The organism is Haemophilus sp. HMSC061E01 (assembly GCF_001810345.1).
In the GTDB taxonomy this organism is placed as follows: domain Bacteria; phylum Pseudomonadota; class Gammaproteobacteria; order Enterobacterales; family Pasteurellaceae; genus Haemophilus_D.
Genome location: NZ_KV801005.1, coordinates 420,739 through 473,201 on the forward strand (window position 1 = coordinate 420,739; position 52,463 = coordinate 473,201).

The window sequence follows — 52,463 nt, forward strand, 5'->3', positions numbered from 1 at the left end:
TGAAAGCTTATTTGCTTCCACGTAAATTACCAACGCCAGTATTAGCTTACGCAATTCAATATTTTGATACCACAGCAGGTGTGATGGTGACAGCAAGTCACAACCCACCAGAAGATAACGGTTATAAAGTGTATTTAGGTAAAGCGAACGGCGGTGGCCAAATCGTTTCTCCTGCAGATAAAGATATCGCCGCATTAATCGACAAAGTGGCAGCAGGTAATGTAAAAGATTTACCTCGTAGCCAAGATTATGTCGTATTAGATGATGAAGTGGTTAACGCTTATATCGAAAAAACCGCTTCTCTTGCGAAAGAACCAGAAGCAGACATTAACTACGTTTATACCGCAATGCACGGTGTAGGCTATGAAGTTTTAAGTAAAACCTTAACCAAAGCCGGTCTTCCACAACCTCATATTGTGGCGGAACAAGTATGGCCAGATGGCACATTCCCAACAGTAAACTTCCCTAACCCAGAAGAAAAAGGTGCCTTAGATTTAGCGATTAAAGTAGCAAAAGAACACAATGCGGAATTCATTATTGCTAATGACCCTGATGCAGACCGTTTAGCGGTGGCGGTTCCAGATGCACAAGGTAACTGGAAACCTTTACACGGTAACGTAGTAGGTTGTTTCTTAGGTTGGTATTTAGCAAAACAATATCATGCAAAAGGTGAGAAAGGCGTATTAGCGTGCTCTTTAGTATCTTCTCCAGCGCTTGCTGAAATTGCGAAAAAATACGGCTTCCAATCAGAAGAAACCTTAACCGGTTTCAAATACATCGGTAAAGTTCAAGGTTTATTATTCGGTTTCGAAGAAGCGCTTGGTTACCTAGTTGACCCAGATAAAGTACGCGATAAAGACGGTATTTCAGCAGCGATCGTATTCTTAGATTTAGTGCGTCACTTAAAAGCACAAGGTAAAACCTTAGCGGATTACGCCAATGACTTCACACAAGAATTCGGTGCTTATGTAAGTGGTCAAATTTCTATCCGTGTAAGCGATTTATCTGAAATTGGTAAATTAATGGCCGCACTTCGTAATACGCCGCCAGCTGAAGTAGGTGGTGTTAAAGTGGCACAATTCATCGACCACACTAAAACTGATCGCCAAAGCGACATCCTTGTATTCGTATTAGAAAACGGTAGCCGCTTAATCGTTCGCCCATCTGGTACTGAGCCGAAAATCAAGTTCTATCTTGATGCTCGCGGTAAAGATCCAAAAGACGCGGATCACGTTTTAGCTCAATTTGATGAAGGCGTTCGCCAAATTCTGCGTCAAGATGCTTACGGCAAACAAGATTGCTAATTGAGCAAACTATTAAATAATAAAAAACGCTAGGTTTGATGCCTAGCGTTTTATTTTTGCTTATTCCAATGCAAGTTGTAACTTGCCCTGATGTTTTTCTAATAAAGCCTCTGCTTGCGCACGATCTAATCCACTCAGAATCATCATAATCGCTAATTTCGCATTTTGATCGGCAAGCTTTAATGTCTCTTCTGCGAGTGCTTTATCACAATCCGTGGCTTGCATGACGATACGAATGGCACGAGCTTTCAGCTTTTCATTACTTGCCTGAACATCCACCATTAAGTTTTGATAGCATTTACCCATTAAGATCATAGAAGCCGTAGTCAGCATATTCAGTACTAATTTTTGTGCTGTGCCTGATTTTAAACGGCTCGAACCCGTCAGCACTTCAGGTCCTACTACCGTATCAATGGCAATATCCACAATATTTGCCATCGCTGAATTCGGGTTACTCGCAATCGAAACCGTCGCTGAACCTAAACTTTTCGCATATTCCAATGCACCAATCACATAAGGTGTTCGTCCACTTGCAGCAATACCCACCAACACATCTTTTGAGGAAAATTGAATGGTTTGTAAGTCAATCACGGCTTGTTCTTTACTGTCTTCCGCCCCTTCAATTGGATGACGTAATGCGCGCTCGCCGCCGGCAATAATACCTTTCACCATTTCAGGTGATACACCAAAAGTTGGCGGGCATTCAGAGGCATCTAATACCCCCAATCGACCGCTAGTTCCGGCGCCAATATAGACTAATCGACCACCTTGTTGAAATGCAGCAACAATACATTCGACCGCTTGGGCAATTTGAGGTAAACATTTTTCAATTGCCAAAGGCACTTGTTTATCTTCCTGATTCATTAACTGCACAATTTCCAATGCAGACAAGCTATCTACATGCATAGAATTGGGATTCCGTTGTTCAGTAATTAAAGTTGAAAGGGTTTGTAATAAATTCTCTGCCATGGTTTATTCCTTTGGAAAAATCGCCCCTAAACTGACCGCACTTGTGGCACCCGTCACACTCGGCAAATTAGCGGGTAAATTATGCATACGACGATAAGCCAACCAAGCAAAAGCTGCTGCTTCCACATAATCGATATCAAGATTTAATTCTGTCGTCAATTGAATACGCCAATTTGGTAATGCCTGTTTTAAACCATTCATGATCGCCTGATTTTTAGCGCCACCACCACAAACAAGTAATCTGCATGGCAATGTCGTCTGAATATTATTAATTGATAAAACAATGCTTTGCACGGTAAATTCAGCCAAGGTGGCTTGCACATCTTGTGGTAAAAGTGCGGTCGTTTTTTCTGCTATTTTTTGAATTTTATTCTCTAACCAAACCAAATTAAATAATTCACGTCCGGTACTTTTCGGTGGTGGCAGTTGAAAGAAATCTTCATCTAATAATGCCGCTAACAAATCTGGATTCACTTGACCTGAAACCGCCCATTCACCATTTTTGTCGTAAGCTTTACCTTGATGTTTTTCGATCCATTGGTCGAGCAAGGTATTGCCGGTTCCCGTATCAAAGCCAATGACTGGCTGTTCGGGTATCAATAAGGATACATTACTAATACCGCCAATATTAAGCACAACTGTAGCCCAATGAGGATCAAAAAAGACCGCTTGATGAAAAGCGGGTACTAAAGGCGCCCCTTGTCCACCAAACGCCATATCTTTACGGCGCAAATCACCAACAACCGTAATGCCTGTTTTAGCGGCTAATAAATTCATATCACCGATTTGCATGGTAAACGGAAATTGACCTTTTGGGGAATGCCACACTGTTTGACCATGGCAACCAATGGCTTCGATCTGCTCTGGTTTTAACTGGTATTTATGTAAAAAGGCATTTACACAATCTGCATAGAGCAAACCAAATTGGTGATCAAGTTCACCCAATGCTTGTAGCGTAGTTTCGCCAGATTGAATAAGTGCGGTTACTTTTTCGCGTAAATTTGCCGGCATCGGCGTGAAATCTGCCGCAATTAATTTGGTTTGATTAGATTGGATGTCAGTAAGGGCAATGTCCACCCCATCAAGGCTGGTGCCAGACATAATGCCAAGATAATAAGTCATAGTATTTAATTCGTGAGTTTTTCAGAATTATAGCGGATTTTAAAAAAATAAAAAAAGAGAGAACATTGAGGTTCTCTCTTTTCATCATAGATGATACTTATACTAGATTTTTAGCTATTGATGGAATAAGGTAACGGTTCAATTTTCAGAACGGATCCATCTTCAGGTAAACGGAAATGCGTCCCTTCTTCTAAATCATTATTCATCACCACTTGCAACCATAACACGCCGTCAAAATTGACCGCACTGACGATTGTCCCTGTTTTACGCCAAGCTGTTTCTAACTGCATTTCTATTTCGCTGCCGATTTTCGGTGTAACCGTGGTTTCCCCCGAAAACACATACATCGCACGTTTATTGGCACCACGATATTTGGCTCGCGCGACAGTTTCCTGCCCGATATAACAGCCTTTAGTAAAAGAAATCGCTTGTTCGATAGCTTGTAGATTCAATGCCTGTGGGATAAATTCATTTTGTGTTTCCGCACTCAAGCTTGGTAAGCCCGCTTGAATATCCGCACAAAGCCATTGTTTTTCATCGCCATTAAAGGTGACATCTAACGGTGTAGGATTGAGCAAAATTGTGCGATTTTCATCAATATCCAAGGTAATTTGCGCTTGAATTCGACCGCACTTTTCACCAATTAAGCCGACAATTTGCCAATCCAGTACTTGAAAAGTCACTTTTGAAAACACCGCATATTTTTTCAAATGATCGAGTGGAGCCAATAAAGCTTTCGGCATTAAAATCAAAAACTGCTCTGCTGAAAGCTTAATTAAGCGGAATAACGAATTCATTTTGCCTTTAGGATCGCAATGGGCTGTAAGCGTTGAAGCACCAGCTGCTAAATGCACTACATCACAAGTTAATTGGCCTTGCAGATATTTCTCCGCATCCACGCCAGCTACTTCCACCAAATCATAGTGGTTTAATGAAATAAATGTTGACATGATTTTCCCTATTCAAGGTTTTGAATTTGCTCACGCATTTGTTCGATTAATACTTTTAATTCCACAGCAGAAGCGGTGATATCAGCATTAATGGATTTTGATGCCAACGTGTTAGATTCACGATTGAGCTCTTGCATCATAAAATCTAGTTTACGACCCACTGCCCCACCTTTTTTCAAGATATTGTTGGTTTCTTTCACATGCATTTGCAGACGATCTAATTCTTCCGCCACATCCACACGTTGCGCCAATAAAATCATTTCTTGTTCGACACGTTGTGGATCAAGTTGAATTTTCGCTTCTTCAAAACGTTGCAATAAACGCTCACGCTGCCATTGTAAAACCGCCGGCATTTGTGACCGCACTTTTTCAGCTTCTACCGTAATACCATCAAGACGCTGTTGAATAATGGCTTGCAATTTTTCGCCTTCACGTCCACGCATTGCAATAAATTCCACCAACAACTCATCAAAAGCTGTCAACAAATCTTGACTGATTGCATCTAAATCTTGTTCAGCCGCTTCTACCACGCCAGGATAACGCAATACATCTGCCAAATTGATTTCGCCCTCACCTGCTTGCGCTTTAATCCATTGTAAAGATTGGATTACTTGATTCGCCAACTCTTTATTTAAATTGAGTTCAGCCACTGTTTGTTTTTTGCTATCAATACGCAATGAACATTCAATTTTACCACGAGTGAGATTTTGACGAAGTTTCTCACGCAAAGCATTTTCTAAACCTCGGAATTGCTCTGGCAAGCGGAAAAAGTTTTCCAAATAACGTTGGTTAACCGAACGAATTTCCCAAACTGCATCGCCCCAATCTTTCTTGATTTCAAGGCGTGCAAAGGCTGTCATACTATAAATCATAAGCGCTCTCCTACTATTGTCTCTCGTCTTAATTGATTTGCCGGTTATTTTATCGGGAAAGTGCGGTCATTTCTACCGTACATTTTGTAGAAGAAATTTGTTTTCTCCACTTTACACACTGTAAAGATTAAAATACAATCATCGTAAATTAATTATTACAATCAAAGGAAAGTAAAATGAACAAGACTGTGGGAAGTACCTTGCTTGTGGCAGGAACCATGATTGGTGCGGGGATGTTGGCAATGCCGCTCACCTCAGCAGGGATTGGCTTAACGGCGACGGTTTTCTTATTAATTGGCTTGTGGGCGGTACTCACATTCACCGCATTGTTATTCGTGGAACTGTATCAAACTGCTGACAGCGATGCGGGGATCGGCACACTTGCTGCACAATATTTTGGTAAAGCGGGGCGAATTATTTCCACCGCTGTTTTAATTGTCTTTTTATATGCCTTAATTGCTGCTTATGTAAGTGGTGGTGGTTCCTTATTAATGGATTTACTCCCAGCCATGGGCGATAAAGACACCATGAACAAAATCGCGGTGCTTGTATTCACCATTTTCTTCGGTAGTTTTATTGTCATCGGTACACACAGTGTGGATAAAATTAACCGTGTCCTATTCTTTGTGATGATTGCCACTTTTATCTTAGTGCTCGCATTAATGTTACCAAACATTAAATTTGATAACTTAATGGCGATGCCGATTGATAATGCCTTAATTATTTCTGCAAGCCCTGTATTTTTCACGGCATTTGGCTTCCACGGCTCGATTCCTAGCTTAAATAAATACTTAGACGGTAATGTGAAATCCTTACGCATTGCAATTTTAGTGGGTTCTGGCATCACATTATTTGCTTACTTTTTGTGGCAACTTTCGACGCACGGCTTACTCAGCCAAAATGAGTTCTTACAAATTTTACGTGAAGACGCCACATTAAATGGCTTAGTGAAAGCAACCTTAGAAATCACCCAAAGCCCAATTATTGCGAATGCGGTAAAAATCTTCTCCACTTTGGCGTTGGTCACCTCATTCTTAGGGGTGGCATTAGGCTTATTAGAATGTATTGAAGACTTGCTCAAGCAATCTTTTAATATTCATGCAGGGCGTATTTCATTAGGTTTAATGACCTTTATTCCCCCAGTGCTTTTCTCCCTTTTCTATCCGGAAGGTTTTATTCTCGCTCTGGGTTATGCTGGTCAAATGTTCGCGTTCTACGCAGTGGTTTTACCGGTAGCATTAGTTTGGAAAGCACGTGCGATTCATCCTAACTTGCCATACAGAGTGTGGGGCGGTAAAGCATTGTTAGTACTCGTCTTAGTCCTTGGAGTGATTATTACTTCAATTCCTTTTGCGATTAGAGCTGGTTACTTACCTTTCGTCGTGGGTTAAAATGAAACAAAAAAGACCGCACTTTTAAGGTGCGGTCTTTTTTTATTTGTTTTCATATAAATGTGTCACTAACTGACCATTCAAATATTCGCCAATATACACTTGCTCAACTGTTAGGTTCTGTTTTTCTAACTCGGCTTTAACCCATTCTTCATCACGATCAATAATGTCTAAAATATCATCATCTAATTGTCCATCAACAATTAATGGATAACGTAAGTTATCATCGCCGTATTGAATAATCGAGAGTTGCCCATTTTGTTCGAATACCGCACGTTTAACCGTTTTGATTTCATAGATACCGGCTGCACGTAACTTAAACATGAGGTCATGGGCAGCAATACCGTTTTTCATACATTCAGCGGTTTTGACCTTACCGTTTGAAATCACCCAAACAGGTTTACCATCAATCAAAGATTTAACTAATTTGTTATGATTTTTGATAAAACGGAGGGTAAAAACCAATAATGTCCAAAGCACGAGCACGAGAGAGAACTGGAATACCCCAATACTATCGCTATAAATCACACCACCAATAATGCCACCTAGCACATAGTTTTGTACCTGATCCATCGCGGAGGTCGGTGCAAGGTTACCTTTTCCCATTAAGTTAATTTGGAGTACCAGTCCAATAATACCCATGGCCAATTTCAAGCCTAATAATGTGTAGCCATCCATTATTTATCCTCCTTATCAATCACAGTAACATTCGGGTTTACTAAGTTAATTGGGGATAAGGTATACGCTGAAAAATCATTATTAAAATGGACTTCGAAATACTGATCCCGAATATTTAAAATCATGCCGTTCGTTAATGTACGGCTATTGGTACGAATATCTTCTTTCTGCAAATTTTGACTGTCTTTCACCGAATTTAAAAATGTCACCACGCGAGAGGTATCAGCTGTATAGACTTCACTTCGCTCATATTGGTTATATTGCACACCGAGCAAGAAAATGATTAATAAAAGGAAAATAATACTGAGATCACGATATTTGGTTTGTAACCGATGACGCAAATATAAGCTTGTCACCACAAGCAATGCACCTAACGAGACAAAAATGGCGATATATTTAAAATAACCTTGAAAAGACATCGCATTTTCTAAAAAAGCAAAAGAGAAAAAAGACATTTGTCATTCCTAATTTTAAAGAGAAAAACAGGTTGCTAGTGTAGCACAACGAAAACTGACTAGCTATTTTTATCACAGAAATTAAATTCGTTTTTCCGAAAAATCCCTTTTATAATGACCGCACTTTTGAAACAAAAAGAGAAAAATATGAAAGCAATTCAGCCCGAAGATCAGGGATATTGGCTGTTCACCAAAGGATCGACACTTTATTGGCAGGAAAATGATCTGCCTTTCGGAACAGCAAAGGAACTCGGCCTCACAACACAAAAAGCAATGTTGCTCGGGAAATGGAAATCACAACCTTTATGGCTTGTGGCAGAAAATGATCAAGATGAACGAGAATACCTTTCCCTACGGAGTTTGTTGTCATTACCGACTGAAGATTTTCATTTATTAAGCCGAGGCGTGGAAATCAATCATTTTTTGAAAACCCACCAATTCTGCGGAAAGTGCGGTCAAAAAGCGGAACAAACTCACGATGAGCTTGCGGTTCAATGCACAAGTTGTGGCTATCGTACTTACCCAGTTATTTGCCCTTCGATTATTGTCGCTGTTCGTCGTGGTACAGAGATTTTATTAGCCAACCATAAACGCCATTACACGCCTGGCAAAGCAGGTATTTACACCACGCTAGCCGGTTTTGTGGAAGTGGGTGAAACCTTTGAAGATGCCGTTCGTCGCGAAGTCTTTGAAGAAACTGGCATTCGCATTAAAAATATTCGCTATTTCGGTAGTCAACCTTGGGCATTCCCGAATTCACAAATGGTGGGCTTTTTAGCCGATTACGACAGTGGAGAAATTCAACTGCAAGAAACAGAACTGCATGATGCACAATGGTTTTCTAGCGCTGCCCCCTTGCCAGAATTACCGCCAACAGGTACTATCGCACTCAAATTAATTAATGCTACGCTTGAGCTTTGCAAAGCGGAACAAAATAAATAAAGGAAAGCCCATGTCTGAATTAAAAAATGATCGTTATTTAAAAGCCTTATTACGTGAACCAGTGGATATGACACCCGTATGGATGATGCGCCAAGCGGGACGCTATTTGCCTGAATATAAAGCAACACGCGCAGAAGCGGGCGATTTTATGTCTCTTTGCCGCAATGCGGATTTAGCTTGTGAAGTCACCTTACAGCCACTTCGTCGCTATGCTTTAGATGCGGCTATTTTATTTTCAGATATTCTGACTATTCCTGATGCGATGGGCTTAGGATTAAGTTTTGGTGCAGGTGAAGGCCCGAAATTTGCTCATCCAATTGAAAACAAAAGTGCGGTCGAAAATTTACCGATTCCTGACCCTGAAGGCGAACTTCAATATGTGATGAATGCTGTTCGCACAATTCGTCGCGAACTAAAAGGCGAAGTGCCACTGATTGGTTTCTCTGGTAGCCCGTGGACACTGGCGACTTATATGGTTGAAGGTGGTAGCAGCAAGACCTTCAATAAAATCAAAAAAATGATGTATGCCGAACCGCAAACTTTGCATCTTTTATTAGATAAAGTAGCGGATTCCGTGATTTTATACTTAAACGCGCAAATCAAAGCAGGTGCACAAGCGGTCATGGTATTTGATACTTGGGGCGGTGTGTTAGGTCATCGTGAATATTTAGACTTCTCTCTGCAATATATGCACAAAATCGTCGATGGTTTAATTCGTGAACACGATGGCCGTAAAGTACCGGTGACTTTATTTACTAAAGGCGGCGGGTTATGGTTAGAAGCCATGGCAAATACAGGATGTGATGCGCTCGGATTAGACTGGACCGTTAATTTGGCTGATGCGAAAGCACAAGTAGGCCATAAAGTGGCACTACAAGGCAATATGGATCCAAGCGTGTTATATGCCCCGGCAGAACGTATTGAGCAAGAAGTGCGGTCAATTTTAGCTGATTTTGGCCAAGGTAGCGGACACGTGTTTAATTTAGGTCATGGTATTCACCAAGATGTGCCGGAAAGTGCGCCAAAAATCTTCGTGGATGCGATTCATGAGTTCTCTAAAGCCTATCATAAATAAGCGAGAAAAAAATGCGAAATCCGATTCACAAGCGTCTCGAAAATCTCGAAAGCTGGCAACATCTGACCTTTATGGCTTGCTTATGCGAGCGTATGGCACCTAACTTTGCCCTATTCTGCCAAATGACGGAACAAAAGCCTGCAGACAAAACCTATCACAACATTTTAAACTTAGTGTGGGAATTTCTAACGGTTAAAGAGGCAAAGATTAATTTCGAGAACCAATTAGAGAAACTTGAAGAAATTATTCCTGATGTGAATGATTATGACTTCTTTGGTGTGGTACCTGCTCTCGATGCTTGTGAAGCGCTAGGTGAATTGTTGCATGCGATTATCGCGGGCGAGACACTTGAAAAAGCAATTCAAATCAGCCAAATTTCATTAGGCACGGTTTGTTCTTTGTTAGAAACACAAGAAGATCGAGATCTTTCTGAAACTGAACTGAAAAGCCGTGAAGAAATTGAAGAAGAACTTGACCTTCAATGGCAAATCTATCGCTTACTTAAAGACTGTGAAAAACGCGATGTAGACTTGATTTTATCCCTCCGAAACGAGATAAAGCAGGAGGGAATCTCCAATATTGGTATAAAAATTGAGCAATAACGTGAGATTTGTCACAATTTTTGCAAATCGGGCTTTTATTTCCCCCCAAGTTCGATTAGACTTGCCCAAGCCGTAGCAGTTAAAAGCTACGCTTATTTGAATAGAGTCAATTTTAATTTAACAGAAGGTACAAATTTATGAACAAAACAGATTTAATCGATGCAATTGCAAGTGCAGCTGAATTAAACAAAAAACAAGCTAAAGCTGCATTAGAAGCGACTTTAGCAGCTATCACTGGTAGCCTTAAAAAAGGTGAACCTGTTCAATTAATCGGTTTCGGTACATTCAAAGTAAACAAACGTGCTGCACGTACTGGCCGTAACCCACAAACTGGTGCTGAAATCAAAATCGCAGCATCTAAAGTTCCAGCATTCGTATCTGGTAAAGCATTAAAAGACGCAATCAAATAATTAGTCTTAAAACGAATTTTAATTGAACCCTGCTTTGTCAGGGTTTTTTGTTGCCTAAATTTTAACTTTACAATCATCATTTTGCCGATATAATTCCGAACCGAAACTTATTACGGGATATAAATAATGAAACGAAACATTCAACACCGAAATACCCAACAACGCAGACATGCCATCATGCAACTTCTGCAAGAACAAGGTGAAGTCAGTGTTGAACAACTCGTACAGTTATTTGACACCTCTGAAGTGACGATTCGAAAAGATCTCACTGCATTGGAAAGTAATGGTTTCCTTCTTCGAAAATATGGTGGCGCCATTTTAATGCCACAAGAAATCATCGAAGAAGAACAAGATGATGAACTTTCGCAACGAAAGTTAGTCTTAGCAAAGGCAGCTGCAGAACGTATTCGTGATCACAATCGAATTATTGTGGATAGTGGCAGCACAACCGCCGCATTGATTAAACAGCTTAATCGCAAGCAAGGCTTGGTTGTGATGACGAATTCGCTTTCGGTGGCCACAGCATTACGTTCACTCGAAAATGAACCGACACTCTTAATGACGGGAGGCACTTGGGACACGCGTTCTGAATCCTTCCAAGGCAATATTGCCGAACAAGTGCTACGTTCTTATGACTTTGACCAATTATTTATTGGTGCCGATGGCATTGATTTAGAACGTGGTACAACAACATTTAATGAGTTGGTTCGCTTAAGCCAAGTGATGGCTGAAGTATCTCGTGAAGTGATTGTAATGGTGGAATCACAAAAAATTGGCAGAAAAATGCCAAATGTGGAATTAACCTGGCAGCAAATTGATGTGCTGATTACCGATAACAAATTATCTCAGGCTGACAAAGAAGCCATAATGGCGCAAGGCGTAAAAGTAATTTGTGTGGATGTGGCATAAAATGCGGTCAGAAAAACAAGACTTTTAATTTTATTAAATAAGGAAAAACTATGTGTGGTATTGTTGGTGCGGTAGCACAACGTGATGTAGCAGAAATTTTAATTAATGGTTTACACCGCTTAGAGTATCGTGGTTACGACTCAGCGGGTGTTGCCGTTGTGGATCCAAACCATGAATTACACCGCGTACGCTGCTTGGGTAAAGTAAAAGCCCTTGATGAAGCTGTTGCTGTAAAACCATTAATCGGTGGTACAGGGATCGCTCACACCCGTTGGGCAACTCATGGTGAACCGTCTGAAGCTAATGCTCACCCGCATACTTCGGGCAACTTTGCTGTCGTCCATAACGGTATCATCGAAAATCACGAAGAATTACGTGAATTACTTAAATCACGTGGCTATGTGTTTAATTCTCAAACTGATACCGAAGTAATTGCTCACCTTGTTAATTGGGAAATGCGTACAGCCTCAAATCTTCTTGAAGCTGTCCAAAAAACCGTAAAACAACTTACTGGTGCATACGGTATGGTTGTACTAGATCGTGAGCATCCAGAACATTTAGTGGCAGCGCGTTCAGGTAGCCCATTAGTAATTGGTTTAGGAATTGGTGAAAACTTCCTGGCATCTGACCAACTTGCGCTATTAAGCGTAACTCGTCGTTTCATCTATTTAGAGGAAGGCGATATCGCAGAAATCACACGTCGTACCGTGGATATTTACGATGCGAATGGTCAAAAAGTAGAACGTGAAGTACACGAGTCTAACCTTGAAAATGACGCTGCAGAAAAAGGCAAATTCCGCCATTTCATGCAAAAAGAAATCTATGAGCAACCAAATGCATTAATCAACACAATGGAAGGACGTATCCTTCACAACAACGTGATTGTGGATGCTATTGGTAATGGCGCAGCTGAAATTTTAGAAAAAGTTGAACACATTCAAATCGTGGCTTGTGGTACTTCTTATAATGCAGGGATGACTGCTCGTTACTGGTTTGAAGCACTTGCTGGCGTGAGCTGTGATGTCGAAATCGCATCTGAATTCCGCTATCGCAAATTTGTCACTCGTCCAAATAGCTTGTTAGTGACTATCTCTCAATCAGGTGAAACAGCGGATACCCTTGCAGCACTTCGTCTTGCAAAAGAAAAAGGTTACATGGCAGCCTTAACGATCTGTAACGTATCAAGTTCATCTTTAGTGCGTGAATCCGATCTTGCCTTCATGACTCGTGCAGGCGTTGAAGTCGGTGTGGCATCAACTAAAGCGTTTACCACTCAGTTGGCCGCATTATTAATGTTAGTCACTGCAATTGGTAAAGTAAAAGGCAATATCTCAAACGAACAAGAAGTGGAAATTGTAAAAGCGTTACAATCACTTCCGGCTGAAGTTGAAAAAGCCCTTGCATTTGATAAAGATATCGAAGCATTAGCAGAAGACTTCGCAGAGAAAAACCATGCACTATTCTTAGGTCGTGGTGAGTTTTACCCTATCGCAATGGAAGCTTCATTGAAATTAAAAGAAATTTCTTATATTCATGCTGAAGCTTATGCGGCAGGTGAATTAAAACACGGTCCATTAGCCTTAATCGATGCAGATATGCCGGTTATCGTGGTCGCACCAAACAATGAATTACTTGAAAAAGTGAAATCAAACATTGAAGAGGTACGTGCGCGTGGTGGTCAGCTTTATGTGTTCGCTGATAAAGAAGCAGGCTTCACACCAAGCGAAGGTATGAAAATTATCACTATGCCAAAAGTGAATGAAATTATTGCGCCAATTTTCTACACCGTTCCTATGCAATTATTGTCATACCATGTGGCATTAATTAAAGGAACCGACGTGGATCAACCTCGTAACTTAGCGAAATCGGTAACCGTAGAATAAAGTGCGGTTGGAAATCAGCACGTTTTAATGCAAAAAAGCACAGGTTTAATCCTGTGCTTTTTGTTTAAATAAACCGATAACCGTTCTCTGTTACTTCCAGAATTGAGGCATAATCCTTTCGCCAATCGCCTAACACAATTCGCGTGTACCCTTTTTCCTGATGGATGGCTTCTCGATGCGTATGACCGTGAATTAATCGATTTACGCCAAATTCTTTTACAGTTTGTGCCGTAAACGCTAAATTCACATCCATTATATCCAGTGACTTATATTGCTTATCTTGTTTACTCTTCGCGCGAATTTTCTCTGCAATTTTTAACCGCACTTTTAATGGCAAGCATAAAAACAATCTTTGTCGCCATTTTTGATGCACCTTTCGGCGAAATTGTTGATATTTCACATCATCAATACATAAGGTATCACCATGACAAATTAAGGTTTTCACACCATAAAGATCAACACAATGATAGTCAGGCAATAACGTTAAACCACAATCTTGTGCAAATTTTTTCCCTACCAAGAAATCTCGATTACCATGAATGAAATAGCAAGCTATACCCTTTTCTGTCAGTTTTTTTATCAACTGTTTTACTTGTGAGATTAAAGGTGAAGTTTCATCGTCACCAATCCAAAAATCAAAAAGATCTCCCAAAATATAAACCGCTTGCGATTCTTGTGCTTGATTTTGCATAAAATCGCTAAAAAGTGCGGTTAATTCCGGATGCGTTTCGCTTAAATGAAGATCTGCAATAAAATAAATGGGTTTCATAACTATTCCGTCATTTTTTTCATTAGATTAGCACACATTTTTGTGTAATTTGCTATACTTTCCAAAAATTTTAATTAGGTATTTTCTATGTTAAAAATCGCCAGAATTCTCATCGTTGCACTTTGTTGTATTTTAATTTGTGTGCTCGGTACGATCTATTCCTTTATTCGTTTCAAAAACCCAAGCAATGTGGGCGTTATGGCTCGCTGGTTTGGTCGTTTATACCCTTTATTTGGCTTAAAAGTAGAACACCGTTTTCCACAAAATAAAGAGAATATGCCACGTTGTATTTACATCGGTAACCACCAAAATAATTTCGATATGGTGACCATCTCTTACATGGTACTCCCTCGCACAGTAAGTGTAGGTAAAAAAAGCCTGATTTGGATCCCTTTCTTTGGCATTTTATATTGGGTAACCGGCAATATTTTCTTGGATCGTGAAAATCGCTCTAAAGCACACAGCACCATGACAGAACTTGCTCGCCGTATCAATAAAGACAACCTGTCAATTTGGATGTTCCCTGAAGGCACACGTAGCCGTGGTCGTGGTTTATTGCCATTCAAAACAGGTGCATTCCATGCTGCAATTGCGGCTGGCGTACCAATCGTGCCCGTTGTGTGCTCGACGACGCATAACAAAATTGATTTGAATCGTTGGGATAACGGTAAAGTGATTTGTGAAATGATGGATCCAATTGATGTGTCATCATACACAAAAGACAATGTTCGCGAACTTGCTACTTACTGTCACGATTTGATGGAAAAACGCATCGCTGAACTCGATGCTGAAATTGCACAAGGAAAATAATATGTTGCGTCTTTCTCGTCGCCAATTATTAAAAACTACCGCAATTTCAACCGCACTTGCTGCCACACCTCAATCGGTATTAGCGGCATCCCGTGAAAAATTAACCATTCCTCCATTGATGGAAGCAAAACGTGGTCGCCCAATTATCCTTAATATGGAAGAAACTGGCTATAAGTTAGATGGCTCCCATAGTGTCAGTGTCTGGGGCTTTAACGGCAATTATCTTGGCCCCACTATTCGTATCAAATCGGGTTCCTTTGCAAAACTCAATTATCACAACAATTTGCCACAAAGCATTGCCCTCTCCATTCAAGGACTGCAAGCCAGTGGCGAATTATTTGGTGGTGCTGCAAAAGTCCTAAAAAAAGGGGAATCTTGGGCACCGATTATCCCAATAGACCAACCTGCCTCGACTTGCTGGTATCGTTCAGCGACCTTGGCTAACTCGGCTTATCAAACCTATCGCGGCATCGTCGGGATGTGGTTAATTGAAGATGATCAAAGCTTAAAATCTCAGCTACCTCATAAATACGGCGTGGACGATATTCCATTAATCTTACAAGACATGGAATTTAACGGTGACGGATTACAATTATTTAAGCAAAATCAACCGCACTTTGTCGGTAATCGTCTTCTTGTGAATGGACAAGAAGCGCCTTATCTTGACGCCCCTCGCGGTTGGGTACGTTTACGCTTACTTAATGCCTCATTGGCAAGAGCCTATGATCTCCGTTTAGATAACGAACAAGACATGTTGCTTGTTGCGAGAGATTTAGGTTTTTTACCACAAGGTAAAGCGATTAATTCTCTTATTCTTGCACCAGGTGAACGTGCAGAAGTGTTAGTCAATTTAAGCGAAGGAGAAGGTGTATCGCTCATCTCTGGGGCTAAACGTGGTTTCTTCGACAAAATCAAAAATGTGTTCAGTTCAGGTAATGATTTTGCAGATAACACCGTTTTAGAACTTCGCCCACAAGGTGAAATCTCTGCATTCAGCAAAAAAATGAATGAGTCATTCAATACTGATGCCACGGCTATGCTCGAAAGTAAAATCGCGCAAGAACGCACCTTTGAACTGGATGTCACGAATGGTCTAATCAACAAACAACGCTTTGACCCACGCCGTATTGATGTTTCGGTTAAAGTAGGTACTGTCGAACGTTGGATCATCAACAGCTCACTGCCAGTGGGTTTCACCATTCAAGGCGCAAAATTTGTGATTGAAAGCCAAGATGATGTCAAGGTCGATGCGTCGGAACTTGCTTGGAAAGACACAGTTTGGGTGAAAAAGAAAGTACAAATTTTAGTAAAATTTGAACAACCTTCGTCAAATACTCATCCCTTCTTATTTGGCTCATCCAATTTAATGCTGGCAGATATGGGATGCCTTGGTATAATGATCGTTCAATAAAATAATGATATAAAAAGGAATCTAACATGAAAAAAATCTCAACATTCGCTTTAATTGCGACCCTATTTTCAACAGCCACATTTGCGGCATCACCAGAATCAAAAGACGCAGCTGCAGCTAAAGATACAGCAAATGAGCCCACTATTTACCTCTCTGTGTTTGATAGAACTCAAGAGCCATCACCAGATTTAAATAAAAAAGAAACCTCTCGTTCCAGTAAAGCTGAGAAGGTATGTTGGCTCGCAACAGGTAATTTTGGTAAAAAAGCAACGGTAAGTGAAACCTTTAAAGCTCAAGCCCCAAGTGAATTCGCCAGTTCGATTGAAAATGCGAAAGTGGTGTCATCACCAAATAAAAAACTCCATACCATCACTTATACCAGACCAACATTAGAAAATGGTAAATATATGATGAACTGCTGGACATTCGACCGTAGAGATCCAATCGGCAAATATGTGCTGACTGTCAAAATTGGTAAACACGAATTTGAAAAACAAGTTTTCTACGTGACTGAGTAAAAAAACACTCAAAAAACGACCGCACTTATATGTGTGCTGTTTTAAGACTAAAACAAAAGGCCGTCTGAAACCCAATCGTTCAGACGGCCTTTTTTTCTACCTAGCCAAAGCTCGTTGTAAACTCTGCGTCCAAGCGGTTCTAAATGCAGCATCTTTCGCAAAAAGTTTGTATAGCTCTAGTTCATCCCGGTGGCGTTCGCTCATTACATCGCGCAAAATGGCTTGGAAAGCCAATTCACGGGTATGAACATCCGGGTTATTTTGATATTTTTGCTCAAAGTCTTTATGGCTACGAATACGCTCGGCAATATTGATAAATTTTACCCGTTGTTCATCCGGTGTTGCGCTCCAGCCTTGAAACCATCTTTCGTTAAAGACACGAATAATTTCATCAATCGGATCTTTTTCTTTATCTTCACCATGCGTGCCGCGTGGATTTGGATTTTGTGGGTCAAGCTCTGTTTCTTCATCATCTAATTTAATGCTGTAATTCAGTTTGGTGCGCGCCAAGCCGTAAGAGCTTAAATCCACAGCATCTAAAATTTCATCCAATTCATCCATCGGATCTTGTACTTTTAATTTTGGTACTAAGAATTTGAGGAACCAATAAAGCTTTTCCCAAGCGATATTTTCAAAATTGATGATGGAGGCCATTTGCCCGTAAATTTTTAAAAACTGTTTTGCCTTGATTTTAAAATCGACTTTTTGGGTTGGCTCAAGCGCCAACTCATGATCGAAACGTTGAACCGCCACATCAATGATACTGCTTAATTGCTGTGCGTCTTTATTGGCAAAGTAGCCTTCAGTAAAGTCGTTGACCTCCGATTGTTCGTACACGCCAGTTTCATCCAACTGATCTTTCAAATCATGCAAGACATTGACATCGGTTGCTTGCGACAACGACGTAGAAGTATAAAACGGCTCAAATGCTTGCTGAATATCTTCAACACTGTTAAAGAAATCCAACACAAACAAATCTTCCGTGCGTTTACCCAACTTATTCGCACTACGATTTAAACGTGATAAAGCTTGCACACAAAGTACGCCGGAGAGTTTCTTATCCACATACATCGCACACAATTTCGGCTGGTCAAAACCGGTCAGATATTTATTGGCCACCACCAGCAAACGATACTCATCTTGATCGAAATACTCTTTGGTATCGCTTTCTGCAAACCCATTCATTTCCGCTTCGGTGTATTCCACGCCATCAACCACTTTACTGCCTGAAAACGCAATCGCAATTTTAAATGGATTGCCTCGCTCAGCCAGCAATCGGTTTAACGCCTGAAAATAGCGAATGGCGGTTTCAATATTTTGCGTTACCACCATTCCCTTGGCTTTGCCTTTGAGTTTTTTACGGTTAAAGATTTGCTGGATAAAATGATCCAGCATCACTTCCGCTTTAGTATCAATCGTTTGTTGAGAACGCTCCACATAAGCTTTCAGACGGCTTTGTGCCTTTTTACTATCAAATTCCGGATTATCTTCAATCGATTTAGTGATCTCATAAAAACTTTTATAAGTGGTGTAATTGGCGATCACATCTAAAATAAAGCCTTCTTCAATCGCCTGTTTCATGGAATAAAGGTGGAACGGCTTAAATTTACCATCCGCCTGTTTCTCGCCGAATTTTTCTAAAGTGCTGTTTTTCGGTGTGGCGGTGAAAGCAAAATACGACGCATTGCCGCGCATTTTGCGGGATTGCATGGCTTGTAAAATCAAATCTTGCACATCTTCGGCATCAAGGTCTTCCGTTTTGCCGATGGCTCGGTTCATATTGTCGTGTGCCGAACCAGATTGTGAGCTGTGCGCCTCATCAATAATCACCGCAAATTGTTTGTCTCCTAAATCAGCAATGCCATCCACAATAAACGGGAATTTTTGAATGGTGGTAATAATGATTTTTTTGCCCTGCTCAAGCGATTGGCGCAATTCTGCCGAACTCAACGCCGGCGCCAAAATGTTTTTCACTTCTGAAAAATCTTTGATATTGTCGCGCAGTTGCTTATCCAGCAAGCGACGGTCGGTTACGACAATCACCGAATCAAAAATCGGGCGGTTTGCCTCTCTACCGTTTGCCGCCTTTTCATTGCGCGGATAAGCCTCAATCAACTGATACGCCAACCAAGTAATGGAATTAGATTTGCCCGAGCCGGCAGAGTGTTGAATCAGATAGCGTTTGCCCACGCCTTGTTCGCTGACATCAGCAATCAAACGGCGCACCACCTCTAATTGATGATAGCGGGGGAAAAAGAGCGAGCGTTTCTCCAGCGGCTCTTTTGTTGAACCATCTAAACGCATAAAATGCTGAATAATATTGGCAAGGCTGGCTTTGCTGAACACCTCTTGCCATAAATACGACGTGCGGTGTCCGTTTGGATTCGGCGGATTGCCCTTACCGCAGTTGTTGCCCAAATTAAACGGCAAGAAAAACGTAGCGGGCCCCGCCAATTTGGTGGTCATATAAGCTTCTTCCGTATCTAAGGCAAAATGCGCCAAACAACGCCCGAAATGAAACAGCGTTTGGCTTAAATCACGGTTGCGATATTGTTTTTGGGCATCAATGGCCGTCTGACCTGTCCAATGGTTTTTCAGCTCAAGGGTAATAATCGGCAAGCCATTGACAAACAGCACAATATCCACCGTTTCATTGCTTGATGCGGAATAAGGTACTTGACGCATACAGCTAAACAGATTTTGTTCAAAACGCTGTTTGACCTTTTCGCCACTGCTTGCAAGCGGAACGGGGTAGAGCAAATCAAAATGAGCGCTATCAATATCCAAGCCTTTTTTCAGCAGGTGCAAGACGCCGTTTTTCTTCATTTGGCGGTCTAACCGCTCTAGAATTTTACGTTGCCAGTCGTTTGGGTTTAGCTGTTGAAAACGGGTGAGTTCTGCCTCTTGGCTGGTTTGCAGGAATTGCCAAAACAGACGCGTGTCAATGGCAAACTGCCCATCAAAATCCTGTGAAAATGCCAGTTCAAAACCATGATGGCGTGGCAAGTATTCAGCCTCTGGTTCACCAATCTGGTTTTCGCTGTTTTCACGCCAAGTGCCGGTTAAAGCTTTTTCAATGGCAATTTCTAAATCTTTTTCCTTAGTTCCTGAAACCATTTTTCACCCTTTTGTGAATTTTTTAAAATTTATTCATTACGCCCAAGTTGCGCCGCCAATATCCAAAAATCCATAGGATTTTGGGAACGCACTTTTCACACCTTATACCCGCACCTTGCCGGTTACCACATCGTTAATCAATACGCTTTTATACTCTTTCAGCTTTTCAATATGAGCTGTTTTTAATGCGATTGCTTGATCGATTTTAGCGGTTTGTTTGTCTAAGTAGTCAATAATTTGTTTCTGTTCGGAAAGTGGCGGAATAGCTAAAAACATATTAGATATAAATTCTGCATTAGCTCTAGGCATTTTTGAACCATAAGTAGAAGCATTTACGGCATCGATAAAACCATAGGAAAGAAAAATATTTAATGCAAAACGATTATTTAATACTTTGGTTGAGCGATAAACCAAAAATTCTGTGGAACAGATTCCATCAAAATCTGCTAAATATGATTTAGCTAAATAGGGCCTTAGTTTTCCAAATAAAATTTCATCTTTATAAAATGAATTTGCAATACCTTCTGCAATTAAAGGAATATCATTAATTTTTCCTGTAAATGATTCGATATTTTCCATACCAATATATCTTTTATTAGAATTTTTACTTTCTTCTTTCTTATTACTTAACGTTAATACAAATTTTAATTTCTTCACTTCCCAATGCTCCGGCACTTGCCCTATCCATTCCACACCGGAATCTTTTAACGGCACATCAGGGTTTAAACCTCGGGTTACGGCATTTTGAATCAGAATCTGCTTGTGCTCTTTCAACAGGGCAATCTGTTTTTCCGCCAAATCCACCGCCTGATCAATTTTGGCGGTTTTATCGTCTAGGAATTGCGCGATTTTTTGTTGTTCATCAAGAGGAGGAATTGGAAAATACAATTTTTTTAAATCATCTTGTGATATTTTCATTCTTATTGTATTCATTTTTCCATTTTCACCGAATTTTATAAGAATGCCTTTACCAAATCGCAATAATCCTCTTTGAAAATTTTCATTTTTAAAAATACTTTCATAATAAGATAAATTTGCTCTTTGATTATATAAAGATAAAGCATAATACACAGGGCTAATAGCACCAAAATATTTTGATACCCCAACAGCACCAACGATAACATTCATACTATTAAGAACAATATCATTTGGATATGCTAATTTATAGGAAGATAAGTCATCTTTTCTTTTATTTCCGCCTCTATTTTCATCTGAATATTCAGTGACTCCATTTGCAATGGATAAAGATAATATATTATCCGTTTTAATCGGATCATTTTTTTCATTTCTAAATTTAAAAATAGATCTAATAGGCAAACACTCCCAATGACTCGGTATTTCCCCCAGCCATTCCACACACGAATCTTTGTAACTCTCGTATCGTCTCATTTGCAAAAAATCCTTAAAATCTGACTGCTTTTATTGATGCAATTTATTGTCCGCTTAACCATAAAAAAACTTGCTTATTCCATACCAAATCTTGCTTAAAAGATAAAAACCATTGTTTTTCAATGTGTTAAATACTCTTAATCTCCTTGCTTAGCAAGCGATAAACCTTGCTTAATCTTTTCTAAAAGCATATTTGGCATTGGGGTCACGCTGTTTTACACTTTGTCGTTCAATAATACCTTGCTGAATAAACGCATTTAAGTACGCTCGGATCGAATTCTGGTTGATTTTTGTATAGTCAACCAATTCTGACAATATTGCCGTACCGTTTGTAAATAGATAAAGCAAAATGGCTTTTTGGGTGTCGTTGTAGTTTGTCCATTCTTTTTCAATCTGCACCATAGTGGCTGTGGATACCGTTTTTTCATGTGCGGTAACACGGTTGCGTAAGGTTAGATAAACATTGTTGTGTTGTTCTCTGTATTCAGGTTTTGCCAATAATGATTTTTCCATTGATTCATAAATACGAGAAACCCCTTCATTAAGCTGACGGACATACCCGAGATCCTCTAAAACTCGTGCCATACGTGGATTCCGAGCAAATCGTTCTGTTTTAATATTTTCAATGGTGACTTGAGCCGGAAGAGGGCCACTATTACTAATTTCAAGACGATCATCGAAATGTTTAATATAAATAACATTACCTTGAACATTGTAAGAACGATGACAAAGCGCATTTACAACACCTTCTAACCAAGCTTCTTCAGGATATTCCGGTACTTTGATAAATTTTCCTTGATTGATATCAAGAAAGTAATAATCTCTTAAAGAGGCTCTTAAAAAATAGGTCAGCTCCTCAATTAGCCTTGGAATATTATTTTCAAAACGTTGGTCTTTTATTACATTATGCTCAGTACCAACTTTGGCTACAGTACCTTCATAACGAACATAACGGACTGATGCTGAAGGAATGTAACGTTCCGGCATGGTGGAAAAGAGTAAAATGGTTGATTTTTTAAACTGATAACTACCTTCCTTTTTGGTTAATAAATTTCGCTTGTATAACAAATCTAAGATATCACCGGAGGTAAAATTAACTTTCTTTTTATATAGCTCTAATAATTCTTGATCTAAATCTTCTTCATTAAAATCAGGAACTATTTCATCTTCAAATAGGCGGATATTTTTATCATATTCAAGATTTTTGATTTGTTCTCTGGAGAGAGGGCCTCGATTACTATCTGCTACACGTAAGAACACATTTTCATTGTCTTTACGACAATAAATGCGCTCTAAATCTTGCTCTACGTGGAATAAGAAAACTAATTTTCCATCAACCAGAATTTCTTCCAGTTCAATTCGACAAGGCGGTGCAATAAAATCGAAAACTAATTTCCGATAATCATCTAATCGCTCGGCAAGGCTATTCAGGTCTTGGATTTCACCATTATCTGCCACACCAAAAGCCAACACTCCACCATCAGCGTTGAGCATTCCAACTAATTCTTCTGCCATTTTAGTTGGCTTGATGTCTTTTTCTCCTAATCCTTTGCGTTCAAAATATTGGTTCTCTGGCTGCGTCTCTAAATAATTTTTTGTGATAATGCCGTTAATTTTAGAAAGCGGTTCTGTCATTATTATTCCTTGCTTATTTCATGCTAAATCTTGCTTAAAAGATAAAAAATATTATTTTTCAATAAGTTAAGTATTCTTAGTTTCCTTGCTTAAGACTTATTAAAACTTGCTTAATAGTTTGTTTTTCATTAAGCCTCTAGAATTTCACTAATCAAGCCATCAGCCTGTTTTTCTAACGCCAAAATATCTTGGGCTACTTCTGCAAGGCTACGTAATGGTTTATGGCGGTAGAAGTATTTGTTGAAACTGATTTCATAACCGATTTTCACGCTTTCCATATTCAGCCACGCTTCGCTGATGTGCGGCTGCACTTCGGCTTTGAAATAGTCGTGGATATTTTGTTTAAGCGGTATGGATTCGCTGTCTCGCAAGTCGCTGCTTGTTTCGTATTGGAGATATTCGCCTACTTTGCCGGTGGCGTAATAGCCAAAGTCTGCCAGCTCATCGGCTTGGCATTGGTAGTGTTGGCAAAGGGTATCTAATTCGTTTGGTTTGAGCTTGAGTGTTTTAGCAATCACTTTAGCGGCATTTTCGTTGTACCAGCTTACGGCATTGAAAATGGCCTTTTTCTCTGTGGCAGAAAGGGTGATTTTTGCAGATTTCAAATCATTTTCGACCGCTTGTTTGAATTGGTTGAAATCGTCAAATTGGGTTGAACCGAAATGTTCGAGCAAGGTTGAGGCCGTCTGAAAAAGTGCGGCAGCTTTTTCCCAGGTTTTAATATCCAGCAGTTTGGCTTTGTTTCTATTGTTTAAGGCAATGCCTTGCGCCTCACACCAAGCGCTGATTTCTGGCTCGGTTTTAGCTAAAAATTCGGCGTTGTAAACGTGTTCGCCATGTTGCTGATAAAGATATTGCATGGGCTCAAACAGGGCTTTGTCAAAACGTAAAGACGCAATATTCTCTGCGGTAAATTGTGCAGAACGACGGTCTGGGCGTTCAATGGTGACTTTGTAATAGCCGAAATCTTGATTGTCAAAAATCTGCGAGGCTAAGCCGACCGCTTCATTTTGGCTGTCGGTTTCGCGTGCTTTAGCACTGAAATCAAGATAGTTTTGGGTAATCTCCGCAATATGCTCCGGCGCGAATTCGCAGTTTTTGTCGCCGAGGTTTTTACGCAACTTACGGAATAAGAGGCTGGCATCAATCAGCTGTACTTTGCCTTTGCGTGCTTCGGGTTTGTTGTTGGACAGCAACCAAATATAGGTGGTAATGCCTGTGTTGTAGAACAGGTTGTTAGGCAGCTGTACGATGGCCTCCAGCAAATCGTTCTCAATGATATGGCGACGGATATTGCTTTCCCCCGAACCTGCATCGCCGGTAAAGAGGCTTGAGCCGTTATGTACGGAGGCTATTCGGCTGCCGATTTTGTTGTCATTCGGCGATTTCATTTTGCTGACCATTTCCATTAGGAATAGCAACTGTCCATCGCTGGAGCGTGGCGTGGCATCGAGGGTTTCTTCATTGCCCCAGTAATCAGGCAAGCTGACTTTAAAGCGGCTGTCGATAACATCATTGCCATCTTTAATATAAGCTTGGTCGCTGCTCCAGCTTTTGCCGTATGGTGGATTGGAAAGCATGAAGTCAAAGTAATTGCCTTGGAAGCTGTCGGTAGCAAGGGTGGAGCCGACCTTGATGTTTTCAGGGTTGTCGCCTTTAATCATCATGTCGGATTTGCAGATGGCGTAAGTTTCGTCGTTGATTTCTTTACCGAATAGGAAAATTGAACGCTCGCCTTGCGATTCTGGCAGCGGATATTTTTGTTCAATAAAATTTTGTGATTCGGTCAGCATACCGCCACTGCCGCAAGCAGGGTCGTAAATCGTAATAATCGCCGGGATTTGGTTTTTGAGCGGATCAAAGACCAAATGCGTCATCAGCTCAATCACTTCGCGTGGCGTAAAGTGTTCACCGGCTTCTTCGTTGTTTTCTTCGTTAAATTTACGGATCAGTTCTTCAAACACATAGCCCATGCCAAGATTGCTTAAGGCAGGTAATTTGTTGCCATCCGGGTCTTGTTGCTCTTTAGGGGTAAGATTGATGTAAGGGGAGACAAATTTTTCCAACACACTCAGCAAAACATTTTTATGAGACATGTGGCGGATTTGTTCACGCAGTTTGAAGCAGTTGATAATTTCCTGCACGTTGGCACTAAAACCATCAAGATATTCTTCAAAATTGGCCAGCATATACTGCGGCGTATTGTTGGCGGTTTGATAGAGGGATTTCAAGGTCCATTTTGAGGTGTTATAAAAAACATGGCCGGTAATTTTTTTAAGGGGAAGGTCATCCAATTCGGTGAATGCCAATTCTTCTTTTTGAAAGCGTACTTCTTCCAATACCGCTTCTTTGCTTGGCTCAAGCAAGGTATCCAAACGGCGAAGCACAAACATCGGCAAGATCACATCACGATATTTACCGCGTACATAGACATCGCGCAGACAATCGTCTGCAATGCTCCAGATAAAAGAAACCAGCTTGTTATGAACTGAATGATCCATATTTATTCCCACTTAATATCACGAAATTATTCTGGGTATTGTTGCCTATTTTGAATAAGGATTCAATTTTTCTTTTTTAACGAAAATCACGGGAAATCTGACTGCACTTTTGTCTTTCTTTACTTTAGTCACAGCTAGTAAGATAATTAATGAAAACTATTATCAAAATATAGGCATTAGACTTGTTTCATCATAAGGAGATAGCTATGACACTGAATAGACGTGATTTTTTAAGAATTAGCGCAGCACTTACTGCAGCGGGTATGTCGCCTTCTCTCTTTGCGGCAACGAAAGAACAATTTACCATTTATGGTGCACCGGCGATGCCAAGTGTGACCATTGCAGTGGCAGCAGCACAAGGTAAATTAGCCAAACAAGCAGATGTCGCATTAGAGATTTGGCGTTCGCCAGATCAACTGCGTGCGGGTGTGGCAAGTGGGCAATTTAAGGTGATGATGAGCCCAAGTAATGTGGGCGTGAATTTACGTAATCAAGGGCAACAAGTTGGTATGGTAAATATTCTCACCAATGGCATTACGCAGTTAATGTGTAAAGGTGGTGCCATTACTTCACCGCAAGAATTGGTGGGTAAAAAAATCCTAGTGCCATTTAAAAACGATATGCCAGACATCGTATTGCAAGCTTTACTGAAAAAACTGAATATTGATATTAATAAAGTGGATATCACCTATGCGGCCACACCAACTGAGGCGATTGGTTTGTTCTTGCTTAAAGATTTCCATGCTGCCATTCTGCCGGAACCAATGGCGAGTGCTGTTGTGCTGAAAGCTAAAATTGTTGGTACGGAGATTGTCCGCGGCTTCGATTTAGTGAAAGAATGGGGTCAAGCGTTTAACACCAAACCGCTTATTCCAATGGCGGGCATTATTGCTAACGAAGAATATTTCCACGCACACAAGGCGGAGTTTGATCTACTTCACCAAGATTTAAGTGATGCGTTAAACTGGGTTATGGCTAACCGTAAAAGTGCGGCTGAAATTGGCGCCAATTATCTTCCTGCTCCAGAAGCCGCTATTGAAATGGGCTTAGACGGTGCGCGCTTAACGGTGACCAAAGCCAGTGAACTGAAAAATGAAATCATGCAATTCTATGAAACCTTGATGGAGTTCAATCCAAAACTCTTAGGTGGTAAATTACCAGATGATAAATTCTTCTTGGCTTAATTTAAAACAGAATCACATAACATGATTAAAACTGACAAAATCCGTAAACCACAACCTGTCCTGTTTTACATCATCGACTATCTCTGGAGCGGCTTTACCGGCTTGAGTGTGGCGATGATGGTGGTTGCCTTGTGGGCTTGGGGCAGTGCGATATTTGGTGAATTTATGCTGCCTGCTCCCGCGGATGTTTTTCAAAAAGCCCTTGATTTGCTCGATCATTTCCAACAAAACGAAATCGGTATTTCGTTATGGCGGTCTGTGGTGGGCATTACCATTGCATTAGTCGCAGGCTTAGTCGCTGGGTTGATTGCGGGCAGCTTTAAAACGGCTATGGCATTGCTTAAACCCGTCATTACGATTTTGTTAGCCATGCCGCCAATTATTTGGGTCGTGATGGCATTATTTTGGTTTGGCTTTGGCAATCCTAGCGTGCTATTTACCATTATCGTATTAGTCGCCCCGCTGACCTTTTCCAGTGCCGCTATGGGTATGGCAAGTGTCAACAAACAACATGAAGAATTGTTTGATGCGTACAAACTCGGATTGTGGAAAAAAATCCGCTATTTGTATGTTCCCCATCTCACAGGCTATGTGATTTCCAGCATTGGCGTGGCGGTTGCCATGGGCGTAAAAGTCGTCATTATGGCTGAGCTTTTGGGGGCCAATGAGGGTGTAGGTGCACAGATTGCCGATGCCAGAGCCATGTTAGATACGTCAACGGTCATGGCTTATGTGTTGTTGGTGATTGTGTTTGTTTCACTCTTTGAATATTTGATTACCAAGCCATTGGAAATCCTATTTATGCCGTGGAGAAGATAATGCTGAGCTTAAAGAATGTGCGTTTTGAAATTCTCCGCGATCCCATCGTGCGCGATTTCAGTATGGATTTACAACCAGGCGAAGTGAAAACCTTATTCGGCCCTAGTGGCTGTGGTAAAACTACGGTACTGCGTTTAATTTCAGGTTTGGAAACGCCAAAATCGGGCGAAATCAAGAATACATTTCGTAAAACGGGCTTTCTGTTTCAAGAAAATCGTCTATTAGAAAATCTCACTGCCATGCAGAATATCGCCATTTTTATGGATAATCCTAATGAAAATGAAATCATTGCGCTGGCAGAAAAGATCGGGCTTTCTTCGGGTGATTTGAATAAATACCCGACCGAATTATCGGGCGGTATGGCAAAACGCGTGGCGTTTTTGCGTCTATTACTATGCGGCTGTGATTTAGCCTTATTGGATGAACCTTTTGTCGGTTTGGATCGCGATTTACGTAATATTTTAGCCACTATGTTAGTGGAAAAAATTGAGCAACAAGGCATGGCCTGTATTTTAGTGACGCATGATCGTTTTGAAGCGGCTCGATTAAGCCGAGAAATCATGCAGCTTTCTCCAAAAGGGATGGATATACAAAATGTGATTACTTTGCCAACGCCATTATCTGAACGCAATTCAGCCTTTGAAGAAACCGTAGTCGCACGCGAATTTCAAGGAATCCATTATTATGAATAATTTCTTTACCCATCCGATGCGACCCTTTTTTGTTGGTGCAGCCATTCTTGCGATTGTGGGGGCGTTGAGCTTTTTCATCAGCCCCGATGATCTCATCCTACATCGCAAAATTTTCTTAGAATTTATGCTGCCCGCGGCATACGGCGGTTTTCTGACGGCTTCCATGCTTGAGTGGACAAATTACAAAGGTAATTTAAAACCTATTGCGACAATTTTAGCAGTGCTCTTGCTTTCTGGATTGGTCTTATTACCATTTTCACCACAAACTGCCTCATTTTTAGTGGCTGCTTATTGGCTCGCGTTGTTACTCTTTTGTGCTTGGCTGTTTTGGTTGGATCGCAATACCGACAATTTTACTTTACTGATGTTACTTGCGGCATTTATGGTTTGTCAGACGGCTTACGCCATGACTGATAGCCTGAAATTATTGCGGGCACAGGTGCATTTGAATATGGCGGCGGTGATGTTTGTATCAATTCGAGTCAGCATTCTATTAGGCGCAGAGGCACTGAAAGAAAGCACATTGAAAGATCCCGTATTTATTCCAAATGTCGTGTATAAAAATATCGCAATTACATTTTTATTACTTCATACCGCTGCAGAGCTTTGGTTGCCTACGCAAACAGCCACTTTTACTGCCTTTGCCGTTGGTTTTATTTTGCTTGCCAAATTACGCGAATTACATCATCAAGAACTGCTACGTAAACATTACGTACGTACTTATTATTTCCTTCAACTGTTCGCCGCAATTGGTTATTTGTGGATGGGCATCAATAAATTAATTGATGAGCCTACTGCCGATCCGTTACACATGGTGACACTTGGCGGGATTCTCGGCAGCATGATGATGATTTGGCTCACCGCGGGATTATGGCATAGTGGCTTTACGAAACTGGATTACCCAAAACTCTGTCGCCTTGCCGTGCTTTGTCTTTTCACGGCGGCACTTTCTCGAGCTTGTTTAATGTATGTGGACGAGCTGTTTTTTATCACGATTCCCGCTCTTTTAATTGTCATTGTGTTTGTGCTGTATCTCGCAACCTTTGTGCCGATATTCCGAAACAACGCGTTTACGGATGATCCGGAATAATGACCAATCCGCACATCAATGTGCGGATTTTTGATATTTTTTAGACCGCACTTAATAGGCTTTTAATTGGGCCATTGCTTTACAATCAGCAGCTTGATGATCATCTTCGCTAATTAAACTTTGTAGGAAATGTTTAATTTCAGTCAGTTCGGCAATTTTTTCTTCGACTGAAACCAAATGCTTCGCCAGCATGCTATCCACTTCGCAATGTTGAGATTGCTGCGTTTTCAACGCATTAAAATATTTAATTTCGGCCAAGCTAAAATCCAACGCTCGGCAGGTTTTAATAAATTTTAATTGCTTCAAACTGGCTTCATCATAATCTCGATAACCATTTGCCAGACGTTTAGGCTCTGGCATTAACCCCATTTTTTCATAATACCGAATCGTTTCTAAATGAATACCGCTTTGTTTGCTGAGTTCATGAATCTTCATCTTTCTAAAATTAAGCCTTGACCTTGTAGTTGCTACGGACTTTATACTTTATCCCAAGTTAATCAAAGAAACAATGAGGAGCATTATGTCCGAACATCATTCCCATGAACACCATGACCATTCATCTCATGCACATATTCCACAAGATAAAAAAATCTTAGCACTCAGTTTTGCCATCATTACGGGCTTTATGGTTGTCGAATTTGTTGGAGGCTATTGGTTTAACAGTTTGGCACTCATGGCTGATGCAGGACACATGGCAAATGATAGTTTATCGTTATTTTTAGCCTTGTTAGCGTTGTTTCTATCCGCTCAAAAACAACGATACATTGCCTTACTTAATAGCGGCTCATTGATTGTCGTGGCATTGATGATTTTATTTGAGGCGATTCAACGCTGGCAAAATCCCATCGAAATGATGGCACTACCAATGCTTGGCGTGGCATCTCTCGGATTATTGGTGAATCTTCTCGTGGCGAAGATCATGTTGAACAGCGATCATGATAATCTCAATATCAAAGCGGCGTATCTACATGTACTGACCGATTTATTCGGTTCCATTATTGCGATACTTTCGGGGCTCAGTGCCTATTTTCTGGGATGGTTATGGGTTGATCCGCTAGCAAGCATGATATTAAGCGTACTGGTATTAAAAAGTGGGATGAGTGCGTTCCGTTTGGCGCTTAAAAACATCTAAAAAATGAACCGCACTTTGTTTTGAGATTAACAAAGTGCGGTCAATTTTCAGCGATTATTTCAACTCGCCTCGTTCTACAATAATTCCGACATTACTTGCTTGAGCAACCGCTTTGGGTTTGCTTAATTTGAGGCGTAACCATGAAATCCCAAAACGTTGTTGTAATTGCTCTGCTACTTCATAAGCCACACGCTCAATCAATAAAAATGGCTTAGCTTGGGCATAATCTAAAATAAATTGACTCACTTCCGCATAATTGAGGCAGTATTGCACATCATCTGTTTCTGCGGCTTTTTGACAATCCCATGCCATTTCCAAATCAAAAACGAGCTTTTGTTTGATTTGTTGCTCCCAGTCATACACCCCAATTTGTGCGAAGACCACTAATTCTTCAATAAAAATACGATCCATCTCTCATTCCTGTAAAAATATAGTGGGCTTATGCTATCAAGTTTGGTTAAAATAACGAACAAGTTTTTCAAATACAATCAAGATTGTGGAGCACAAAATGAGCCTATTTGCCCTTTTTTATATGATTTTTGCTTATTTACTGGGTTCGATTTCCAGTGCAATTTTGATTTGTAAGGTAGCAGGCTTGCCTGACCCGCGAAAAAATGGCTCTCATAACCCTGGTGCGACCAATGTATTGCGTATTGGCGGACGTTGGGCGGCGCTTGCAGTATTAATTTGCGATATTTTAAAAGGAATGTTACCTGTTTGGGCGGGTTATTATTTAGGACTCACACAATTTGAATTAGGCATGGTTGCCTTGGGTGCGTGTTTAGGCCATATTTTCCCCATTTTCTTTCAATTTAAAGGCGGGAAAGGTGTAGCGACCGCATTCGGTGCCATTGCGCCCATCTCTTGGGGCGTCGCTGGTTCAACGCTAGGTACGTGGTTGTTAGTCTTCTTAATTAGTCGCTATTCCTCATTAAGTGCAGTCATTACGGCACTTCTCGTGCCATTTTATGTTTGGTGGCTTAAGCCTGAATTTACCTTCCCTGTTGCCTTAGTTTGCTGTTTGCTGATTTATCGCCACCACGACAATATTCAGCGCTTATGGCGAGGCCAAGAAGATAAAATGTGGGGAAAATCCAAAAAGAAATAAATAAAAAAACCTGTCGATAATCGACAGGTTTTCTTTTTATCAAAATGGCTTAGAAATCAACCGCACTTTTAAGTTTTTTCAGTGCGTTTGCTTCAAGCTGACGAATACGTTCTGCAGACACATTATATTTTGCTGCAAGATCATGAAGGGTGGCTTTATCATCATCTAACCAACGCGCTTTGATAATATCTTGGCTACGTTCGTCAAGATTTGCTAAGGCTGTACCTAATTTTTCTGTTGCTTGTTCTTCAAAGTTTTCGCTTTCAAGCTCTGCCGCAAAGTTTGAGCTTTTGTCTTCTAAATATAAAGAAGGTGCATAAGCTTCGTCATCATCGTCTGTTGGCAAATCAAAGCCTACATCAGCCCCTGTCATACGGGATTCCATTTCGATGACATCTTCTTTTGACACACCAAGCTCATTCGCCACCATATCCACTTCGTTTTCATTGAACCAACCTAAACGTTGTTTAGTTTTACGTAGGTTAAAGAACAATTTACGTTGTGCTTTCGTGGTAGCAACTTTCACAATACGCCAGTTGCGAAGGACATATTCATGGATTTCAGCTTTGATCCAATGCACCGCAAAAGATACAAGGCGAACACCCACTTCCGGATTAAAACGTTTTACCGCTTTCATTAATCCGATATTACCTTCTTGAATTAAATCTGCTTGCGGTAATCCATAACCTGAATAACCACGCGCAACATGAATAACAAAACGTAAGTGTGATAAAACTAACTTTTTCGCTGCTTCAATATCACCGTCATAATACAAACGTTCTGCTAAGCTTTTTTCTTCCTCTGCAGTCAGCATCGGATATTCGTTTGCTGCTCGAATATAACCTTCGATGCTACCTTGAGGTACTAACATCATTTGAGTTTCTTTATTCATTCTTCTCCTCACAGCATGCGGAGCTAAGCTCCAACTTATTAATCGTCTAGTTATAGCACAATATTTAAAATTATTGTAGCTTTAATTTGTTCTATTTGACAGTTTTTAGCGATTAAAAGTTCAAATTTATTACAAAAAATTTATTAAACTATTTTAATGGAATGAGTGAATAATTCAATTCTTCCGCGACGACTTTAAACAATAAGTCGATGTTAGGGTGCTTGCCTGGATTTTGTTTGGCATCTTCAACATGTTCTGCAAACCATTCAATGCCTTGCTGTGCTGAAGTGCGGTCTAATTTTCCGTTAAATTTTTCAGCCAACGTATTATAAAGACGAAGCGAGCCAAGCTTACCTGGTGCAGCAGGAATATGATGAATCACGGTTTCACCGTTTAATACGTCCAAACCTGTTAGATGCTCAATGCTTGGTAAAGTCTCTAAAATGTCTTTAAAGTTCATGATTGCTTTCCTCTATAAATTAACTAATGGCTTGCTCTGAATTCACTTCGCCATTCGCGCCCATAAAGCGCACTTCAGGCTGTAAATATACACCAAATTTATCTGCCACGGTTTGACGGATATGATGCGCAAGCTTAACCACATCCTGCCCAGTGGCATTGCCCTTATTAATCAGCACTAAAGCCTGCTGTTGATGAACGGCTGCACCACCAATTTGAAAACCTTTTAAATGGCATTGATCGATTAACCAACCCGCTGCAAGTTTCACTGAACCATCCGGTTGTGGAAAGTGCGGTAGATTTTCGATCTGTTTTTGAATTTTTGCAAATTGCTCTGCACTCACCACAGGATTTTTGAAGAAACTGCCCGCATTACCAAACTCTTTAGGATCGGGCAATTTACTGCGGCGAATATGGCACACTTCATCAAACACTTGTTTTGCCGTTACAGTTTGAGGATCAAAATTCACTAATGAGCCATATTTTAAAATCGGTTGCCAATTTTTGGCTAATTTCAATCCAACTGCTGTAATCACATAGCCTTGTGCATAGCGATGTTTGAAAATACTTTCACGATAACCAAATTCACATTCGTTCGCCTGTAAGCGGAATTGTTCGCCCGTGTTAAGATTCAACACATCCACATAATCACACACATCTTTAAATTCTACGCCATACGCTCCAATATTTTGAATCGGCGCTGAGCCGGCACAACCTGGAATGAGCGCAAGGTTTTCTAAACCATTAATTCCTTGCGAGAGTGACCATTCCACCAACTGGTGCCAATTTTCGCCACCATTAACATGCAAATAATGGTAATCACTATCTTCTGTATGTTGAATACCTGCTAAACGGTTAACTATCACTATCCCTTGAAAATCTTCTAAAAACAGCATGTTGCTGCCTTGACCTAAAAATAAGACAGGGAGATTTTCAGCTTGTGCTTTTTGCCAAGCTTGTTGGATTTGTTCAATCGATGTGGCTTCAATAATTTCGCGCGCATTTGCCGGAATATTGAAGGTGTGAAACGGTTGTAAACTTTGCATTAACTTTCCTTAAAAAAACGTGTGAGGGAGCGTGATTTTCACCATCGTACCACCTTGCTCCCCTTTTGAAATTGTAAGCTGAGCATTTAATTGGCGACTGCGTTCAGTCATGATATTTAAACCATAATGCCCTTCTGGCTCGTCTAACGTCGGAATCCCGACGCCATTATCTTGCACAAGGATTTCATATTCTCCCTCGGCATTAATATGGGCTTTCACTTCAATCAGCGTGCCTTTTGAGTGTTTAATCGCATTCAGTGTTGCTTCACGCACAATTTGTAGAACGTGCACTAATTCTTGTGGATTTAAACTTTGTGATGGCAAACTGCATTCCACGGTCATTTGCATTTTCGTTTGCGAACGTAAACTTTCGATAACTTGTTCCAAGGCAACCTGTAAGTTGGCTTCTTGTACCGTTAAACGGAAGGTCGCTAATAATTCTCGTAATTGAGAATACCCATCTGATAAAGCTTGTTCAAATTCACCAATGATCGCAATGCTTTTCTCTTTTGATTCCTCGTCTTCTTTCTTCAAATTATGCTTTAACAGCGTTAATTGAATTTGTAAGAAAGACAGCACTTGCGCCAACGAGTCATGTAATTCCCGTGCAATAATGGACCGCTCCTCCATCAATAAGAGTTGCTCTTGCTGGCGTTGCGTTTTGTGTGAATACAATGCTTTTGCCACCATTTGCCCTAAGTTTTTCATCATTCGTGGATCAGGACAAGGCAAACCCGCTTGCCATGAAAGCACCGCTAGGTTTTCATTTTCAATAGAAAGTTCTTCAACTTGAAGTGATTGTTTAGGATCTTTTTGACCAAAAGAAACTTCCCAATGCTCTGCGCCTAAAATCTCTAATTCAATGTAGCGTAAATGTTCGCTGACACGAATATGATTAAGTACTTGACTGAGAATTTTATCATTAATCTTCGTGGGCGTAAGTAACTGTGAGCTTTGATAAAGTGTTGTTAAAGAGCGGTTGGTTTGACGCAACTTTTGCGTTTGCTCATTTACCGCATCTTCTAAACGCGAATAAAGTCGCCCTAACTCAGAAGACATTTGCGTAAACACTTTCGCTAAAATACCCAGTTCATTATTGCTTTCTGTATCAAGCTGGATATGGTTAAACTGCCCCATTTGTACTTGCATGCTGGCTTTGGTCATCTGCTCTAAAGGCTTCACGACTTCGCGCTTCATATACCAAATCACATAAGACACCATCGCAAGAATCAATAGCATAGAAACACACAATACCGAAACTGCAATAATCCATTTTAGTTCAGCAAAGCGTTGTAATTCCAACACGAAATCATCGACATCTTGTACATAACTTTTTAGTTCGGCGTGATATTTTTCAATTTGATGGCTACGCGCAAAATCGGACATCACCGCCCAGCGTTTTAGGATTTCTTGATAAGACTCTCTCACCCCTGAAGGTGCAAAAAGCTGATTTTGTACCGTCAGCAAAGCATCAGCATTGAGACTGCGTTGATAACGCACTAAATTTTGTTCTACCGTATCCAGCGAACGTTCCATTTCTGTTAATAGCCGATAACTTTGCATACGCAAAGAACCAGAGATATTAATGGCTTCCGCATCCGACTTATTACTTGCCATCACGATCAAACTCAATGAGCTAATAATGCCCATGAAGATAATGACTACAAATAAATATTTAGCAATACGGGTAGAAACTGAACGTTTAGCGTACACGATAATTCTTCAAAATTGGAAAAAGTGACCATAGTTTAGCACAAAGTGCGGTTGAAATTGGCTGATTTTTCACAAATAAAAAACATCGGCTTTAACCCCGATGTTTTCAAAAACGTTAATTTTTTGACCGCACTTAGCTCAATTCTTTGCCTTTTAATTCGGGCACTAAGAAGACTGTCGCTACCATGTCGATGACATAAATCACCGCCAAGAAAGCAATTGCAGTACTGAATGAGTACGCAGAGACAATCGCCCCGACAACAACTGGTCCGAAACCACCAACTGCACGACCTAGGTTAAACAACACATTTTGTGCCGTTGCACGTGCTTCTGTCGGATAGGCTTCAGCCATTAATGCACCATAACCGCCCATCATGCCGTTCACAAACATCCCCAAGAATGCACCAGCCACCAACATAGCGGTTGGGTCAGCTAATTGAGAGTAAGTGATGATGCTGATCACAGCACCAAGTTGGAATAACAAGAAACTTGGTTTACGTCCGATTCTATCGGCTAGACGACCAAAAATCCAAATCCCTGCCATCATGCCGCATACCGTAACAGCCGTCCATAAACCTGATTTCGTTAAACTAAAACCAAGTTGTTTAGATAAGAAGTTTGGCATCCAAATCATAATGCCGTAGTAGCCAAAATTTTGTACGGAAGTTAACACCACCACACCAAGGCTCACTTTTGTGGTTGCTTTGTCCTTCACTAAGAGTTTGAAAGATTCCAGTTTAGATATTTTTTGGGTTGAAAGTTCAGTCTGTTTTTGCGAAAAAATTTCAGGTTCATGTAAGCGTACTCGTAAATACCAAGCAACAAATGCAGGGAAGATACCAACAACGAACATGCCACGCCAGCCAATATGTGGAAGCAATACAGGGGTGAGTAATGCCGCCGCTAACACACCAACTTGCCAACCTAACGCCACATAGGAAGCGGCTTTTGCACGGTGTTTTGCGGGCCAAGCTTCAATGGCTAATGCCATACCGATACCAAATTCACCACCCAAACCGATACCCGCGATAGTGCGATAAATTAATAAATCCCAATAGCCTTGTGCGATTGCACATAAACCGGTAAATACGGCGAAGAGGACGATTGTCCAAGTCAGTACGCGTACTCGCCCATAACGATCGCTTAATGCACCAAATACAATACCGCCTACCACTGCACCAATAAGTGTCCAGGTAACTAATGAGCCAGATTGTGCGGGAGTTAAATTAAGATCTGCCGAAATGGCACTAAGCATAAATCCAAGAATAAGAAGATCGAATCCATCCATCGCGTAGCCGACAGCTGATCCAACCAAGGCTTTCCAGCCATATTGATTGACGTTTGTCATAATTGAGGTCCCTTTTGCTACTCACGGGTAGCGTTTAAAGTGAAATGATGAGGAAAGAAATTTTCCGACGCGTAGTTTAGAGAAATTGATGGAATTTTGCAAGAATAAGAAAAGCAAAGTGCGGTTGATTTTATTCAAGTTTTTATTTTTTCAATAAAATCCGAATTAATAAGGCAATGGCTGCCGCATCATCCACTAAACCTAATGGGCCAAGCACCGCTTCAGGCAAAATATCAATGGGACTGAACAAATAAATCAGAATGATGGCGATTTTAATTAACTTCGTTTTATTCATAGTCATTGGACGAAAAGAAAAAGATCAGGTAAATTCTACAACTTATCCGAATGGTGAATCATCACAAAACGTTCCCAAAGCTGCTCTTCGCTTTCTTGATGCTCAGGATCTGGCTTGATGCAGTTGGTAATCGGGCAAACTTTTTGGCAAGTTGGCGTGTCATAATGACCAACACATTCCGTACAAAGCACAGGATCGATCACATAGATCTCCTCGCCGATTGAAATTGCTTCATTCGGGCATTCGGGGAGGCACATATCGCAGTTTGTGCATTTGTTTGTGATCAGTAACGCCATACCATTCCTTTATATGAGAAAGCGGCGAATTATAGCCGACAAAAGCAAAATTGACAAAATTTAAACAGGATTTTTATGAAAAAACAGGTTTCCACTCTTTCCCTTATTGCCCTTGCCGCATTTAGTATTTGGCAATATTTCACTGAACACAAAAAAGACACCAAACCAGCCCCAACAACCACACAACAGCAAAGTCAAAGTGCGGTCAAAAATACTAAAGATTTTGGGAATTATGATGTCATCATGCGTGATGATGCTATTGGGCAAAACAAAAATGCCCCTGTTGATTATTATATGTTGGCCTTATCTTGGTCGCCGGCATTCTGTGAAAAACAACGTGCTCAATATGGCAATAATTTACCCGATTCAGCGCAATATCAATGTAGTACAAAAAATCAATTTGGCTGGGTAGTACATGGCTTATGGCCACAAAATGCGAATGCACGTTCTGTTACGGAGCACCCACGTTTTTGTAAGGGTGATTTAGCGCCACTTCCAATTGAAACGATCGAGCCTTACCTTTCAATCTCGCCAGGCGCAAAATTGTTGCAAGGCGAATGGGAAAAACACGGTAGCTGCGCCTTTGATTCAGCGGAAGCTTATTTCAAACAAGAGAAAGCATTATTTGAATCGCTTTCCTTGCCAAACGAACAATTAAGCCGTAAAGAATTATTTCAATGGATGAAGCAAAATAATCCGCAATTAAAAGGCGCTTATTTAGGGGCGAGCCATAATGAACTATTCATTTGTTACAATCGCCAATGGCAAGTAATCGATTGCCCTAAATAAGCATAATTCGCTTTTTTATTTGATCTACATCGTTACAACCTAGTAAGATCTAGGTATAATGTCCCTGTTTAATTTTAACTAACCCAAGAGGAAAGCTTATGTCAGTAATCAAAATGACCGACTTAGATTTAAAAGGTAAACGTGTATTTATTCGCGCGGACTTAAACGTACCAGTAAAAGATGGCAAAGTGACATCTGATGCGCGTATTCGTGCGACTATCCCGACGTTAAAACTGGCTTTAGAGAAAGGCGCAAAAGTGATGGTTACCTCTCACTTAGGTCGTCCAACTGAAGGTGAATTCAAACCTGAAGACTCTTTACAACCGGTTGTTGATTACTTAAAAGACGCAGGTTTCAATGTGCGTTTAGTACAAGACTACTTAAACGGTGTGGATGTTAAAGAAGGCGAAATCGTTGTTTTAGAAAACGTACGTGTAAACAAAGGTGAGAAGAAAAACGATCCTGAATTAGGTAAAAAATATGCCGCACTTTGCGATGTATTCGTGATGGATGCATTCGGTACGGCTCACCGTGCGCAAGCATCAACTTACGGCGTAGCAGAGTTTGCACCAGTTGCTTGTGCAGGTCCATTACTTGCAGCAGAATTAGATGCATTAGGTAAAGCATTAAAAGAACCTGCTCGTCCGATGGTTGCGATCGTAGGCGGTTCTAAAGTTTCCACTAAATTAGAAGTATTAAACTCTCTTTCAAAAATTGCTGACCAAATTATCGTGGGTGGTGGTATTGCAAATACTTTTATCGCGGCAGCTGGCCACAATGTAGGTAAATCATTATATGAAGCAGATTTAATCCCTGTAGCAAAAGAATTAGCAGCAAGCACGGATATTCCAGTTCCAGTTGATGTGCGTGTTGGTACTGAATTCTCTGAAACTGCACCTGCAACAGAAAAATCAGTAACCGAAGTGAAAGACGATGAATCTATCTTCGATATCGGTGATAAATCTGCAGAACAATTAGCTGAAATCATCAAAAATGCAAAAACCGTTTTATGGAATGGTCCAGTTGGCGTGTTTGAGTTCCCTAACTTCCGTAAAGGTACTGAAATCATTTCTCACGCAATTGCAAACAGCGATGCATTCTCTATCGCAGGTGGTGGTGATACTTTAGCAGCTATCGATTTATTCGGTATTGCAGATAAAATCTCTTACATCTCTACCGGTGGTGGCGCATTCTTAGAATTCGTTGAAGGTAAAGTATTACCAGCAGTAGAAATTCTTGAAAAACGTGCGAACGGTTAATTAAATGCTTTCTATCCCCTCTGCACAGAGGGGATAAATATTGATTCTTCAAACGGAGGATAAACCCTCCAAAACAAAAGGAAACACAACTATGGCTAAATTATTAGATATCGTAAAACCTGGCGTAGTAACAGGTGAAGATGTACAAAAAATCTTTGCTTATGCCAAAGCAAACAACTTCGCGATCCCTGCAGTAAACTGCGTGGGTTCAGACTCCGTAAATGCTGTATTGGAAACCGCTGCTCGTGTGAAAGCACCAGTAATTATCCAATTCTCAAACGGTGGTGCAGCTTTCTACGCAGGTAAAGGTATCAAACCAACAAGCGGTGCACGTCCAGACGTTTTAGGTGCGATCGCAGGTGCAAAACATGTTCATACTTTAGCCAAAGAATATGGTGTCCCAGTTATTCTGCATACCGACCATGCTGCGAAAAAATTACTTCCATGGATCGATGGCTTACTTGAAGCGGGTGAAAAACACTTTGCAGAAACAGGTCGTCCATTATTCTCTTCTCACATGCTTGACTTATCTGAAGAGCCTATGGAAGAAAACATGGCAATCTGCCGTGAATACCTTGCTCGTATGGATAAATTAGGCATGACTCTTGAAATCGAGATTGGTATTACCGGTGGTGAAGAAGACGGCGTGGATAACTCAGATGTAGATGAATCTCGTTTATATACCCAACCATCTGATGTGCTTTATGTTTACGATCAATTAAACCCTGTAAGCCCTAACTTTACCGTTGCGGCTGCATTCGGTAACGTACACGGTGTTTACAAACCAGGTAACGTAAAATTAAAACCATCTATTTTAGGTGCATCACAAGAGTTCGTTGCAAAAGAACGCAATCTACCAGCAAAACCAATCAACTTCGTTTTCCACGGTGGTTCAGGTTCTAGCCGCGAAGAAATCCGCGAAGCAATTAGCTATGGTGCAATCAAAATGAATATCGATACTGATACTCAATGGGCTGCATGGAATGGTATCTTAAACTTCTATAAAGCAAATGAAGCTTATCTTCAAGGTCAATTAGGTAACCCTGAAGGTCCTGATGCACCAAACAAAAAATACTACGACCCACGTGTTTGGTTACGTAAAATGGAAGAATCAATGTCTAAACGCTTAGAGCAATCTTTCGAAGACTTAAACTGCATTGATGTTTTATAATCCATAAAAATAGACTAAAATAAGACCGCACTTTCTAGTGCGGTTTTTTTATTTTACATAACCTAAATATCGAGCATAATCTATGCAAATAACAAAACAAAATTGGTTAGTTACCCTAATAAACTTTGCAGTAACGCTTTTCTTCCTTTCGATATTTATTGTCAAGGGGGGATATAATGCTGCACCTGCTCTACTGATGTTAATCGGTTTAGGTTATGGCGTTTATGCTTTAATCAAGAAACCACTTTTAAACTTATCGAAAGTTGATAAATGGTTAATTTATAGCTACCTTTTTTATTTTCTTACATTTGTACTTTCCCTCTGCATTAACGGGGGGAAAATGCGCGATCTTGATACTGCAAGCCGAGTCGTTTTCTTTGTTCCTGTTTTACTTTTATTATTAAAATACCCTATCAAAACTTGCGTTTTGAGTTACTCTATTCCGCTTGGTAGTATTATTTCCCTTTGCGTAGCACTTTATGATAAATTTATCTTGAATCTACGCCCAGAGCAAAATCCTCGAATTATGCATATTCAAGGTGGTGATATTTCTATGTCATTAGGTATTTTTAGCCTAATTATTGCCCTCTATGCCCATCATAAAAAAGACGTAAAGTTAACCACTCTTAGTGTTATTGGTGGTTTATGTGGCATCGTAGGAAGTTTGCTTTCTACCGCTCGAGGTGGATGGGTTGCATTGCCTGTCTTGCTTGTCGTTATTCTTTATATTTATCGTCATTCTCTTTCAAAACGTTTTTTCCTGACTTTCTTTGGGATTATTGTGGTCGCGAGCATTGGTATTAGTCAAATGCCCAATAACCGCATTATGGAACGAATTAATGTTGCTCAAAAAGATATCCAGCTTTATCTAGATAAAAATAATGGTAACACCTCTCTAGGTGCTCGTTTTGAAATGTGGAAAAGCGCAATTGCAATGGCAAAAGAAAAACCTTTATTTGGTTGGGGTATTCAAGGTGCAACAGAAAAACGTAAGCAAGAAACGGAAGAAAAAATTGCTACAGGTAACATTGGACAATTTACACATGCTCATAACCAATATTTAGATGACCTCTCCAAACGAGGAATCGTCGGATTACTCGCCTTGCTTGCTGTTTTATTTATTCCTCTGCGTACCTTTATGAAAAAGCTAAACACCACGAACGATGAGGTTAAGCTGATTGCAACGTTAGGTGTTGCCCATATTTTATCTGTGATGATTTATGGCTTAAGCCAAGGTTTCTTGGTACATAATTCAGGTACTATTTTTTACTTTTTCTTAACGATTGTGTTTTATGCTGCAATACGAACACATCAGAAGGCGGAATAATGAAAATTTTAGTCATTCGTAACGATAAACTGGGTGATTTTGTTCAGGCGTTTCCGGCTTTTGCGATGTTGAAAGCCTCAAATCCCGAGCTAAAACTGACCGCACTTGTGCCAGCTTATACCGCACCACTTGCACAAATTTGCCCTTATTTAGATGATGTTATCATTGATAGTGCTAAGAACGACAAAGCAGATTTCAACCGGCTTATTAAAGAAATCAAAGAGCAGCAATTTGATGGCATGATTAGCTTCTTTTCCAATACCCATAACGGTAAATTAGCCTGGAAAAGTGGGATTCCTTATCGTCTTGCGCCCGCAACAAAATGGGTACAAATCCTTTATAACCATCGTTTAACACAACGCCGTTCACGTTCAGAAAAATCGGAAGCCGAGTACAATCAAGATCTGGCTCGGGCGTTCTTAAAGAAACACAACATGCCGATTGTAGAACCTAAACCACCTTACCTTTCATTTCCTGAAAGTGCGGTTAAAAAACAACGTATTTTTCTTCAAGAACAATTCGGTTTATCGGCGGATAAAAAATGGGTCTTTGTGCATAGTGGAACAGGTGGTTCAGCAACAAGCCTTTCTCTGACACAGTATGCTCAATTGATACAAGGTTTATTAAACGAATTTGACTGTCAGATTATCTTAACGGCAGGACCTGGTGAAAGTAAAAAAGCCCATGAGTTAGCGGCAAAAATCGATAACCCAAATGTGGTGGTTTACGATAAGAATAAAGGATTAGTGGATTTTGCTCACTCACTGGCTTGTACAGATTTATTCATTGCGGGCTCTACTGGACCATTGCATCTAAGTAGTGCATTCAATGTGCCAACGATCGGATTCTATCCAAATAGTCGCTCATCTCAGCCTCGTCGTTGGAAGCCGATTAATGATGCAGATAAACATCTTGCTTTCTGCCCGCCAAAAGGCAAAGAGGAAATTAATTTAGGCTTAATTTCGATTGATGATGCCTTAATTGAGATTATCCCCTTCGTGCGGAAGATGTGGCAAGCGAGCAATTGAGTTTAAGCATAACTGTACAATCCAACCTATTGCGGCGGCAAAAACAACGGTACCGATTCCGACTGTGCCGCCGAGAAGATAACCCAACACACAAACCGACACTTCAAGGCTTGTTCTCACAATGCCTACTTTTAAATGAAGGCGTTGGCAAAACCCCACCATTAATCCATCCCGCGGGCCAGCGCCTTGATGACAGGTTAAATATAATGCTGTTCCAAGCCCATAAAGCAAAAGCCCAATTCCGCCGAATAAGATTCGACTCAAAAGTGCGGTTGGTTCAGGTATAATTTTCACGGTTAAACCCAGAAAAAAAGCAATCACGATAATATTCAAAATCGTGCCAAGCCCAAATCTTAACCTAAGGGGAATCCAAGCCAACATCACCAAACAGCTAATACCGAATGATGCCCAACCAATACTAACTCCAGCTTGTAATGCCACGCCTTGAGAAAGTACGGTCCAAGGTGAAGAACCCAAATTAGCGAGCACAATCAAGCCATCTCCAATGCCCAGTATTGCCAAAGCAAATAAGAGCATCGACATGGTTTTACCTTCGACTGACCATAGCGATTTGGCGGCCCAACTGGTGTGAGGAATCACCCGTGCTTTTTTCATATTATTCCCATTTATATTTAACGCTTACATCATAATGGGAAACCCCATAAAACCAAAACATTTTAACGTCATATGATATAACCGAATTGACTGATAAATATCATAAATGTGATGTAGATCACATTGTCAAAATTGTCATCATTCAGCCACTGACTTAAAATAGGCTACCCTTTTAAATTAGGACATGATTATGCTTGCATCTCTTCAAGATATTTTGGATACCGTAAAATCCAATACACTCACCTATCAACAAAAACTCATGTGTTTAGGCAATATCGCCGAGCGATTATTTGATCCTCGTGAATTATTAGGCTACACGGATGAAGAATGGCAATTCCTTCAAAATCAAATGATCTGTGATTTAAACGAAGGCTATGCGATTTATCGCCCCCGCTATATTTTGCCGGATTACAATGTGTATATTAAAAAAGGCTGTGAATTCCTTGAATTGCCGCCACCAAAAGATCTTGATGAAGCATTAGATGGCTTATTGATTTTATATTCCCACGTGCCCTCCATTACCACATTCCCAGTTTACATTGGTCGTTTAGACGTGCTACTTGATCCGTTTATTACCGATGAGGAACAAGACTACATCAAAATTAAACGTTTCTTAAATCATGTGGATAAAACTGTGCCAGATTCATTCTGTCATGCCAATATTGGGCCTTATGACACCAAAGCAGGGCGTTTAATTTTAAAAGCGGTGATTGAGTTAGAAGCACCAACACCAAATATGACCATTCGTTACGATAAGAGCAAAACAAGTCGTGAATTTGCAGAATTAGCGGCAAAAGCGTGCTTATTAGTTTCTAAACCATCTTTTGCTAATGATGCTTACTACATTTCTGACTTAGGCGAACAATATGGTATTGCAAGCTGCTATAACGCACTGCCTGAATGTGGCGGGGCTTATACGCTCACTCGCTTACGCTTAGGGACTATCGCACGCGCCTGTAAAACCGTGGATGAAATGGTCAATGAACTTTTACCTCGTGTAGCAAAATGTGCGCTCTCCACAATGGATAAACGCCATAAATTTGTAGTAGAAGAAAGCAACTTCTTTAATACCTCATTCCTCGAAAAAGAAGGTTTTATCAAACGGACTAATTTTACGGGGATGTTTGCCATTGTAGGACTTGCAGATGCGACAAATCATTTATTGCAACAAGAAGGCTTAAACGAAACCTTTGGTAAAAGCCAACGCGGTGATGAAATTGCAACCTTGATTATGGATAAATTAAAAGAAGTCACGGATAACCATGAAGGCGTGTATGCTGAACGCACGGGCAATCGTTATTTATTACATGCTCAAGTAGGCGCAAGCAATCATGAAGAAGATAAACGTAATGCGCCAGCACATCGCATTCGTGTGGGTGAAGAACCAACGTTACTGGCTCATTTGAAACAATCGGCGCCATTCCATAAATACTTCCCATCAGGTACGGGAGATTTGTTTGCCTTTGACCAAACCTATGTGGATCATTTAGATGCCGTTGTTGATATTATCAATGGTTCATTTGCTCAAGGTTACCGCTATATCACTACTTACCTTAAAAACACCGATTTGATTCGGGTAACGGGTTATTTGGTGAAGAAAAGCGAAGTGGAAAAATACCGTAAAGGTGAAGTAGCATTACGTGATACCACTTGGTATGGTTCAGGTACCGATGATTGTGCACAAGTCTTTGACCGCCAATTACGCGATGAACAAGATGTAAGTGCAAGCTAGAAAAAAAGTGCGGTCGAAAAATTCTTTGTTTTTTGACCGCACTTATTCTTTTTCTGCCTTTTCTAAAATTGCTTTGTGTTCTCTAATCAATGCCATAAACGGCTGCCCAAAGCGTTCTAATTTGATCGCCCCGACTCCATTAATTTGTAGCATTTCAATATTACTTGTTGGCATATACTGTGCCATTTCCTGCAATGTTGCATCATTAAAGACAATATAAGGTGGAATATTTTCCTTATCCGCTAGCTGCTTCCGTAAGAAACGCAAACGCGCAAACAAATCTTTATCATAATTTGCCACTGTATTTTTATGAGACGTATGCACAATTTTATTAATGGATGAAATACGTGGCATCGCTAATTCAAGCGGCACTTCGCCTTTTAAAACAGGGCGTGCACTTTCTGTGAGCTGAAGCGTTGCACTATTAAACTCACCGATTACTTGTTGAATAAAACCAAGGTGGATAAGTTGGCGAATGACCGATTGCCAATGTTCTTTGCTTTTATCTTTACCAATGCCATAAACACTTAACTTATCATGTTGGCGTTCTACAATTTTTTGATTATGCATCCCTCGCAATACCGCAATCACATATTGCACGCCGAAACACTGCCCCACACGATAAATCGTCGACATCACTTTTTGCGCATCAATTAAGCCATCATATTTCTTTGGCGGGTCTAGACAAATATCGCAGTTTTGGCAAGGCGTTTGACGATATTCACCAAAATAATTGAGTAATACCAAACGGCGACAAGTTTGACTTTCGGCAAATTCACCAATGGCTTCCAATTTATGTTGCTCAATTTGACGTTGTGGCGTCTCTGGTTTTTCAAGCAGAATCTTCTGTAACCAAGCATAATCAGCCGGTTCGTAGAAAAGTACTGCTTCTGCAGGTAAATCATCTCGCCCCGCGCGACCAGTTTCTTGATAATATGATTCAATGCTTCTCGGCAAATCAAAATGGGCAACAAAACGCACATTGGATTTATTAATGCCCATTCCAAACGCAATCGTCGCAACCACAACTTGAACATTATCTCGTTGAAAATCTTGCTGGACGCGTTCACGCAGTGCAGTTTCCATTCCCGCATGATATGCCGCAGCTGAAACACCTTTATTTCGCAAAGTTTCAGCTATACGTTCTACTTTCGAACGACTATTACAATACACAATGCCACTTTTGCCTTTCTGAGCTAAGACAAAATGCGTAAGCTGCTCCATTGGCTTAAACTTTTCTTCCAACGTATAACGAATATTCGGACGGTCAAAACTGCCAATGTATTTGTGAGGATGGTCTAATTTAAGATGAGTGAGAATATCCTGTCTTGTCGCATAATCAGCCGTAGCCGTTAATGCCATAATCGGCGCATTTGGAAAAGCCGCTTTTAAGCCGCCAAGTTGGGTATATTCAGGACGGAAATCATGCCCCCATTGTGAAATACAATGGGCTTCATCAATGGCGATAAAGGAAATTTGAGCATAAGAAATCAGCTGAAAAAAGCTGTTTGTCATCACTTTTTCAGGTGATACATACAATAATTTTAATTGACCTGAAATCAGCTTATTTTCAACTTGTTGCTGTTGTTCGGGTGTCTGACTAGAATTCAGAAAATCGGCTTCAATACCGTTTGCTTGGAGTTGATCTACCTGATCTTTCATTAAAGAAATCAAAGGCGAAATCACTAATGTGAGACCAGGAAAACAAAGTGCTGGAATTTGATAACACAAGGATTTGCCATTTCCTGTAGCCATCACCACTAAGGCATCTTGACCGCTTAATGCAGCATGAATCACTTCTTCCTGCCCTTTGCGGAAAGATTGGTAACCAAAAACAGACTGCAATATATTAAGTGCGGTCATTTTTAAGTCTGTTTTTTGCGGGGCATGTTCCGCGAGTTCGGTCATTAGAATGTTACCGTTTCTCCGTGAGCCGCAACCGCCTCGGTTAAAGAATCCCAAAAGCATTTACCATCATTTGCCACCCAATCATTATTTTTATAAGCAAAATGGAATCCACCCAAACGGCTCGCAAGCCAAAGCTCAAGAAGTGGTTCTTGTTTATTGATAACGATTTGTGAACGGTCATCAAATGTGATCGTGAATACCGAACCTTGTGTTTCGCAATCCACATCACAATCTTGATTCTCTAACGTTTCTTCAATTTTTTGCCAAACCTGTTCAATATTTTGGTGAAATTCTGCAACATTCATAAAATTTTCCGATTAAATCTGATAGAATGCCGTGAATTATAAAGCCTTTCGCCTCGTTGGCAAAGGCAGATTTTACTTATTATAGAGATTGAAAAATGAAAAAATTACTTTCTATTTTGTTATTAGGTGCATTCTGTACTTTGACTACAGGTTGCGGCGTAAAAGGGCCATTATATTTCCCTGAAAAAGAACAGCCGCAAAACACACAAAAAACACAATAAAAACTGACCGCACTTAAAGGATTCGTCATGGATTTTTTCCAATATAAAAACGAGCAACTTTATGTTGAAGATTTGCCCGTCAAACAACTCGCTGAAGAATTTGGCACACCGCTTTATATTTATTCTCGTGCCACGCTTGAGCGCCATTGGCATGCTTTTGATTCAGCCTTAGGAGATCATCCGCACTTAATTTGCTATGCCGTAAAAGCCAATTCCAATATTGGTATATTGAATGTCATGGCAAAATTAGGCTCAGGCTTTGATATCGTTTCACAGGGCGAATTAGAACGCGTATTAGCAGCAGGCGGAGAAGCATCAAAAGTTGTCTTTTCTGGCGTGGCAAAATCTCGCGCAGAAATTATGCGAGCGTTAGAAGTAGGCATTCGTTGTTTTAATGTGGAATCTGTTGCGGAATTACACCATATCAACCAAATTGCGGGTGAAATGGGTAAAGTAGCCCCTATTTCTTTACGCGTGAATCCCGATGTGGACGCCCATACCCACCCTTACATTTCCACCGGATTGAAAGAAAATAAATTTGGTGTGAGCGTAGATGAAGCACGTGAAGTCTATAAATTAGCTGCAACCTTACCTCATGTGAAAATTACGGGTATGGATTGCCATATTGGCTCTCAGCTGACTGAATTACAGCCCTTCTTAGATGCAACTGATCGCCTCATTCGTTTAATGGAACAATTAAAAGAAGATGGCATCACATTAAAACACTTAGATCTCGGTGGTGGTTTAGGCGTAACTTATACTGATGAAACGCCACCCCATCCAAGTGATTATGCGACGGCGCTACTGAATAAATTAAAAGATTATGAAGATCTCGAAATTATTTTAGAACCAGGTCGAGCGATCGCAGCGAATGCAGGGATTTTAGTGGCGAAAGTTCAATACTTAAAAAGTAATGAAAGCCGTAACTTCGCGATTACTGATACAGGCATGAACGATATGATTCGTCCAGCACTCTATGAAGCTTATATGAATATAATTGAAATTGACCGCACTTTAGGGCGTGAAAAAGCCATTTATGATGTTGTTGGCCCGGTATGCGAAACCTCTGATTTCTTAGGTAAACAGCGTGAGCTCGCTATTGCTGAAGGAGATTATATTGCTCAACGGTCTGCTGGTGCTTATGGTGCAAGTATGTCCTCAAACTACAATTCTCGTCCACGTACGGCTGAAGTGTTAGTGGATGGAAACAAAGCTCATTTAATTCGTCGTAGAGAAAATCTCAGCGAGTTATGGGCTCTAGAAAGTATCGCAGAATAAAAATAGATAAAAAGAAAAAACGGTCGAGGATTATATCTTGACCGTTTTTTGTATAACTAAATAATTCGAGAGAATTGTTGTCGTTTTGCTGCCGCTCTTGAATAGGTATCAAAGCATAAGCAAATATTACGAATTAATAATCGACCTTTAGGCGAAACTTGTAAGCCTGTTTCCGTTTCAGAAATTAATCCATCTTCAAGTAATGGTTGTAATAACTGTAAATCTTCAGCAAAGTGCTTTCTGAAATCAATATTATATTGTTTTTCAATTGGTGCAAAATCAAGCTTAAAGTTACAAATCAACTGCTTAATCACATCACGGCGTAGGCAATCCTCTTCTGTCATCGCTAAACCTTTATGTAATGCGATTCCTGAATTTTCCACATCATGATAATAATGTTTTAATTCTTTTTGGTTTTGAGCGTATGTATCACCCAATAAACTAATCGCTGACACACCTAAACCAAGCAAATCACATTCTTCTTGTGTGGTATAGCCTTGGAAATTTCGATGTAGAACACCTTTCTCTTGGGCAATCGCTAATTCATCATCAGGTTTAGCAAAATGATCCATACCGATAAACTTATAGCCTGCATTGCCCAAAGTTTCGATAGTTTTCTGTAAGATTTCTAACTTAGTTTCCGGTGGCGGTAATTGATCTTCTTTAATTTTTGCTTGTCCCGCAAATCGACTTGGCAAATGGGCATAGTTAAAGATACTCAAACGATCTGGATTTAATTCAATCACTTTATGTAATGTAAACATAAAGCTTTCCACATTTTGAAGTGGCAATCCATAAATTAAATCAAGGTTAGTCGATTGGAAACCTAACTCACGAGCACGAACAAGTAACGCATTCACAAACTCTTCATCTTGTTCACGATTTACCGCTTTTTGAACCGCTTTATTGAAATCTTGTACACCCATGCTAATTCGGTTAAAACCAATATTGCGTAAATGATCAAGCATGTCTAGCTCAATTTCGCGTGGGTCCATTTCAATACTAACTTCTGCATTATCCGCAATCGTAAAATGATCTTTAAGCATCTTCATCAAACGAGCTGATTGCTCTTCTGTCAAATAAGTCGGTGTACCGCCGCCCCAATGCACTTGAGTCGCAACACGATTTTTGAATAATTCTGAACGCGCTTTGATTTCTTTTTCAAGATAATCAAGATAAATATCCGCCTTATGTTGATGACGAGTAATTACCTTATTACAGCCACAAAAGTAACAAAGTTTGTGACAAAACGGAATGTGTACGTAAAGGGAAAGTGGTCTTTCCGGATAACGATTAGCCGCTGCAATAAAATCTTCGTTTGTGTAACTTTCATTAAATTCTAATGCAGTTGGATAAGATGTATAACGAGGTCCTGATTGGTTATATTTTTGAATTAACGCAAGATCCCAAATAATTTCAGACATTAAGCTTCCCCAAATTTATCTACGTCATTTAAAAACTGACGTAACTCCAACATAATTTCTTCTTCAAATTTTGCTTCTGCACTTTCTCGCTCAAGATCGAGTTTCATTCTTTCTTTTTTTAATAAGGCTTTTCTAGCTTCATGCGTAGGCATTTCTTTCACAATGTTATAAAGTGCATACATCGCTTGATATGGTTGCAAAGATTGTCCCAAAGGGAGTAAAAGCATTGATAAACGAATCACTCCTTCTGAATGGTTGCAATCTCCATTTTGCATCGCTTTAGCGATAATTACCATACTCTCTTTTAGGCGTTTTGTACGTGCTATCTTAGCCTGTTTAATGAGAGTGCTTTGATGGCGTAACTTCCTAAGTAATTTGAAAGCATAAAATGATACGCCAGCAATAATTCCCAAAGCAATAATACTTAAAATAATCGGCCACATGACAATTATCTGAATTGGTTGATATCAATTTTCTCGAAGGTTCGATAGAGGTCATTCTCTGTCTCTTCTTCATCTTGAATACCTAATTCTTCCATTAACTGAGCAATACGATCTAAGCATTCATCCACAAATTGTTGATCAGCTTTACTAATCGTTTTGCCTTCATCTAAAGCATCCAATAATTCATTTAGAATTTCATTATTTTCTAAACGTTCTAACTCAATTTCGGGCGCAAGTTTTTTCGGTTCTTTTACTGCTGGAATTGTCATCCCTTTCTCAGGCTTATTCACAAATTCAACAATCAGTGGAACCTTTTTACGGCTACCAATACGCGGATCTTTTTGTTCAACGACTTGATTATTTTTATTTTGTTCAGCGTTACTATGACGAGAACCGGATGCTAAACCTTTATGTTTACGTTTTTTCTTATCTTCTCTTGCCTTAGCATCTAGTTCATAACGTGTTAATTTCTTACCTGATAGCTTCGGTGCTTCAGGTTTCTTGTCCGATTTACGAATTGGCATAATATCGCTAATTTTACGACTTTTCTTTTTTCGAGCCATTTGTGTTATTTATCCTATAAAAAATTTTGGTGATTGTACCATTCCACCTATATTTTCTCATTAAAAGATTTAAACATCTTTAATAAAACTATTCTGATTTTGACCGCACTTTCCTTTTTTCAAACTAATCTTTAGTCCACGATCCATAAACAAAAACCCCAAGCTCTTCAGCTCGGGGTTCTACATTCAGTACCTGGCGGTGTCCTACTCTCACATGGGGAAGCCCCACACTACCATCGGCGCATCGGCGTTTCACTTCTGAGTTCGGTATGGGGTCAGGTGGGACCACCGCTCTATCGCCGCCAGGATTATTCCTTTCATAACTTTTCTCTATTCTGCTCTCACTATCTCTAGTGTCTCACAACCAAACAAGCTGATTCTCCTTCAAAACTTTCTTCGTCTCTGAGTCTTTTTATTTTAGTCTTACAACCTCAAAAACCCTTGAGCGTTGTATAGTTAAGCCTCTCGGGCAATTAGTATCTGTTAGCTCAACGGCTCGCACCGCTTACACACCAGACCTATCTACGTCTTAGTCTTAAACAACCCTTACAGATTTATAATCTGGGAGAACTCATCTCAAGGCAAGTTTCGTGCTTAGATGCTTTCAGCACTTA

The 52,463-nt window shown here is 40.3% G+C and carries 51 protein-coding genes and 2 rRNA genes; 25 read left to right on the plus strand and 28 right to left on the minus strand.

The features are described 5' to 3' along the window. The coding region (locus HMPREF2732_RS05555) for a phospho-sugar mutase (protein ID WP_070591866.1) at nucleotides 1-1,304 on the plus strand (1,304 nt) is incomplete at its 5' end. Between the two features lie 60 nt (nucleotides 1,305-1,364). Here HMPREF2732_RS05555 and murQ read toward each other — a convergent pair. From murQ to HMPREF2732_RS05575, 4 genes are all read right to left on the minus strand, one after another. Continuing rightward, nucleotides 1,365-2,273, minus strand: coding sequence for an N-acetylmuramic acid 6-phosphate etherase (gene murQ / locus HMPREF2732_RS05560; protein WP_070591870.1), 909 nt, complete (start codon nucleotides 2,271-2,273; stop codon nucleotides 1,365-1,367). A gap of 3 nt (nucleotides 2,274-2,276) precedes the next feature. Continuing rightward, nucleotides 2,277-3,395, minus strand: coding sequence for an anhydro-N-acetylmuramic acid kinase (locus tag HMPREF2732_RS05565; RefSeq protein ID WP_070591875.1), 1,119 nt, complete (start codon nucleotides 3,393-3,395; stop codon nucleotides 2,277-2,279). A 110-nt stretch (nucleotides 3,396-3,505) separates the two neighbouring features. Then, the gene (locus HMPREF2732_RS05570; RefSeq protein WP_070591878.1) at nucleotides 3,506-4,345 is read right to left on the minus strand and encodes a CAF17-like 4Fe-4S cluster assembly/insertion protein YgfZ; all 840 of its coding nucleotides are present in this window, start codon (nucleotides 4,343-4,345) and stop codon (nucleotides 3,506-3,508) included. A gap of 8 nt (nucleotides 4,346-4,353) precedes the next feature. Continuing rightward, nucleotides 4,354-5,217: a YicC/YloC family endoribonuclease gene (locus HMPREF2732_RS05575; RefSeq protein ID WP_070591880.1), complete on the minus strand. Its 864-nt coding sequence runs from the start codon at nucleotides 5,215-5,217 to the stop codon at nucleotides 4,354-4,356. A 176-nt stretch (nucleotides 5,218-5,393) separates the two neighbouring features. On the opposite strand from HMPREF2732_RS05575, the gene HMPREF2732_RS05580 reads away from it, so the two are divergent. Further along, entirely contained in the window at nucleotides 5,394-6,608 is a 1,215-nt protein-coding gene (locus tag HMPREF2732_RS05580) for an aromatic amino acid transporter (RefSeq protein ID WP_070591883.1), read from the plus strand. Nucleotides 6,609-6,650: 42 nt separating this feature from the next. Here HMPREF2732_RS05580 and HMPREF2732_RS05585 read toward each other — a convergent pair whose 3' ends face one another. Together HMPREF2732_RS05585 and HMPREF2732_RS05590 are read right to left on the minus strand one after the other, a co-directional pair. Then, entirely contained in the window at nucleotides 6,651-7,286 is a 636-nt protein-coding gene (locus HMPREF2732_RS05585) for a DUF421 domain-containing protein (protein WP_070591886.1), read from the minus strand. Next, complete coding sequence (locus tag HMPREF2732_RS05590) at nucleotides 7,286-7,741, minus strand: DUF3290 family protein (RefSeq protein WP_070591889.1); 456 nt, start codon at nucleotides 7,739-7,741, stop codon at nucleotides 7,286-7,288. Before HMPREF2732_RS05590 ends, HMPREF2732_RS05585 begins: the two co-directional genes overlap by 1 nt. Before the next feature lie 147 nt (nucleotides 7,742-7,888). Here HMPREF2732_RS05590 and nudC point away from each other — a divergent pair, with 147 nt between their 5' ends. The 6 genes from nudC (at nucleotide 7,889) to glmS (ending at nucleotide 13,562) form a co-directional block, all read left to right on the plus strand. Next, entirely contained in the window at nucleotides 7,889-8,683 is a 795-nt protein-coding gene (gene nudC, locus HMPREF2732_RS05595) for an NAD(+) diphosphatase (protein ID WP_070591893.1), read from the plus strand. Nucleotides 8,684-8,693: 10 nt separating this feature from the next. Beyond that, the gene (gene hemE, locus HMPREF2732_RS05600) at nucleotides 8,694-9,758 is read left to right on the plus strand and encodes a uroporphyrinogen decarboxylase (RefSeq protein ID WP_049373543.1); all 1,065 of its coding nucleotides are present in this window, start codon (nucleotides 8,694-8,696) and stop codon (nucleotides 9,756-9,758) included. Between the two features lie 11 nt (nucleotides 9,759-9,769). Further along, the gene (locus HMPREF2732_RS05605) at nucleotides 9,770-10,360 is read left to right on the plus strand and encodes a YjaG family protein (protein WP_005696942.1); all 591 of its coding nucleotides are present in this window, start codon (nucleotides 9,770-9,772) and stop codon (nucleotides 10,358-10,360) included. A gap of 137 nt (nucleotides 10,361-10,497) precedes the next feature. After that, the gene (locus tag HMPREF2732_RS05610) at nucleotides 10,498-10,770 is read left to right on the plus strand and encodes an HU family DNA-binding protein (protein ID WP_005696943.1); all 273 of its coding nucleotides are present in this window, start codon (nucleotides 10,498-10,500) and stop codon (nucleotides 10,768-10,770) included. Between the two features lie 126 nt (nucleotides 10,771-10,896). Next, nucleotides 10,897-11,679 (plus strand): DeoR/GlpR family DNA-binding transcription regulator, encoded by a 783-nt coding sequence (locus tag HMPREF2732_RS05615; RefSeq protein WP_070591896.1) that lies wholly within the window; start codon nucleotides 10,897-10,899, stop codon nucleotides 11,677-11,679. Nucleotides 11,680-11,729: 50 nt separating this feature from the next. Further along, a complete protein-coding gene (glmS, locus tag HMPREF2732_RS05620) occupies nucleotides 11,730-13,562 on the plus strand; it encodes a glutamine--fructose-6-phosphate transaminase (isomerizing) (RefSeq protein WP_014064713.1) in 1,833 nt (610 codons plus the stop codon). Between the two features lie 64 nt (nucleotides 13,563-13,626). Here glmS and lpxH read toward each other — a convergent pair whose 3' ends face one another. After that, on the minus strand, nucleotides 13,627-14,331 hold the full coding sequence (gene lpxH, locus HMPREF2732_RS05625; RefSeq protein ID WP_049373537.1) for a UDP-2,3-diacylglucosamine diphosphatase: 705 nt from the start codon (nucleotides 14,329-14,331) through the stop codon (nucleotides 13,627-13,629). Nucleotides 14,332-14,418: 87 nt separating this feature from the next. Between lpxH and HMPREF2732_RS05630 the strand changes: the two genes are divergently transcribed. Genes HMPREF2732_RS05630 through HMPREF2732_RS05640 form a run of 3 tightly spaced genes read left to right on the plus strand, consistent with a single transcriptional unit; the run spans nucleotide 14,419 to nucleotide 17,070 of the window. Next, on the plus strand, nucleotides 14,419-15,141 hold the full coding sequence (locus tag HMPREF2732_RS05630) for a 1-acylglycerol-3-phosphate O-acyltransferase (RefSeq protein ID WP_049373535.1): 723 nt from the start codon (nucleotides 14,419-14,421) through the stop codon (nucleotides 15,139-15,141). Between the two features lies 1 nt (nucleotide 15,142). Next, complete coding sequence (locus tag HMPREF2732_RS05635; RefSeq protein ID WP_049373533.1) at nucleotides 15,143-16,552, plus strand: multicopper oxidase domain-containing protein; 1,410 nt, start codon at nucleotides 15,143-15,145, stop codon at nucleotides 16,550-16,552. 26 nt (nucleotides 16,553-16,578) lie between these two features. Then, nucleotides 16,579-17,070: a hypothetical protein gene (locus HMPREF2732_RS05640; protein ID WP_070591898.1), complete on the plus strand. Its 492-nt coding sequence runs from the start codon at nucleotides 16,579-16,581 to the stop codon at nucleotides 17,068-17,070. Nucleotides 17,071-17,166: 96 nt separating this feature from the next. Here the strand turns inward: HMPREF2732_RS05640 and HMPREF2732_RS05645 are convergent, their stop codons facing one another. The 4 genes from HMPREF2732_RS05645 to HMPREF2732_RS05660 form a co-directional block, all read right to left on the minus strand. After that, entirely contained in the window at nucleotides 17,167-20,187 is a 3,021-nt protein-coding gene (locus tag HMPREF2732_RS05645) for a type I restriction endonuclease subunit R (RefSeq protein WP_070591901.1), read from the minus strand. A 102-nt stretch (nucleotides 20,188-20,289) separates the two neighbouring features. Continuing rightward, nucleotides 20,290-21,576: a restriction endonuclease subunit S gene (locus HMPREF2732_RS05650; protein ID WP_070591904.1), complete on the minus strand. Its 1,287-nt coding sequence runs from the start codon at nucleotides 21,574-21,576 to the stop codon at nucleotides 20,290-20,292. Between the two features lie 171 nt (nucleotides 21,577-21,747). Beyond that, nucleotides 21,748-23,211, minus strand: a complete 1,464-nt coding sequence (locus HMPREF2732_RS05655; protein ID WP_070591907.1) for an ATP-binding protein — start codon at nucleotides 23,209-23,211, stop codon at nucleotides 21,748-21,750. Between the two features lie 128 nt (nucleotides 23,212-23,339). Next, nucleotides 23,340-25,712 (minus strand): type I restriction-modification system subunit M, encoded by a 2,373-nt coding sequence (locus tag HMPREF2732_RS05660; RefSeq protein WP_070591910.1) that lies wholly within the window; start codon nucleotides 25,710-25,712, stop codon nucleotides 23,340-23,342. A gap of 206 nt (nucleotides 25,713-25,918) precedes the next feature. On the opposite strand from HMPREF2732_RS05660, the gene HMPREF2732_RS05665 reads away from it, so the two are divergent. From HMPREF2732_RS05665 to HMPREF2732_RS05680, 4 genes are read left to right on the plus strand one after another with little or no spacing between them, the layout of a single operon-like run. Further along, nucleotides 25,919-26,896, plus strand: coding sequence for an ABC transporter substrate-binding protein (locus tag HMPREF2732_RS05665; protein ID WP_070591912.1), 978 nt, complete (start codon nucleotides 25,919-25,921; stop codon nucleotides 26,894-26,896). A gap of 21 nt (nucleotides 26,897-26,917) precedes the next feature. After that, nucleotides 26,918-27,715, plus strand: coding sequence for an ABC transporter permease (locus HMPREF2732_RS05670; RefSeq protein ID WP_070591915.1), 798 nt, complete (start codon nucleotides 26,918-26,920; stop codon nucleotides 27,713-27,715). After that, a complete protein-coding gene (locus HMPREF2732_RS05675) occupies nucleotides 27,715-28,407 on the plus strand; it encodes an ATP-binding cassette domain-containing protein (protein WP_186821531.1) in 693 nt (230 codons plus the stop codon). Before HMPREF2732_RS05670 ends, HMPREF2732_RS05675 begins: the two co-directional genes overlap by 1 nt. Continuing rightward, the gene (locus HMPREF2732_RS05680; protein WP_070591918.1) at nucleotides 28,400-29,497 is read left to right on the plus strand and encodes an NnrS family protein; all 1,098 of its coding nucleotides are present in this window, start codon (nucleotides 28,400-28,402) and stop codon (nucleotides 29,495-29,497) included. The genes HMPREF2732_RS05675 and HMPREF2732_RS05680 overlap by 8 nt, the downstream gene beginning before the upstream one ends. Nucleotides 29,498-29,548: 51 nt before the next feature. Here the strand turns inward: HMPREF2732_RS05680 and HMPREF2732_RS05685 are convergent, their stop codons facing one another. Beyond that, entirely contained in the window at nucleotides 29,549-29,932 is a 384-nt protein-coding gene (locus HMPREF2732_RS05685) for a MerR family transcriptional regulator (RefSeq protein ID WP_070591921.1), read from the minus strand. A gap of 85 nt (nucleotides 29,933-30,017) precedes the next feature. Here HMPREF2732_RS05685 and HMPREF2732_RS05690 point away from each other — a divergent pair, with 85 nt between their 5' ends. Next, nucleotides 30,018-30,629 carry a cation diffusion facilitator family transporter gene (locus tag HMPREF2732_RS05690; RefSeq protein WP_070591924.1) on the plus strand — a complete coding sequence of 204 codons (612 nt, stop codon included), beginning with the start codon at nucleotides 30,018-30,020 and terminating at the stop codon, nucleotides 30,627-30,629. Nucleotides 30,630-30,683: 54 nt separating this feature from the next. On the opposite strand, the gene folB is transcribed toward HMPREF2732_RS05690, so the two are convergent. Continuing rightward, nucleotides 30,684-31,040: a dihydroneopterin aldolase gene (folB, locus tag HMPREF2732_RS05695; protein WP_065244670.1), complete on the minus strand. Its 357-nt coding sequence runs from the start codon at nucleotides 31,038-31,040 to the stop codon at nucleotides 30,684-30,686. Nucleotides 31,041-31,137: 97 nt separating this feature from the next. Between folB and plsY the strand changes: the two genes are divergently transcribed. Beyond that, on the plus strand, nucleotides 31,138-31,737 hold the full coding sequence (plsY, locus tag HMPREF2732_RS05700; RefSeq protein WP_014064698.1) for a glycerol-3-phosphate 1-O-acyltransferase PlsY: 600 nt from the start codon (nucleotides 31,138-31,140) through the stop codon (nucleotides 31,735-31,737). 49 nt (nucleotides 31,738-31,786) lie between these two features. Here plsY and rpoH read toward each other — a convergent pair whose 3' ends face one another. From rpoH to HMPREF2732_RS05735, 7 genes are all read right to left on the minus strand, one after another. Beyond that, nucleotides 31,787-32,629 (minus strand): RNA polymerase sigma factor RpoH, encoded by an 843-nt coding sequence (gene rpoH, locus HMPREF2732_RS05705; protein ID WP_049368696.1) that lies wholly within the window; start codon nucleotides 32,627-32,629, stop codon nucleotides 31,787-31,789. A 148-nt stretch (nucleotides 32,630-32,777) separates the two neighbouring features. Then, nucleotides 32,778-33,089 (minus strand): DUF2322 family protein, encoded by a 312-nt coding sequence (locus tag HMPREF2732_RS05710; protein ID WP_070591926.1) that lies wholly within the window; start codon nucleotides 33,087-33,089, stop codon nucleotides 32,778-32,780. Between the two features lie 19 nt (nucleotides 33,090-33,108). Next, nucleotides 33,109-34,134 (minus strand): UDP-N-acetylmuramate dehydrogenase, encoded by a 1,026-nt coding sequence (gene murB, locus HMPREF2732_RS05715; protein WP_070591929.1) that lies wholly within the window; start codon nucleotides 34,132-34,134, stop codon nucleotides 33,109-33,111. Between the two features lie 9 nt (nucleotides 34,135-34,143). Next, on the minus strand, nucleotides 34,144-35,847 hold the full coding sequence (narQ, locus tag HMPREF2732_RS05720; protein WP_070591932.1) for a nitrate/nitrite two-component system sensor histidine kinase NarQ: 1,704 nt from the start codon (nucleotides 35,845-35,847) through the stop codon (nucleotides 34,144-34,146). 133 nt (nucleotides 35,848-35,980) lie between these two features. Then, entirely contained in the window at nucleotides 35,981-37,195 is a 1,215-nt protein-coding gene (locus HMPREF2732_RS05725; protein WP_070591935.1) for an MFS transporter, read from the minus strand. 142 nt (nucleotides 37,196-37,337) lie between these two features. Further along, nucleotides 37,338-37,490 carry a DUF1232 domain-containing protein gene (locus tag HMPREF2732_RS05730; protein WP_005696968.1) on the minus strand — a complete coding sequence of 51 codons (153 nt, stop codon included), beginning with the start codon at nucleotides 37,488-37,490 and terminating at the stop codon, nucleotides 37,338-37,340. A gap of 35 nt (nucleotides 37,491-37,525) precedes the next feature. Beyond that, nucleotides 37,526-37,786 carry a YfhL family 4Fe-4S dicluster ferredoxin gene (locus HMPREF2732_RS05735; protein WP_014064693.1) on the minus strand — a complete coding sequence of 87 codons (261 nt, stop codon included), beginning with the start codon at nucleotides 37,784-37,786 and terminating at the stop codon, nucleotides 37,526-37,528. Nucleotides 37,787-37,861: 75 nt separating this feature from the next. Between HMPREF2732_RS05735 and HMPREF2732_RS05740 the strand changes: the two genes are divergently transcribed. From HMPREF2732_RS05740 to HMPREF2732_RS05760, 5 genes are all read left to right on the plus strand, one after another. Continuing rightward, a complete protein-coding gene (locus tag HMPREF2732_RS05740) occupies nucleotides 37,862-38,575 on the plus strand; it encodes a ribonuclease T2 family protein (protein WP_070591939.1) in 714 nt (237 codons plus the stop codon). Between the two features lie 98 nt (nucleotides 38,576-38,673). Next, nucleotides 38,674-39,834 (plus strand): phosphoglycerate kinase, encoded by a 1,161-nt coding sequence (gene pgk / locus HMPREF2732_RS05745; protein ID WP_005696971.1) that lies wholly within the window; start codon nucleotides 38,674-38,676, stop codon nucleotides 39,832-39,834. A 91-nt stretch (nucleotides 39,835-39,925) separates the two neighbouring features. Continuing rightward, entirely contained in the window at nucleotides 39,926-41,005 is a 1,080-nt protein-coding gene (gene fbaA, locus HMPREF2732_RS05750; protein WP_049368703.1) for a class II fructose-bisphosphate aldolase, read from the plus strand. Between the two features lie 82 nt (nucleotides 41,006-41,087). Then, entirely contained in the window at nucleotides 41,088-42,332 is a 1,245-nt protein-coding gene (locus HMPREF2732_RS05755; RefSeq protein ID WP_049384073.1) for an O-antigen ligase family protein, read from the plus strand. Beyond that, nucleotides 42,329-43,360 (plus strand): glycosyltransferase family 9 protein, encoded by a 1,032-nt coding sequence (locus HMPREF2732_RS05760; RefSeq protein WP_049368705.1) that lies wholly within the window; start codon nucleotides 42,329-42,331, stop codon nucleotides 43,358-43,360. The genes HMPREF2732_RS05755 and HMPREF2732_RS05760 overlap by 4 nt, the downstream gene beginning before the upstream one ends. On the opposite strand, the gene HMPREF2732_RS05765 is transcribed toward HMPREF2732_RS05760, so the two are convergent. Continuing rightward, on the minus strand, nucleotides 43,310-43,975 hold the full coding sequence (locus HMPREF2732_RS05765; protein WP_049368706.1) for a membrane protein YczE: 666 nt from the start codon (nucleotides 43,973-43,975) through the stop codon (nucleotides 43,310-43,312). The two genes, HMPREF2732_RS05760 and HMPREF2732_RS05765, sit on opposite strands and share 51 nt — an antisense overlap. A gap of 190 nt (nucleotides 43,976-44,165) precedes the next feature. Between HMPREF2732_RS05765 and HMPREF2732_RS05770 the strand changes: the two genes are divergently transcribed. Beyond that, nucleotides 44,166-45,707: a YjjI family glycine radical enzyme gene (locus HMPREF2732_RS05770; RefSeq protein ID WP_070591942.1), complete on the plus strand. Its 1,542-nt coding sequence runs from the start codon at nucleotides 44,166-44,168 to the stop codon at nucleotides 45,705-45,707. 42 nt (nucleotides 45,708-45,749) lie between these two features. Here the strand turns inward: HMPREF2732_RS05770 and recQ are convergent, their stop codons facing one another. Both recQ and cyaY read right to left on the minus strand, forming a co-directional pair. Then, nucleotides 45,750-47,615 (minus strand): DNA helicase RecQ, encoded by a 1,866-nt coding sequence (gene recQ, locus HMPREF2732_RS05775; protein ID WP_070591946.1) that lies wholly within the window; start codon nucleotides 47,613-47,615, stop codon nucleotides 45,750-45,752. Continuing rightward, nucleotides 47,615-47,920: an iron donor protein CyaY gene (gene cyaY, locus HMPREF2732_RS05780; RefSeq protein WP_070591948.1), complete on the minus strand. Its 306-nt coding sequence runs from the start codon at nucleotides 47,918-47,920 to the stop codon at nucleotides 47,615-47,617. The genes recQ and cyaY overlap by 1 nt, the downstream gene beginning before the upstream one ends. A gap of 95 nt (nucleotides 47,921-48,015) precedes the next feature. Here cyaY and lptM point away from each other — a divergent pair, with 95 nt between their 5' ends. Further along, on the plus strand, nucleotides 48,016-48,141 hold the full coding sequence (gene lptM / locus HMPREF2732_RS09675; RefSeq protein ID WP_083304350.1) for an LPS translocon maturation chaperone LptM: 126 nt from the start codon (nucleotides 48,016-48,018) through the stop codon (nucleotides 48,139-48,141). Between the two features lie 27 nt (nucleotides 48,142-48,168). Next, nucleotides 48,169-49,419, plus strand: a complete 1,251-nt coding sequence (gene lysA, locus HMPREF2732_RS05785) for a diaminopimelate decarboxylase (RefSeq protein ID WP_070591951.1) — start codon at nucleotides 48,169-48,171, stop codon at nucleotides 49,417-49,419. A 56-nt stretch (nucleotides 49,420-49,475) separates the two neighbouring features. Here lysA and hemN read toward each other — a convergent pair whose 3' ends face one another. The 5 genes from hemN to HMPREF2732_RS05810 form a co-directional block, all read right to left on the minus strand. Then, the gene (gene hemN, locus HMPREF2732_RS05790; protein ID WP_049365246.1) at nucleotides 49,476-50,843 is read right to left on the minus strand and encodes an oxygen-independent coproporphyrinogen III oxidase; all 1,368 of its coding nucleotides are present in this window, start codon (nucleotides 50,841-50,843) and stop codon (nucleotides 49,476-49,478) included. Next, the gene (locus HMPREF2732_RS05795) at nucleotides 50,843-51,286 is read right to left on the minus strand and encodes a DUF2489 domain-containing protein (RefSeq protein ID WP_070591952.1); all 444 of its coding nucleotides are present in this window, start codon (nucleotides 51,284-51,286) and stop codon (nucleotides 50,843-50,845) included. Before HMPREF2732_RS05795 ends, hemN begins: the two co-directional genes overlap by 1 nt. A 5-nt stretch (nucleotides 51,287-51,291) precedes the next feature. Next, nucleotides 51,292-51,849: a Der GTPase-activating protein YihI gene (yihI, locus tag HMPREF2732_RS05800; RefSeq protein WP_070591954.1), complete on the minus strand. Its 558-nt coding sequence runs from the start codon at nucleotides 51,847-51,849 to the stop codon at nucleotides 51,292-51,294. A gap of 191 nt (nucleotides 51,850-52,040) precedes the next feature. Next, nucleotides 52,041-52,156 (minus strand): 5S ribosomal RNA (gene rrf / locus HMPREF2732_RS05805). 145 nt (nucleotides 52,157-52,301) lie between these two features. Then, a 23S ribosomal RNA gene (locus tag HMPREF2732_RS05810) occupies nucleotides 52,302-52,463 on the minus strand; the annotation flags it as partial.

Bases quoted from the DNA above. Each gene is read 5' to 3' on its own strand.
- murQ (WP_070591870.1), bottom strand. From the start codon at position 2,273: ATGGCAGAGAATTTATTACAAACCCTTTCAACTTTAATTACTGAACAA.
- HMPREF2732_RS05565 (WP_070591875.1), bottom strand. From the start codon at position 3,395: ATGACTTATTATCTTGGCATTATGTCTGGCACCAGCCTTGATGGGGTG.
- HMPREF2732_RS05570 (WP_070591878.1), bottom strand. From the start codon at position 4,345: ATGTCAACATTTATTTCATTAAACCACTATGATTTGGTGGAAGTAGCT.
- HMPREF2732_RS05575 (WP_070591880.1), bottom strand. From the start codon at position 5,217: ATGATTTATAGTATGACAGCCTTTGCACGCCTTGAAATCAAGAAAGAT.
- HMPREF2732_RS05580 (WP_070591883.1), top strand. From the start codon at position 5,394: ATGAACAAGACTGTGGGAAGTACCTTGCTTGTGGCAGGAACCATGATT.
- HMPREF2732_RS05585 (WP_070591886.1), bottom strand. From the start codon at position 7,286: ATGGATGGCTACACATTATTAGGCTTGAAATTGGCCATGGGTATTATT.
- HMPREF2732_RS05590 (WP_070591889.1), bottom strand. From the start codon at position 7,741: ATGTCTTTTTTCTCTTTTGCTTTTTTAGAAAATGCGATGTCTTTTCAA.
- nudC (WP_070591893.1), top strand. From the start codon at position 7,889: ATGAAAGCAATTCAGCCCGAAGATCAGGGATATTGGCTGTTCACCAAA.
- hemE (WP_049373543.1), top strand. From the start codon at position 8,694: ATGTCTGAATTAAAAAATGATCGTTATTTAAAAGCCTTATTACGTGAA.
- HMPREF2732_RS05605 (WP_005696942.1), top strand. From the start codon at position 9,770: ATGCGAAATCCGATTCACAAGCGTCTCGAAAATCTCGAAAGCTGGCAA.
- HMPREF2732_RS05610 (WP_005696943.1), top strand. From the start codon at position 10,498: ATGAACAAAACAGATTTAATCGATGCAATTGCAAGTGCAGCTGAATTA.
- HMPREF2732_RS05615 (WP_070591896.1), top strand. From the start codon at position 10,897: ATGAAACGAAACATTCAACACCGAAATACCCAACAACGCAGACATGCC.
- glmS (WP_014064713.1), top strand. From the start codon at position 11,730: ATGTGTGGTATTGTTGGTGCGGTAGCACAACGTGATGTAGCAGAAATT.
- lpxH (WP_049373537.1), bottom strand. From the start codon at position 14,331: ATGAAACCCATTTATTTTATTGCAGATCTTCATTTAAGCGAAACGCAT.
- HMPREF2732_RS05630 (WP_049373535.1), top strand. From the start codon at position 14,419: ATGTTAAAAATCGCCAGAATTCTCATCGTTGCACTTTGTTGTATTTTA.
- HMPREF2732_RS05635 (WP_049373533.1), top strand. From the start codon at position 15,143: ATGTTGCGTCTTTCTCGTCGCCAATTATTAAAAACTACCGCAATTTCA.
- HMPREF2732_RS05640 (WP_070591898.1), top strand. From the start codon at position 16,579: ATGAAAAAAATCTCAACATTCGCTTTAATTGCGACCCTATTTTCAACA.
- HMPREF2732_RS05645 (WP_070591901.1), bottom strand. From the start codon at position 20,187: ATGGTTTCAGGAACTAAGGAAAAAGATTTAGAAATTGCCATTGAAAAA.
- HMPREF2732_RS05650 (WP_070591904.1), bottom strand. From the start codon at position 21,576: ATGAGACGATACGAGAGTTACAAAGATTCGTGTGTGGAATGGCTGGGG.
- HMPREF2732_RS05655 (WP_070591907.1), bottom strand. From the start codon at position 23,211: ATGACAGAACCGCTTTCTAAAATTAACGGCATTATCACAAAAAATTAT.
- HMPREF2732_RS05660 (WP_070591910.1), bottom strand. From the start codon at position 25,712: ATGGATCATTCAGTTCATAACAAGCTGGTTTCTTTTATCTGGAGCATT.
- HMPREF2732_RS05665 (WP_070591912.1), top strand. From the start codon at position 25,919: ATGACACTGAATAGACGTGATTTTTTAAGAATTAGCGCAGCACTTACT.
- HMPREF2732_RS05670 (WP_070591915.1), top strand. From the start codon at position 26,918: ATGATTAAAACTGACAAAATCCGTAAACCACAACCTGTCCTGTTTTAC.
- HMPREF2732_RS05675 (WP_186821531.1), top strand. From the start codon at position 27,715: ATGCTGAGCTTAAAGAATGTGCGTTTTGAAATTCTCCGCGATCCCATC.
- HMPREF2732_RS05680 (WP_070591918.1), top strand. From the start codon at position 28,400: ATGAATAATTTCTTTACCCATCCGATGCGACCCTTTTTTGTTGGTGCA.
- HMPREF2732_RS05685 (WP_070591921.1), bottom strand. From the start codon at position 29,932: ATGAAGATTCATGAACTCAGCAAACAAAGCGGTATTCATTTAGAAACG.
- HMPREF2732_RS05690 (WP_070591924.1), top strand. From the start codon at position 30,018: ATGTCCGAACATCATTCCCATGAACACCATGACCATTCATCTCATGCA.
- folB (WP_065244670.1), bottom strand. From the start codon at position 31,040: ATGGATCGTATTTTTATTGAAGAATTAGTGGTCTTCGCACAAATTGGG.
- plsY (WP_014064698.1), top strand. From the start codon at position 31,138: ATGAGCCTATTTGCCCTTTTTTATATGATTTTTGCTTATTTACTGGGT.
- rpoH (WP_049368696.1), bottom strand. From the start codon at position 32,629: ATGAATAAAGAAACTCAAATGATGTTAGTACCTCAAGGTAGCATCGAA.
- HMPREF2732_RS05710 (WP_070591926.1), bottom strand. From the start codon at position 33,089: ATGAACTTTAAAGACATTTTAGAGACTTTACCAAGCATTGAGCATCTA.
- murB (WP_070591929.1), bottom strand. From the start codon at position 34,134: ATGCAAAGTTTACAACCGTTTCACACCTTCAATATTCCGGCAAATGCG.
- HMPREF2732_RS05725 (WP_070591935.1), bottom strand. From the start codon at position 37,195: ATGACAAACGTCAATCAATATGGCTGGAAAGCCTTGGTTGGATCAGCT.
- HMPREF2732_RS05730 (WP_005696968.1), bottom strand. From the start codon at position 37,490: ATGAATAAAACGAAGTTAATTAAAATCGCCATCATTCTGATTTATTTG.
- HMPREF2732_RS05735 (WP_014064693.1), bottom strand. From the start codon at position 37,786: ATGGCGTTACTGATCACAAACAAATGCACAAACTGCGATATGTGCCTC.
- HMPREF2732_RS05740 (WP_070591939.1), top strand. From the start codon at position 37,862: ATGAAAAAACAGGTTTCCACTCTTTCCCTTATTGCCCTTGCCGCATTT.
- pgk (WP_005696971.1), top strand. From the start codon at position 38,674: ATGTCAGTAATCAAAATGACCGACTTAGATTTAAAAGGTAAACGTGTA.
- fbaA (WP_049368703.1), top strand. From the start codon at position 39,926: ATGGCTAAATTATTAGATATCGTAAAACCTGGCGTAGTAACAGGTGAA.
- HMPREF2732_RS05755 (WP_049384073.1), top strand. From the start codon at position 41,088: ATGCAAATAACAAAACAAAATTGGTTAGTTACCCTAATAAACTTTGCA.
- HMPREF2732_RS05765 (WP_049368706.1), bottom strand. From the start codon at position 43,975: ATGAAAAAAGCACGGGTGATTCCTCACACCAGTTGGGCCGCCAAATCG.
- HMPREF2732_RS05770 (WP_070591942.1), top strand. From the start codon at position 44,166: ATGCTTGCATCTCTTCAAGATATTTTGGATACCGTAAAATCCAATACA.
- recQ (WP_070591946.1), bottom strand. From the start codon at position 47,615: ATGACCGAACTCGCGGAACATGCCCCGCAAAAAACAGACTTAAAAATG.
- cyaY (WP_070591948.1), bottom strand. From the start codon at position 47,920: ATGAATGTTGCAGAATTTCACCAAAATATTGAACAGGTTTGGCAAAAA.
- lptM (WP_083304350.1), top strand. From the start codon at position 48,016: ATGAAAAAATTACTTTCTATTTTGTTATTAGGTGCATTCTGTACTTTG.
- lysA (WP_070591951.1), top strand. From the start codon at position 48,169: ATGGATTTTTTCCAATATAAAAACGAGCAACTTTATGTTGAAGATTTG.
- hemN (WP_049365246.1), bottom strand. From the start codon at position 50,843: ATGTCTGAAATTATTTGGGATCTTGCGTTAATTCAAAAATATAACCAA.
- HMPREF2732_RS05795 (WP_070591952.1), bottom strand. From the start codon at position 51,286: ATGTGGCCGATTATTTTAAGTATTATTGCTTTGGGAATTATTGCTGGC.
- yihI (WP_070591954.1), bottom strand. From the start codon at position 51,849: ATGGCTCGAAAAAAGAAAAGTCGTAAAATTAGCGATATTATGCCAATT.